49 protein-coding genes and 1 pseudogene (2 of these 50 cut by a window edge) are annotated in these 57671 nt (G+C 42.6%); 20 read left to right on the forward strand and 30 right to left on the reverse strand.

The features are described 5' to 3' along the window. Positions 1-276 carry the 3' end of a 23S rRNA (adenine(1618)-N(6))-methyltransferase RlmF gene (rlmF, locus tag MusilaSJ_RS26160; protein WP_274987701.1) on the forward strand. Its footprint begins 687 nt before the window's first position, so 276 of the gene's 963 nt are visible here — the last part of the coding sequence; its start codon lies off the left edge, out of view; the stop codon is at positions 274-276. 205 nt (positions 277-481) lie between these two features. Here rlmF and MusilaSJ_RS26165 read toward each other — a convergent pair whose 3' ends face one another. After that, on the reverse strand, positions 482-1630 hold the full coding sequence (locus MusilaSJ_RS26165; protein ID WP_274987702.1) for an acyltransferase family protein: 1149 nt from the start codon (positions 1628-1630) through the stop codon (positions 482-484). Positions 1631-1844: 214 nt separating this feature from the next. On the opposite strand from MusilaSJ_RS26165, the gene MusilaSJ_RS26170 reads away from it, so the two are divergent. From MusilaSJ_RS26170 to MusilaSJ_RS26185, 4 genes are all read left to right on the forward strand, one after another. After that, complete coding sequence (locus tag MusilaSJ_RS26170) at positions 1845-2522, forward strand: pseudouridine synthase (protein ID WP_274987703.1); 678 nt, start codon at positions 1845-1847, stop codon at positions 2520-2522. A 54-nt stretch (positions 2523-2576) separates the two neighbouring features. Beyond that, positions 2577-2852 carry a hypothetical protein gene (locus tag MusilaSJ_RS26175; protein WP_274987704.1) on the forward strand — a complete coding sequence of 92 codons (276 nt, stop codon included), beginning with the start codon at positions 2577-2579 and terminating at the stop codon, positions 2850-2852. 233 nt (positions 2853-3085) lie between these two features. Further along, complete coding sequence (locus MusilaSJ_RS26180; protein ID WP_274987705.1) at positions 3086-4387, forward strand: DEAD/DEAH box helicase; 1302 nt, start codon at positions 3086-3088, stop codon at positions 4385-4387. A 22-nt stretch (positions 4388-4409) separates the two neighbouring features. Then, positions 4410-4658, forward strand: a complete 249-nt coding sequence (locus MusilaSJ_RS26185) for a DUF1456 family protein (RefSeq protein WP_274987706.1) — start codon at positions 4410-4412, stop codon at positions 4656-4658. Between the two features lie 109 nt (positions 4659-4767). On the opposite strand, the gene MusilaSJ_RS26190 is transcribed toward MusilaSJ_RS26185, so the two are convergent. The 10 genes from MusilaSJ_RS26190 to spt form a co-directional block, all read right to left on the reverse strand. Beyond that, a complete protein-coding gene (locus MusilaSJ_RS26190; RefSeq protein WP_274987707.1) occupies positions 4768-5325 on the reverse strand; it encodes a CAP domain-containing protein in 558 nt (185 codons plus the stop codon). A gap of 109 nt (positions 5326-5434) precedes the next feature. After that, positions 5435-6235, reverse strand: a complete 801-nt coding sequence (locus tag MusilaSJ_RS26195; RefSeq protein WP_274987708.1) for a hypothetical protein — start codon at positions 6233-6235, stop codon at positions 5435-5437. 243 nt (positions 6236-6478) lie between these two features. Next, entirely contained in the window at positions 6479-7414 is a 936-nt protein-coding gene (locus tag MusilaSJ_RS26200; protein ID WP_091162121.1) for a phosphatase PAP2 family protein, read from the reverse strand. A 2-nt stretch (positions 7415-7416) separates the two neighbouring features. Further along, positions 7417-8040 (reverse strand): sterol desaturase family protein, encoded by a 624-nt coding sequence (locus MusilaSJ_RS26205; protein WP_274987709.1) that lies wholly within the window; start codon positions 8038-8040, stop codon positions 7417-7419. Positions 8041-8300: 260 nt separating this feature from the next. Further along, entirely contained in the window at positions 8301-9041 is a 741-nt protein-coding gene (locus MusilaSJ_RS26210; RefSeq protein WP_274987710.1) for a CDP-alcohol phosphatidyltransferase family protein, read from the reverse strand. Positions 9042-9070: 29 nt separating this feature from the next. After that, positions 9071-11635, reverse strand: a complete 2565-nt coding sequence (locus MusilaSJ_RS26215; protein WP_274987711.1) for a DUF5686 family protein — start codon at positions 11633-11635, stop codon at positions 9071-9073. A gap of 608 nt (positions 11636-12243) precedes the next feature. Next, positions 12244-13566: an inositol-3-phosphate synthase gene (locus MusilaSJ_RS26220; RefSeq protein WP_090526349.1), complete on the reverse strand. Its 1323-nt coding sequence runs from the start codon at positions 13564-13566 to the stop codon at positions 12244-12246. A gap of 33 nt (positions 13567-13599) precedes the next feature. Beyond that, positions 13600-14586 carry an NAD-dependent epimerase/dehydratase family protein gene (locus MusilaSJ_RS26225; protein WP_274987712.1) on the reverse strand — a complete coding sequence of 329 codons (987 nt, stop codon included), beginning with the start codon at positions 14584-14586 and terminating at the stop codon, positions 13600-13602. Beyond that, a complete protein-coding gene (locus MusilaSJ_RS26230) occupies positions 14583-15701 on the reverse strand; it encodes a GNAT family N-acetyltransferase (protein WP_274987713.1) in 1119 nt (372 codons plus the stop codon). Before MusilaSJ_RS26230 ends, MusilaSJ_RS26225 begins: the two co-directional genes overlap by 4 nt. Before the next feature lie 104 nt (positions 15702-15805). Next, the gene (gene spt, locus MusilaSJ_RS26235) at positions 15806-17014 is read right to left on the reverse strand and encodes a serine palmitoyltransferase (protein ID WP_090526354.1); all 1209 of its coding nucleotides are present in this window, start codon (positions 17012-17014) and stop codon (positions 15806-15808) included. 371 nt (positions 17015-17385) lie between these two features. On the opposite strand from spt, the gene MusilaSJ_RS26240 reads away from it, so the two are divergent. The 4 genes from MusilaSJ_RS26240 to MusilaSJ_RS26255 all read left to right on the forward strand — a co-directional run bounded on the left by MusilaSJ_RS26240 (position 17386) and on the right by MusilaSJ_RS26255 (position 24162). Continuing rightward, positions 17386-18738, forward strand: coding sequence for a TolC family protein (locus tag MusilaSJ_RS26240; RefSeq protein ID WP_274987714.1), 1353 nt, complete (start codon positions 17386-17388; stop codon positions 18736-18738). A gap of 56 nt (positions 18739-18794) precedes the next feature. Continuing rightward, the gene (locus MusilaSJ_RS26245; protein WP_274987715.1) at positions 18795-19970 is read left to right on the forward strand and encodes an efflux RND transporter periplasmic adaptor subunit; all 1176 of its coding nucleotides are present in this window, start codon (positions 18795-18797) and stop codon (positions 19968-19970) included. Between the two features lie 75 nt (positions 19971-20045). After that, the gene (locus MusilaSJ_RS26250) at positions 20046-23222 is read left to right on the forward strand and encodes an efflux RND transporter permease subunit (protein ID WP_274987716.1); all 3177 of its coding nucleotides are present in this window, start codon (positions 20046-20048) and stop codon (positions 23220-23222) included. A 400-nt stretch (positions 23223-23622) separates the two neighbouring features. Then, the gene (locus MusilaSJ_RS26255; RefSeq protein WP_274987717.1) at positions 23623-24162 is read left to right on the forward strand and encodes a hypothetical protein; all 540 of its coding nucleotides are present in this window, start codon (positions 23623-23625) and stop codon (positions 24160-24162) included. Positions 24163-24372: 210 nt separating this feature from the next. On the opposite strand, the gene MusilaSJ_RS26260 is transcribed toward MusilaSJ_RS26255, so the two are convergent. Then, positions 24373-25566 (reverse strand): pyridoxal phosphate-dependent aminotransferase, encoded by a 1194-nt coding sequence (locus MusilaSJ_RS26260; protein ID WP_274987718.1) that lies wholly within the window; start codon positions 25564-25566, stop codon positions 24373-24375. A 92-nt stretch (positions 25567-25658) separates the two neighbouring features. Here MusilaSJ_RS26260 and MusilaSJ_RS26265 point away from each other — a divergent pair, with 92 nt between their 5' ends. From MusilaSJ_RS26265 to MusilaSJ_RS26280, 4 genes are read left to right on the forward strand one after another with little or no spacing between them, the layout of a single operon-like run. Next, the gene (locus tag MusilaSJ_RS26265) at positions 25659-26633 is read left to right on the forward strand and encodes a cation diffusion facilitator family transporter (protein ID WP_274987719.1); all 975 of its coding nucleotides are present in this window, start codon (positions 25659-25661) and stop codon (positions 26631-26633) included. Beyond that, positions 26633-27073 (forward strand): NUDIX domain-containing protein, encoded by a 441-nt coding sequence (locus MusilaSJ_RS26270; RefSeq protein ID WP_091162137.1) that lies wholly within the window; start codon positions 26633-26635, stop codon positions 27071-27073. Before MusilaSJ_RS26265 ends, MusilaSJ_RS26270 begins: the two co-directional genes overlap by 1 nt. Continuing rightward, complete coding sequence (gene bioA, locus MusilaSJ_RS26275; RefSeq protein ID WP_274987720.1) at positions 27070-28335, forward strand: adenosylmethionine--8-amino-7-oxononanoate transaminase; 1266 nt, start codon at positions 27070-27072, stop codon at positions 28333-28335. The genes MusilaSJ_RS26270 and bioA overlap by 4 nt, the downstream gene beginning before the upstream one ends. Positions 28336-28338: 3 nt before the next feature. Then, the gene (locus MusilaSJ_RS26280; RefSeq protein ID WP_274987721.1) at positions 28339-28944 is read left to right on the forward strand and encodes a hypothetical protein; all 606 of its coding nucleotides are present in this window, start codon (positions 28339-28341) and stop codon (positions 28942-28944) included. A gap of 300 nt (positions 28945-29244) precedes the next feature. Here the strand turns inward: MusilaSJ_RS26280 and MusilaSJ_RS26285 are convergent, their stop codons facing one another. The 5 genes from MusilaSJ_RS26285 to MusilaSJ_RS26305 all read right to left on the reverse strand — a co-directional run bounded on the left by MusilaSJ_RS26285 (position 29245) and on the right by MusilaSJ_RS26305 (position 34800). Then, complete coding sequence (locus tag MusilaSJ_RS26285; protein WP_274987722.1) at positions 29245-31116, reverse strand: LTA synthase family protein; 1872 nt, start codon at positions 31114-31116, stop codon at positions 29245-29247. Between the two features lie 71 nt (positions 31117-31187). After that, entirely contained in the window at positions 31188-31832 is a 645-nt protein-coding gene (locus MusilaSJ_RS26290) for a hypothetical protein (protein WP_274987723.1), read from the reverse strand. A gap of 79 nt (positions 31833-31911) precedes the next feature. Continuing rightward, complete coding sequence (locus tag MusilaSJ_RS26295; protein WP_274987724.1) at positions 31912-34014, reverse strand: ComEC/Rec2 family competence protein; 2103 nt, start codon at positions 34012-34014, stop codon at positions 31912-31914. Between the two features lie 90 nt (positions 34015-34104). Continuing rightward, positions 34105-34440 carry a MerR family transcriptional regulator gene (locus tag MusilaSJ_RS26300; protein WP_274987725.1) on the reverse strand — a complete coding sequence of 112 codons (336 nt, stop codon included), beginning with the start codon at positions 34438-34440 and terminating at the stop codon, positions 34105-34107. 159 nt (positions 34441-34599) lie between these two features. Next, complete coding sequence (locus MusilaSJ_RS26305) at positions 34600-34800, reverse strand: hypothetical protein (protein WP_274987726.1); 201 nt, start codon at positions 34798-34800, stop codon at positions 34600-34602. Positions 34801-35161: 361 nt separating this feature from the next. Here MusilaSJ_RS26305 and alaS point away from each other — a divergent pair, with 361 nt between their 5' ends. Continuing rightward, positions 35162-37903 carry an alanine--tRNA ligase gene (gene alaS, locus MusilaSJ_RS26310; RefSeq protein ID WP_274987727.1) on the forward strand — a complete coding sequence of 914 codons (2742 nt, stop codon included), beginning with the start codon at positions 35162-35164 and terminating at the stop codon, positions 37901-37903. 349 nt (positions 37904-38252) lie between these two features. Here the strand turns inward: alaS and MusilaSJ_RS26315 are convergent, their stop codons facing one another. Beyond that, complete coding sequence (locus MusilaSJ_RS26315) at positions 38253-38765, reverse strand: hypothetical protein (RefSeq protein ID WP_274987728.1); 513 nt, start codon at positions 38763-38765, stop codon at positions 38253-38255. 285 nt (positions 38766-39050) lie between these two features. Here MusilaSJ_RS26315 and gatB point away from each other — a divergent pair, with 285 nt between their 5' ends. The 3 genes from gatB (at position 39051) to MusilaSJ_RS26330 (ending at position 42462) form a co-directional block, all read left to right on the forward strand. After that, positions 39051-40520, forward strand: a complete 1470-nt coding sequence (gatB, locus tag MusilaSJ_RS26320; protein WP_274987729.1) for an Asp-tRNA(Asn)/Glu-tRNA(Gln) amidotransferase subunit GatB — start codon at positions 39051-39053, stop codon at positions 40518-40520. Continuing rightward, positions 40521-41666, forward strand: a complete 1146-nt coding sequence (locus MusilaSJ_RS26325; RefSeq protein ID WP_274987730.1) for a TlpA disulfide reductase family protein — start codon at positions 40521-40523, stop codon at positions 41664-41666. 106 nt (positions 41667-41772) lie between these two features. Further along, positions 41773-42462: a response regulator transcription factor gene (locus MusilaSJ_RS26330; RefSeq protein WP_274987731.1), complete on the forward strand. Its 690-nt coding sequence runs from the start codon at positions 41773-41775 to the stop codon at positions 42460-42462. 88 nt (positions 42463-42550) lie between these two features. Here the strand turns inward: MusilaSJ_RS26330 and MusilaSJ_RS26335 are convergent, their stop codons facing one another. From MusilaSJ_RS26335 to MusilaSJ_RS26370, 8 genes and pseudogenes are all read right to left on the reverse strand, one after another. Next, positions 42551-43027, reverse strand: coding sequence for a hypothetical protein (locus MusilaSJ_RS26335; RefSeq protein WP_274987732.1), 477 nt, complete (start codon positions 43025-43027; stop codon positions 42551-42553). A 116-nt stretch (positions 43028-43143) separates the two neighbouring features. After that, positions 43144-43545 (reverse strand): DUF7674 family protein, encoded by a 402-nt coding sequence (locus MusilaSJ_RS26340; RefSeq protein WP_446725126.1) that lies wholly within the window; start codon positions 43543-43545, stop codon positions 43144-43146. Between the two features lie 86 nt (positions 43546-43631). Then, complete coding sequence (locus tag MusilaSJ_RS26345; protein WP_274987734.1) at positions 43632-44798, reverse strand: aldose epimerase family protein; 1167 nt, start codon at positions 44796-44798, stop codon at positions 43632-43634. Between the two features lie 43 nt (positions 44799-44841). Further along, the gene (locus tag MusilaSJ_RS26350; protein ID WP_274987735.1) at positions 44842-45894 is read right to left on the reverse strand and encodes a UDP-glucose--hexose-1-phosphate uridylyltransferase; all 1053 of its coding nucleotides are present in this window, start codon (positions 45892-45894) and stop codon (positions 44842-44844) included. 941 nt (positions 45895-46835) lie between these two features. Then, positions 46836-47705 (reverse strand): HAD-IIA family hydrolase, encoded by an 870-nt coding sequence (locus tag MusilaSJ_RS26355; RefSeq protein ID WP_188832750.1) that lies wholly within the window; start codon positions 47703-47705, stop codon positions 46836-46838. A 51-nt stretch (positions 47706-47756) separates the two neighbouring features. Continuing rightward, positions 47757-48794: a hypothetical protein gene (locus MusilaSJ_RS26360; RefSeq protein WP_274987736.1), complete on the reverse strand. Its 1038-nt coding sequence runs from the start codon at positions 48792-48794 to the stop codon at positions 47757-47759. 184 nt (positions 48795-48978) lie between these two features. Continuing rightward, positions 48979-49365: pseudogene (locus tag MusilaSJ_RS26365) on the reverse strand (GxxExxY protein). A 102-nt stretch (positions 49366-49467) separates the two neighbouring features. Further along, the gene (locus MusilaSJ_RS26370) at positions 49468-50826 is read right to left on the reverse strand and encodes a glutamine synthetase family protein (RefSeq protein ID WP_274987737.1); all 1359 of its coding nucleotides are present in this window, start codon (positions 50824-50826) and stop codon (positions 49468-49470) included. 116 nt (positions 50827-50942) lie between these two features. On the opposite strand from MusilaSJ_RS26370, the gene MusilaSJ_RS26375 reads away from it, so the two are divergent. After that, positions 50943-51389: a gamma-glutamylcyclotransferase family protein gene (locus MusilaSJ_RS26375; protein ID WP_274987738.1), complete on the forward strand. Its 447-nt coding sequence runs from the start codon at positions 50943-50945 to the stop codon at positions 51387-51389. A gap of 132 nt (positions 51390-51521) precedes the next feature. On the opposite strand, the gene MusilaSJ_RS26380 is transcribed toward MusilaSJ_RS26375, so the two are convergent. The 3 genes from MusilaSJ_RS26380 to MusilaSJ_RS26390 form a co-directional block, all read right to left on the reverse strand. Continuing rightward, the gene (locus MusilaSJ_RS26380; RefSeq protein WP_274987739.1) at positions 51522-52532 is read right to left on the reverse strand and encodes a glutamine synthetase beta-grasp domain-containing protein; all 1011 of its coding nucleotides are present in this window, start codon (positions 52530-52532) and stop codon (positions 51522-51524) included. A 336-nt stretch (positions 52533-52868) separates the two neighbouring features. Continuing rightward, positions 52869-54383 (reverse strand): hypothetical protein, encoded by a 1515-nt coding sequence (locus MusilaSJ_RS26385; RefSeq protein WP_274987740.1) that lies wholly within the window; start codon positions 54381-54383, stop codon positions 52869-52871. Positions 54384-54403: 20 nt separating this feature from the next. Next, positions 54404-55129 carry an RluA family pseudouridine synthase gene (locus MusilaSJ_RS26390; RefSeq protein WP_274987741.1) on the reverse strand — a complete coding sequence of 242 codons (726 nt, stop codon included), beginning with the start codon at positions 55127-55129 and terminating at the stop codon, positions 54404-54406. A gap of 275 nt (positions 55130-55404) precedes the next feature. Here MusilaSJ_RS26390 and MusilaSJ_RS26395 point away from each other — a divergent pair, with 275 nt between their 5' ends. Next, positions 55405-55848: a KTSC domain-containing protein gene (locus MusilaSJ_RS26395; RefSeq protein WP_274987742.1), complete on the forward strand. Its 444-nt coding sequence runs from the start codon at positions 55405-55407 to the stop codon at positions 55846-55848. 5 nt (positions 55849-55853) lie between these two features. Here MusilaSJ_RS26395 and MusilaSJ_RS26400 read toward each other — a convergent pair whose 3' ends face one another. Then, on the reverse strand, positions 55854-56444 hold the full coding sequence (locus tag MusilaSJ_RS26400; RefSeq protein ID WP_274987743.1) for a nucleotidyltransferase family protein: 591 nt from the start codon (positions 56442-56444) through the stop codon (positions 55854-55856). 435 nt (positions 56445-56879) lie between these two features. Between MusilaSJ_RS26400 and moaA the strand changes: the two genes are divergently transcribed. Continuing rightward, positions 56880-57671: the 5' portion of a GTP 3',8-cyclase MoaA gene (moaA, locus tag MusilaSJ_RS26405; RefSeq protein ID WP_274987744.1), read on the forward strand. 198 nt of this gene lie beyond the right edge of the window; the window shows 792 of its 990 coding nt (coding positions 1-792); its start codon is at positions 56880-56882; its stop codon lies beyond the right edge, outside the window.

The raw sequence follows: 57671 nt of genomic DNA on the forward strand, positions 1-57671 counted from the left end.
GGTCAAAATACCGAGCTTTGGTATCCCGGTGGCGAGGCGGCATTCCTGAAACTGATGGCGGCACAGAGCAAGCCGTTTGAAAAACAGGTGTTATGGTTCACAACGCTGGTATCCAAAAAGGAAAATCTCAGGATCTTATATAATGCCCTTCAAAAAGAAGGCGTAAAAGATGTGCAAACCATCAATATGTCGCAAGGCCAAAAGGTAAGCCGCATTATGGCCTGGACTTACTTAACGCCCGAGGAGCAGCAGGCCTGGGGGAAAGCCGACCGTTGATTTGTTGGTGATTACGTTGATTTCGCTGATGTCTGAACCGGGATTTGAGGGGGATTTTCAGGATTGAGCGGATTTTACCTTAATATCGAATTTTTTTAATTGAAGGATTTGCCGGATGCCATAAAATCCTATAATCCTTCAATCTGTTTAATCCCGGTTCAGAAAAAAATCAACGGAATCAGCGAAATCATATCTCATCAATGGTCTACACTCTCAAAAATGTCTTCTTGGTATATAAATAATACAAAAACGCCCATTTTACCATTACGAAGCAAATAGCCATTACTACGATATTGTAAGGATCGCCTACTAACTGGCCTATCCATCCGAAAATGCCTTCGGTGGTATAACTCCATTTAATAAAGTGGCCCGAAATATAAATCAGGATGGAGTTCATGCCTATCACCCTGAAATAAAATGCCCATTTCTGATAGCCTTTTACATCAATGATATAATAAAATAAAGCCATCAGCAATAGGCTTAAGCCGCCTACGTGCAGTACAAACGAGCTTGTCCACAGGTTTTTGTTGATCGGGAAATCGAGGTTCCAGATCTGGGCGAGGAGCAGGAAGATGACACCCACTACAGCCATGGTAGTTACCTTGCGCGTTTGCGTAACGCCACCTTTTTTAAGCAATAAGCCGGTAAGGATGCCCAATATGCCGGTGCTGATGGCCGGGATGGTTGAAAAAAGCCCCTCAGGATCGTGGATGCCTAAATACAACCGGCCCGGTAGTATGCTGCGGTCAACGTATGAGGCAAAATTGCCTTTCATGGTCAGGTCGCCCATAGGGAAGCCCGGTGCGGAGGTAAACTTAAGCAGCAGCCAATAGCCGATGATGAAAAAGCCAAACCAAAACATTTGCCAGCGCTCGGTACTGTACAGGTAAATGATGTTGGCAAACATATAGGCAATACCGATACGGCCCAATACGCTGGGGAACCGGATCTCTGAAACAGGCATAATTTTTAACCCGTTGTTTACCACAAGGCCGAGCAACACTAAAATAAATGCCCTTTTTATAACGCGCAGCAATAATTGCTGGCGTGTTTTGCCTTTTTCCAGTTCGCGCCCCACAGAAAATGGAGTTGATACGCCTGCCATAAACAGGAACAAAGGGAAGATAAGATCATAGAGGTGAAAACCATTCCAGTCGGGATGGGTAAACTGGTTGGCTATAGCGCCCCAGAAAGTTGAGCCGGTGGCTTTGGCCATGCCGTGGAAGATCTCTTCGCCGCCCATGATCCAAAACATATCAAATCCCCGGAGGGCATCCAATGAAAATAAACGGGTACGGGCCGCGTTAATGTCGTCGGCCTGTTTAGCACTTGCCTGATCTGCTGTGGTAGCCATTAGTTTAATTGTATTTTTAGGTGTGAACTAAAGATAGGAAAAGCAATACTATTTAAAATTATTTTTTTACATCAATGACTTTTAAAAGCTGTTTAAAAAGATTTTGTGGGAATTTATGTAGCGACGCATCACATGCGTCTCTGCGTTTGGGAAAAAAATTTCAGAAATAAATCCAAAACGCTGTCGTAAATTCGCAGCCTTTGTAATTATGCCAATGTTAGAGATCATATACCGCGATGAGCACCTGATTGCTATCAACAAGCCTCATGGCTTGCTGGTTCACCGATCGCCCATAGCAGCTGATGCTTCAGAGTTTGCCCTGCAATTGCTTCGGGATCAAATTGGCATGAAAGTTAACCCTGTTCACCGTATCGATCGTAAAACCGGGGGGATCCTGCTTTTTGCTTTTAATAAAGAAGTAGAGATCGCTATGCAAAAAGCATTTATGGAAAACCAGGTGAGTAAGAAATATCTGGCCATAGTAAGGGGCCATACACCTGATGCGGAAGATATAGATTATCCGCTGCGCAAAGAGAACGGCACTTTGCAGGATGCGTTTACCAGTTACACAACCCTGAAAAGGACAGAACTTCATATCGCCTTTGGTAAACATCCAACTTCAAGGTATTCATTGGTGGAGGCTGTACCCACAACCGGGCGTATGCACCAATTACGCAAGCACCTGAGCCATGTTTTTCACCCCATTATAGGCGACCGCACGCACGGCTGTAATAAACAGAATAAGCTTTTTTTAGAGCAGTGGGAAATGACAACCATGCTGCTGCATGCATCGCAGTTAACTTTTAAGCACCCCATAACCGGCGAAGAAATAACGATCAAAGCTGTACCTCAACCCGAATTTACCCGGGTTATGGAGATCATGGGCTGGTAAGCCTGCCTTCAGGTAATTATTTAAACAAAACAGGCTTAATATTGTAATTGATACATGGAAAAGTCGGTGATTTACGATCTGGATACCGAAGATGGTATACGCCGGATCAGCATTGAAGCGGTACACCAGCTTATACCTGGTACACATGTTTATACAACCGGTGTGTTCAGTTTAAGTGAGGGGGAAACAGATCTTGGAGATATTGTTTTTGACGATCATATGCACGAATGGGAATATACCTGTATGGGAAATTTAACTCATCGGGAAGCTAAAAAGGTTGCAAGGTTTATCAAACATAATTTTAAAACGGAGGTAGCCGGTAGGAAATAGGGAAACTAAAGTGAAAAAATCCCCTCTTGAGAGGGATGCTAAGGAAAGAGCGGTGGCTGGGACGTGTTTCTGCGGTAAGCTTATCAAAGCAGAAACACACCTCTCCACCCTCCCGAGAGAGGAATCCCACAATCACCGCTTTTTAGTCCGTTAAGTTAATAGTTAAGCCGACGCACATAATCGGTCCTCCCGGAGATTTTTACCGTATCTTTGCGCCTCAACAAAAACAAACCATGATTGATCAGGCATTGAGTAACCTCGGCATAACTGCCCTTAACCCCATGCAGCTTGCCGCGCTTAGTGCCGCTAAAAAAGGTGATGTAATCCTTTTATCTCCTACAGGTTCGGGGAAAACGCTTGGTTTTTTATTGCCTTTGCTTAACCTGCTTGATGCCGGTGTTGCTACGGTACAGGTGATGATCCTGGTGCCCTCGCGTGAGCTTGCTTTACAAATTGAACAGGTTTGGAAATCTATGGGTACAGGTTTCAAGATCAATTGCTGTTATGGCGGCCATGCCGTAAAAATTGAACGCAATAATCTTTCGCACCCACCTGCAGTTTTGGTTGGTACGCCGGGGAGGATTGCCTTTCACCTGCGTGAAGAAAATTTTAGTACCGATACTGTACGTACGCTCATTCTCGATGAGTTTGATAAAGCGCTTGAGTTCGGTTTCCAGGAGGATATGGCTTATATCATCAGGCAGTTGCCCCTTGTTAAAAAGCGGATATTGACTTCGGCGACTAAGATGGATGAGATTCCTGTTTTTACGGGAATTGTTAAACCTATCGAAGTGAACTTTTTAAGTAATGTTACCTCGGCGCCGGATATTAAACAGAAAGCGGTGATATCCGAAGCTGCCGATAAACTGGACGCTTTGTTTGCCCTGATCTGTAAAATTGGTAATAAAGCAACCCTTGTGTTTTGTAATCACCGTGAAGCGGTTGACAGGATCAGCGAGTTACTTTGGTACAAGGGGTTGGAGCATGATGTTTTTCACGGCGGTATGGAACAGGACGACCGGGAGCGTGCCTTGCTAAAATTCAGGAACGGAAGTCACCGGTTACTGATCACTACGGATTTGGCTTCGCGTGGGCTGGATATCCCTGAAATAGAATATGTGGTACATTACCAACTACCGCATAACGAGGAGGCTTTTTTACACCGTAACGGCCGCACAGCACGTATGAATGCTAAAGGCACATCATACCTGATGTTAACGCCTGATGAAAAGCTGCCTTATTTAAAGCAGTTGCCTGAGATAGAACAACTGCCCGAAAAGCTTATATTTCCACCGGCATCGCCATGGGTTACCTTGTATATAGCCGCCGGCAAAAAAGATAAGGTTAACAAGGTGGATATAGTAGGCCTGCTGCTTAAAAAAGGCGGGCTGGCAAAGGACGACCTTGGCCTGATAGAAGTGCTCGACTACTCATCGTACGCCGCCATCAAGCGCGATAAAATAGAAACTGTAGTAAAGCAGGTAAAGGCCGAAAAAATTAAAGGCAAAAAGGTGAAGATGGAAATTTCGAGGTAATTTTGTTAAAAAGAAGAATATTATGAGTAATAACGATATCATGAAAAAGTTGCGGGTGGCAATGAAATTTACCGATGATGATATCATCAAGGTTTTAGAGCTTGCCAACTTCAGGATTACCAAAGCCGAAATAGGCGCCATATTCCGCGCTGATGACCATCCTAACTTTAAACCCTGCGGCGATCAGATCCTGCGTAATTTCCTGAATGGCCTCATTATCTACAAACGCGGCCCAAGGGAGCCGAAACCGAAAGCGGAGGCAGGGAAGTAAGGTTGTTGGAGACAACTCCAACAACGGCAAGAATGAGTAGATTGGTTGGATTTCACAGACAAAATCCTGACTTCCGAAAAATCCTATGAAATCCCGGTTCAGACAAAAATCAGTGCCCTTCCACAGGCTTTTCCTGTATTAACCTGTATCTCCCTGATTTAATCAACTTTTGTTGCTGAGCCGAAAATGATGTCCTGCCGCCAAAATCCTGCACCCAGTATGTTTTGTACTCGGCTACGCCAACTTCTTTAAAATCAGGATTCATGAGGTTGCGGCAGTGGCCCTCGCTTTTAAACCAGCCGGCCATCACTTCTGCAATGCTTAGCTGGCCCTGAGCGATGTTTTCGCCTATGGCAAAACTTTTGAACCCTTTAAATTTATAACCGGCGTATACTATGCGGTCTTCCATACTGCGGCCGTCTTTACTGTCGTGACTAAAATAGCTTTTGCGGGCCATGTCCTTAGCGTGACCTATGGCTGCATCTTCCAAATCATTATTCCAGGTAAGGGGAGGGGCCGGCGGAAAATATTTGCTGCCGCAATTGCAGCCTTTCTGGCGCGTAGCATTAATGCTGTTTAAAAACTCGGTCCTGAATTGTTTACTGCTTTGGCTATAGGCATTCGCAAACCAAAACAACACAGCAAATAGTAGTATCAATTTTTTCATCTTAGTGCTTTGACACTTTTAAACGCCCGTGGTTTAAATTATTGTTTCGGCCTTCTGATAGCTGAACGCCAGCGACCGGTTTTCTTTCGCCTGTAAATGATAATGATGGCTACAACGACGAGAACAAGAGTGGTGCCGATGAGAACGACAATGACGTTATGTGCCTGGCGTACCTTAGCATTGGCCTGCGCCTGGAGTTTTTGGTAAATACTTTTTTTTTGGCTATCGCCGAGTCCTGCTTTTTAATCTTGATGGAATCGGCAGCAGCTACCTTGGCAATGCTGTCAACTGTAACCTGATTGAGGCTATCGTCTAAAAACTCATGGCGTTTAATGGCAACGGCAGCTTTATCATAATCGTTCATTTTCCGGTACAATTCGGCATAGCCTACCTGCACTATCGACTCTTTTTTAGGATCGTGGGTTTTGAGCGATAATGTTAAAGCATCGTTCAGGTCCTTCATACTTAGTTTATAGTCTTTGATGTCGCTTTTAATGGCTGCAAGCTCAATGAGCGAGTTGATAATATTAAGGGTATCCTTTCTTTGCCTTGATATGGTGTTCGATTGCAAAATGAACCATTTGGCCTGGCTGAATTTACGCTGCGAACGGTAAATCTTTGCAAGCGCGTTAAAGCTTGTACGCAAGCCTAAAGTATCGTTATAAGTGGAATAGCTATGCAGGGCGAGCATAGTGTAATTAAGCGCCTCGGTTTGGAAATAGTATTTCATTCGCCGGGTTGATACGGTATCATATCCTAAATAATGGGCAGCTATTTGGGTATAAATAGGGCCTTTTAACGAGTCGCTGGTAACCTGTAACTTTTGCTTAAGACTATCAAGCTCACTTGCGTGTGCGGATAATTTAAGCGTGGCCGTCAGAATAAAAAGTAAGGTAATAAGTCTCTTCATATAACAGATTACTCGAAAATACAATAATCTGCTTATAATTAGACAAATAGCGTGCCTGTTTAAGTCACCGTCATAGGTGTTTGTGAAAGTCGCTTGGCTTTTTGTTTGTTTTTGAATTGTATGGGCTGTTTTTCAGGAGGATAGCCTTGAAAATATTAGTTAACAATTGTTTGCGCGTTTTCCACAGCATCAACTTTAATGCACAGGATTGTATACAAAAAAAGATTGGTGCTATGCGATTGCTTAAGAGATCACCCGTTCGTATTTATTCAGAGCTGATCGTAAACCTGCAAATTGCTTTAATAGTACATTGTATAAGGTAATACCTAATGCCGCACAAGTGATACCGGCTAACACGTCAAGCACATAATGGTGGCTTGCATATACAGCCGTAAACCAGATGCCAACGGTTACCACTGCAAAAAAGATATTAGCAAGTCCCAGTTTGTTTTTTAAGCCGTAGTAAAGCACTATAACCGGGTATGACGAATGCAGCGAGGGCATGGCTGCAAACACGTTTGACCCCTTTGTATAAATCCCTTTAAAAACCCCGGCATGAAAATAGGCGTCAAACCTGGCCAGCCCGGCGGTATTGCCCATAGTTAATGGAATAAAATGAAATCCGTGATATTGGACGAACCAGGGTGGTGCGGCAGGGTAGGCGTAGTAAACTATAAAGCCCAGGATATTCACCAAAACAAACGTTAACGAAAAATTGAGGAACTGTTTTTTGTTTTTGAAGAACAGGTAAGCGGCAAAGCCCAGCGGCACAGGGATCCAGCACAAATAAAACAAGCCCGATAATACATCAATAAAAGTGTTGCTATTGGCCAGCCAGTATTCGTTAGGTGTAAGCAGTTTGCCATTAAAATGAATGCCGAACAGGTGTTTCTCCGCATTATAAAGCTCGGCAATATGTACCGGGTTGTAGTTATAATTGGGGAAGGCTTTCATGTAATCAAAAACAATCCAGTACACTATGAAAATAGTGAAGCCCAATATAAACTTGCGGGTTATTGCCGATGCATAGAATAATACGTTGAAAATAACTACCAGCGTAAGCTCATCCGGTTTATAACCAATAAGGAAAGTTGAAAACGCCAGGTAAGCAATGGAAAGCAGCGAAACAATAATTATCGACCGGATATTTACTGTTACGCCTGTATTGGCATTGGTCATTGCTATTTTTTTAAGAAATCTGAACGGAAAATTTTGTCCCAGAAAGGTGAACTCACACCATAGCCCTTTTCAGGATCCTGGTAGTGGTGCAGCATATGGTGTTGTTTTATTTTTTTGAACAGGCCGCTTTTAAAGTTAAAATGGTGCATGGCATAGTGCGATATGTCATAAAACAGGTAGCCTAAAATAAAGCCCGGAAAAAATCCCCAGATATAGTTTACAGGCAATAACCATTTAAACAAAAAGAAAAAGCCTGTAGCCAGCGGAATACTTAATGAAGGAGGCAACACCAAACGTTTGGCATCGCTCGGATAATCATGATGTACACCATGCATGATAAAATGCAGGCGTTGCGCCCATTCCAGCTTTTCGCTTGGCTGATAGTGAAATACAAAACGGTGCATGATGTATTCGGTGATGGTCCAGATGAAGAGCCCGAAAATAAACAGGCCGAGATAGGTTAAGATATCTAACCCTAAATCAAAGAATTTATAGCTGCAATATCCAATAACAGGCACAAAAATGTACAGGGGCACGGTATAATGTACCTTTGATAAGCCTTCTAAAAAGTCGCTCTTAAACATTCGCACAGATTCCTGCGAGTTGGATAAATATTTCTTTTTCATTGTTATAATCAGGGTTTAAAATGTTTTACGATCTCTCTGCCTGTTTATGGTGTTAAAATTGTTCAGAATGGCTGGCTTTAAACCAACAAAAGGCAATTTTAGCAAAGATATTGCTAAGTGTAAATGCCTTTATTTTATTGTTGCGAAGATATGATATTTGTTGCTAAGTCTTAAGCCTAAAGTTCTAAGTCTAAAGTTCGCAGCCTTAAGAGAAGTAATTCAACGTCCTCACTTAAGACTTTTGACTTAGAACTACAAACTTACTTACCTTCTTCCTCTTCCAGTTTAATTAATGCTTTTTTAGCCTCTCTTAACCTGTTAAAAGCGGTGATATTGGTTAAAACAGCAAGTATTACCAGTGGGATTGTAAATATCGATATGGTTTCAAATACATGAAATTTGATGCCGGGAATAAATAATTTATAGTTACCGCCAATATACTGGGCTATAATACCCGAAAGTGCCGCACATAGGCCGATAGTTACTACACGCTCAGGCCTTTGCATTAAACCACCTTTAATTTCAACACCTAAACCTTCGGCACGGGCACGTACATAGCTAACCATCATTGAGCCTATCAGCGCTATAAAGGCAGCTATCGAGCTCAGGAAGTAGTGATGCGCCACCAGGTAATAGCAAATTCCCAGGAACATGATCAATTCGCTGTAGCGGTCAAGTACAGAATCGTACAAAGCACCAAAGGTTGATTTCATGTTGCCTAAGCGGGCTACCTGGCCGTCAAGCATATCAAATAAGCCTGCAAAAAGGATGAGGCCGCCGGCCCAGCCTACGTAGCTCAGGTCGCCGCGGTTACCTTCTTCGGCACCTAAAATAAATATGCCTGCAACGCCTACGTTGAGTACAAAACCTATAGTAGTCACGGCGTTGGGCGTTAAGCCTATTTTTATAAGGATCTTCACAAACGGATCAATAACCTTATAAATGCCTAATTGCAGGCTGGTTCTGAAAGATCTCCTGAGTGTTGTTGTTTGCTGTTCCATTTTTATCTCTGCTTATTTAGGTGCAATGATTAGAAGTCGAATTTAACCCTTGTGCGCAGGCCCCATTGGGCAACATTTGGATGGTCAAGGTAGTTAAAGCGCCTCACAAAATCTATGCGTATAAATTTAAATATATTTTCAATACCAACGCTACCCTCAACATAAGGCGTTTTGCCCAATGTATAAGTAATTGGTACACCATCGGTGCCAACGGGTAGTTGATATAATGACGGATGTATCGAAGGATTGTTTTGATCAGACAGGCCGCCGTATAATACTTTTAACGATGCGGTTTCGCGCCATTTCAGTTTCTTTAACAATGGTATTTTATTAAAGAAAAAACCGCTGAAGTGCTGATCTATCCTGAAGCTGGCATATTTATCACTCACAAACTCCAAAAAGTTCATTAAGTTGTATGAGTCGATGTCATATGCATAGGTTTGGTTAGCCCTGTGTATGGTTAACAAAGGGTACGGTATCGAACCGAAGATTTTACCCGCCGAAACATTGATATCCGCGTAACCTAACTGCGAAAAGTAAAAGCGCTTATCGGCACGGAAATCAAGTTTTTGATAGTTGTATTCACCGGCAAATAACCCTTTAATGCCTTGTGCGTAGTCAAGTTCAAAAGCAGGGTATTTGTTAGGGATCGGGATGCGATAGATCTTGCCCTGGTAAAACTGCTCATGAGGTGCCCAGCGGATGCTTCCGGTAAGCTCGGTAGTGGTTAAGTGATGAACCGAGTTTGGCAGATCATTAATGGTATTATCAAAATATAATGACCCTGCCGGTTCCTGGGTCCATTTTTTGAAGCCTGCTGCAAACGAAAGATGGCTTTCCAGTTCGTGTAAATAATCAAACCTGTAAAAATCGTTATAAAGGAACTTATCGTTCACACCACGCTTAAACGATAACAGGAAGTTATCCTCCTGCACAAACTGCAGGCTTGCGCCCGGGATTTTGGTATCACGCTGAAAACTTGCCCTGATATAGTTTTGAGGGAAACGATATATGGATTTATTATTAAGGGAATAGGTCGCACTTAAAAAGTACTTCCAGCGCTCGTCTTTAAAGCCATAAGCCGCGTAAGTTTCAAAATAATAACGCTTGCTTAATTCGGGCGTGGTACGACCGCCTACACGTAACCGGAAACCTTCAACCGGGTTAAAGCTGTAAAACGTGTTGGCAGGGCCTAACTCAAATTTACCAAAGCCTTTGTAGCCTGCAAGCAGGAGGGTTGCTATATCAACCGTACGTTTAAACGAAGGCATGTTACGCAGGCTGTCGATGTTTTTATAAACTTTTGATTCGGCAAGCGTTAAGGTATCAGGCCTGTTTTCCTGCCAGAATGATTCTGGTCGATGTTTCACTTCATCGCTTAATTCAGCATATTGCGATCCCTGGTAAGTTGTATCCGGCCGGGGTTTGTTAACCACGTAATTGCTGTAGGTTATGGCCCGGATACCAAATAAACCACTCTTTGCATCTTTTTTGGATGCGCCAAAATCTGCAATGGTAGTGCTTTTGCTCAGGTGATAGCGGCCATCGGGGTTTTGTTGAAACTCCAGGTTAACAGTCATCGACCTGATAAAGTTGATGTTGATATGTTTATTGATGGTCAGGTCGCACTTTTGTACAGCGTAGTTACCATCAAGCGTAATGTAGATACTTCCCTCAAAAAGTACGTCGTTTGTATTGCGGGGGGTAAAGTCAAGCTTAACCAGTTTGTTGTTATGTGCGTCAACAACAGTATCGGTAATAAAGTATTTATAATAATTTGGCGAGTTATCAGATATCGGGCTAAGAAACTGGCTGGTTATTAAAAATACGTTGTTGGTATAAATATCAACCTTGTTGTATAAGTGCTTGAAATATTGGGTAAGGCCTTCATTATCAATGCCGGCACCGTAGTTAACACTTTTCTGACCGGTTATATCTTCCCTCGTTTTTTCGGGGTTTTTACGGTAATAAACCTGCTGTAGCTTTTCATCAAGATAAATAGGCAACAATGATTTGCCTGGTACCAATGAGCTATCGCGGTTATCTAAAATGAACTTATACTTACGGAAAAATTTCCTGTCCGAAAACTGGGCGGATACATTGCTTAACGCAAACATCATTTTATCATACTCCTTGTATTCAACATAGTTGTATGCTTCGGGACGGTTCTTTTCTTTATTTTCGATAACCTTACGGATCAGCTCAACGGCGGGGTTATCTTTATTACGGTATTTAGGTTTTTTGCCCGATTTTACCACAACTTCGTTAAGCTGCTGCGAAGCCGGGAACATTTTTACATTTATAACCTGCTCTTTACCGGGAACAACAGCCAAAAAAGCGTCTTTATAACCTAAAAATGAAATTTTGATTTGTTTGTATTGCTGATTGTTTGTGGCCAGGCGATATTTGCCATTAACATCTGTAGTGGTACCGGTAGTGCTGCCCGTAAAAGAAATACTAACAGAAGGCAGGGTTTGTTTGTTACCTGCATCGGTAACGGTACCCGTTATTACCGTTTGCTGCGCATATAATGCCGAAGCAGAAAAGAACAGTATTAAGAAAAATAAGCTTTTATAAAATTTTTTACAATCCATGTACTTTGTGCAATTGTGCAAATACAAACTTCTTTTTTCGGCTCAATACTGTTATTATTGGATAAAGAGGTGTGTATTAATTATTCAAATTTCTTTGGCAGGTTTATTACTCCTGCACCTGTATGTTTTTTGTTATTCCGCCTCTGAATCTCCCCGTCTTACCCCGTTTTGTACACTCCCGGCAGATGGTTATTACGGAGTTTACAATTAACAGGCCAAAGGTAAAAAAAATCAGAACAGACTAATGTGGTCAAAAAGTCAAATATTGTTTACGACTATTTATGTTATCACACTACCTTAGTTATAATAATCCAAACAACGGCTTTTGAGCAGTTATTAGTATGCTCATTACTTTCCGGTTTACAATATTGATGATTAAATAATTTGTTGATAATCAGATGAAATCAAGGATTTTTTATTGCCAGCCAAAGGGCTGCGAGGCTATACAAATAACAATATTTAACAATTTATACTTAGCGTTAATAAGACTGTGCTGATAAAATAATGTTACCCGCCCCCGAATTTTTTTACCTCACAAAAACAAAACAGCCGTAAAGCAGGGTTTAGTTGCTTACGGCTGTTTTGACGGTATTTAGTAACGTTAACGATTATTCGGTCGCGAACATATCGTCATAATAATCCAAACCGAGGTGGGTGATCAGGTCTTCGCCCATCAGGTAACGAAGGGTATTCTCCAATTTGATCAGTTGTTTAAAGATGTCATTTTCTGCATGTAAACCCGGTGCAGTTTGAGGCGATTTCAGGTAGAATGATAACCACTCCTGGATCCCGCTCATGCCGGCACGTTTAGCCAGATCGCAGAAGATAGCCAAATCCAGCGCGATAGGGGCGGCAAGGATCGAGTCGCGGCAAAGGAAGTTGATCTTGATCTGCATTTTGTAGCCTAACCAGCCAAAAATATCGATGTTATCCCAGCTCTCTTTGTTATCGCCATGCGGAGGGTAGTAGTTAATACGGATCTTGTGGTAAATGTTACCGTAAAGCTCCTGGTTATCTTCCGGTTTGAAGATATCTTCCAATACACCCAGTTTTGACACTTCTTTAGTTTTGAAGTTATCCGGATCGTCAAGGACCCAGCCATCGCGGTTACCTAAAATATTGGTCGAGAACCAGCCGTGTACACCTAATGAACGTGCAGCTAACCCCGGGGCCAACACAGTTTTCATTAAAGTTTGACCTGTTTTGAAATCTTTACCTGCAATCGGGGTTTTAGTTAATTTAGCCAGTTCGATCAAGGCAGGGATATCAACTGTTAAGTTAGGGGCGCCGTTAGCGAAAGGAACACCTAATTTTAAAGCCGCGTAAGCATAGATCATACTTGGAGCGATCAGCTTATCATCGTTTTTCAAACCTTCTTCAAAAGCAGCTAATGACTGGTGTACAGCAGATGCTTCATAATAGATCTCGGTTGAACCGCACCATACCAAAACAACCCTGTCAAGACCATTAGCCTCTTTAAAGTTTTTGATATCCTCCATTACCTGCTCGGCAAGCTCAAGCCTGGTTCCGGTTTTAACGTGGGTGCCATCAAGGTTTTTAGCGTAGTTTTTATCAAACGCGGCTTTCATTGGCTTTATAGCTTCCAATTCGGCTTTAACCGAATGTAAAAGTCCTGCTTCCAGTACCTGTGCGTTTGAGGCAGCTTCAAATACGTTATCCTCATAAACATCCCAGCCGCCAAATACGATGTCGTTTAAATCGGCTAAAGGAACAAATTCTTTAATTTTCGGGTTACGGTTTTCGGTTCTTTTTCCTAAACGTATGTGCCCCATTTGAGTAAGGGAGCCAATTGGCTGCGAGATGCCTTTTTTTACGGCCTCTACGCCGGCAATTAAGGTAGTTGCTACAGCGCCTAACCCGGGGATCAGGATGCCAAGCTTGCCTTTAGCAGGTGTAATGTTGATTTTCATTTATGTTACTATTATTTATTTCAAATTAATCGGCTAAAGCCATTTGTTGGCTTTGTACCATTTTAGCGTTTCGGCCATGCCGTTTTGCAGATTGTATAAAGGATAAAAACCCAGGTCGGATTTAGCTGCTTCAATATCGCAATTCCAGTTAATGGCGGTCAGTTCATTAAGCTTTTCAATATTCAGCACTGCAGCTTTGTTGCTCAAAGAACTTATTTTTTCGGATACAGCTGCAATCATTTTAACAAAATTTACAGGCAGATGAAACTTTAGCGTTTTTAGCATTAATACCTCTTTGGTGATGGTACCTAACTCATAACGGTTATAAAAATTACCATCGCTCAGGTTGTATGTCTTGTTATTGCCACCGTATAAGGCCTTGATACTTGCTTTGGCCAGGTCTTTAACATATATGAAGCTGAGCTTTTGCTGCGCATTGCCAATATAGGGCTCAATGCCCTTCACTATCTGTTTAAAAAATATAAATATACCGGTGTCCCTCGGTCCGTAAACTGCGGTAGGCCTTAGTATGGTATAATTTAGGCCGCTTACCGTTTTTAATTTCTCTTCGGCAAGCAATTTGCTTCTGCCATATGCCGTAACAGGGTGCGGAGGCGTTGCTTCGGTTATGGTGCCGGTGAGTGTATTAAGCGGCCCAACGGAAGCCAGGCTGCCAATAAGGACAAACTTTTTTACATCAGGGCAGGCTTCATAAGCAGCCGAAGCAAGGTTATGGGTATATGTAGCATTGATCCGGTTATATTCGGCTTCGGAGCGGGCACTGGTTACACCTGCCGCGTGGATGATATAATCGGGCTTTATTTCTGCCAGTTGCTTCTTTAATGTTTCCTTATTGTTAAATTCGGGATAAATATATTGAATGTCTAAATCCTTAAGATGGTCAATTTTGCTGCTTTTACGCACAGCTATAAAAACCTCCAGGTTGTTTTGCAGGGCTTCTTCAATTAAATGATATCCAACAAATCCGCTTGCACCGGTTATTAAAACCCGTTCCCTCATATCGCTTTTTGATATAACCTGTATTTTTTATAAGGATCGCCTTTTATGGCTTCAATGGCACGGTTCATCATATCATTGTTCTCCAGTGTCCAGCCGGCTTCGGCATGTTTATAACCCTTGGCCTTATATTCCCTTATAATGGTGCCGTATAAGCAGGCTTCAATGCCCATTTTGCGGTATTCTTCAATAACGCCGAGGGCATAAATACGGATGCCGGTGATGCTTTTTTTGCCGAACAATAATTTGAAAATGCCGGTGGGCAACAAGCGACCTCGTTTTATTTTTTTGAAGATATCGTTATAATCGGGCAGGGCCAGGCCAAAGGCTACTATCTTGCCACGTTGCTCGGCAACAATAGCAAAATCAGGATCAAGGATCAATTTAAGATCTTTGGCCAGGTAATCATATTCTTCATTGGTTAGTGGCACAAAACCGGTGTTTTTGTCCCAGGCCGAGTTATAAACGTCGCGAAGTTTTGCAGCCTCTTCCTTGAAATTTTTAAGGTTGATCTTGCGGATAATGATATCGTTGCGTTTTAACCGATCTTCAAGCGCGTTTAATAACCTTACCGATTTATCATCATAGGCTTGTCCTTCCCAATGCCATCCAATCAGGTCAACATCTTTTTTAAAGCCAAAATGCTCAACCAGGTCGGCATAATACGCAAAGTTATAGGTGTTCATCAGGAAAGGTGAACTGTCAAAACCTTCTATCAGCAGGCCGCAAGGCTCATTTGTTGAAAAGTTGGTAGGGCCTAACAATTTACCGGTAACGCCTTTTTCTTTAAGCCATTTGGTAACGGTTTCAAAAAGCAGGTTAGATACCGCCGTGTCGTTAATACAATCAAAAAAGCCAAAAAAGCCGTCGTTAACATGGCTGTATTCGTTATGCCCGTTATTAAGGATCGCGGCTATCCGGCCAACAATTTTATCGCCATCATAAGCTAAAAATGGTTGTACGGTATTGTGTTTATGGAAGGGATGTTTGGTTAAGAGGTCCCTTTGGGCAATAAACAACTCCGGAACATAGTAAGGATCGTCCTTGTACAGGTCATGCGGGAAATCAATAAACGAAGCCAGTTCTTTTTTTGATTTAACCGTTACTATTGTAATCATGTGTGGTAAATGATTGAATAAAGCAAATTGGTATGCTTTAAAATAAAAAGTGCATTTAGCTTACCTTAATTAAAAAGCAGCTAAATGCACCTCAGGTTTCTTCATTATATTTTTTCTTTAACAGAAGCGGTTACACCAACTTCTTTAAAGGCTTTTGACAGTTTTTCAACGGCTTCGTCAATTTGCTCAAAGGTATGGGTAGCCATCAATGAGAAACGAAGCAGTGATGAATCGGAAGGAACGGCAGGGGATACAACCGGGTTAACAAATACACCTGAAGCTTGCAGGTGTTTGGTAACCGCGAAAGTTTTTTCGTTATCACGAACGTAGATCGGCAAAATAGGGCTTTCGGTAGGGCCAAGGTCAAAGCCTTCTTCCAGCAAAAGTTTCATGGCATAATTGGTGTTATCCCATAATTTTTCGATACGCTCCGGTTCCGATTCAATGATATCTAATGCTGCAATTACGCTGGCTACAGAGCCGGGAGGCATACTTGCGCTAAACATCAATGAACGTGCGCGGTGTTTGATATAATCAATGGTATCCTGGTCGCTGGCGATGAAACCACCTAACGATGCTAATGATTTACTGAAGGTACCCATGATCAGGTCAACTTCATTGGTAAGGTTAAAGTGCGAGGCGGTACCTGCACCCTTATCACCAATTACACCAAGGCTGTGGGCATCATCAACCATGATATTGGCACCATAGGTATCGGCAAGCTCAACGATTTTAGGCAATTTAACAATATCGCCTTCCATGCTGAAAATACCGTCAACGGCAATAATCTTCACGGCATCTTCAGGAAGTATGCTTAATTTGCGCTCCAGATCGGCCATATCGTTATGGGCGTACTTGATCACTTTTGAAAACGACAGGCGGCTGCCGTCAATGATGCAGGCATGGTCATATTCATCAAGTATGATATAGTCATTCCGGCCGGTAACGCACGAAAGTACACCAAGGTTAACCTGGTAACCTGTGCTGAATAAAACAGTAGCTTCTTTGCCTACATAGTTAGCAAGCCTGTTTTCAAGCTCAATGTGGATATCAAGTGTACCATTCAAAAAACGTGAACCGGCACAGCCTGTGCCATATTTGTCAATAGCTTTTTTTGAAGCTTCTTTGATTTTTGGATGATTGGTAAGGCCTAAGTATGAGTTAGAACCAAACATTAATACCCGCTTGTTGTCAATAATTACCTCAGTGTCTTGTGCAGACTCAATAGGCCTGAAATAAGGATATAACCCCCGTTCACGCAGCATATTTGCTACTTGAAACTGAGCGATTTTCCCATGTAGTTTTTTAACCATGTATATTAACTCTGCTTAAATTTTGTGTAAAAATACCATGAATAAGCATATAACTTATACGGTGTGTGTAAATTTTTTTAAAATAATGCCTATTAACGTATCTATACTACTTAAGAAGCACACAAATTCTTACAGGGCAAATTAATTAATTTTTTTATTTATATCGAGCCTATTATTTTCATTTTTTTGTAAAAAGCCCAAAAAGCTGACACTATCCCGTGTTTTTGTAATTTTTTACGTAAAATTCTTGTTCCTGATTTTAAATTAGTAATATTAATTACATATTCGCATTCCCCGTAACAATCCAGCACTATTATAAAATTTTTCCTTATGATTTTTGCTTGATATACATTGTTATCTATAGCTACCGTATGAAAAAACACAAGTACTTTTTGGCGCTTCTTGTACTTAATTTAACATTGAATTTACATAGCAATAGTTATGCCCAAACTGCCGTCGATAGCATTAGTGGCCCGGTTTCGCTGAAACAGGCTATCGATTTTGCTTTACATAACCAGCCAACAGTAAGGCAGGCTTCCATTGATGAACAGATCAATGAACGTGATATTAAAATTGGCCTGTCGGCCTGGCTGCCACAGGTGAACGGCTCGGGCCTCTATAATTATTATTATAAGGGCAGCCCGCAGGCCGGTGCGTCTGGTGCCAACATCCCCAGCAACGCGGGCAGTATCCGCAACCTTTCAACCCTGGGGGTTACAGCCTCACAGGTATTATATAACAACGATGTATTTCTTGCTTCAAGGGCTAAAAGATATTCGCGCGAGTACTATAAACAGAACACCTTAAGCAGCCAGATTGATGTGGTAAGCGATGTCAGCAAAGCTTTTTTTGATGTTTTGTTATCCGGCAAACAACTGGACATTACTAATGAGGACATCATCAGGTTACAACGAAGCCTGAAGGATGCCAAAAGCAGGTATACCGCCGGTGTATCCGATCCTACGGATTATAAGCAGGCAACCATCGCTCTAAATAATTCATTAGCTACCCGTAAACAAACCGAAGAAGCCATCAAAAGTAAAACTGCTTTATTAAAGCAGATCATGGGCGTAGGCGCGGCCACACCGTTAAGCCTTTCTTATGATTCGAGCCGGTATGAGCAGGAGGCCAGTATTGATACTTTACAATCGCTCAATGTAAATAACCGGATCGAATACCGTTTGCTTGAAACAACAAAGGCGCTCAATAATCTCAACGTAAATTACTACCGCTTTGGGTTTTTGCCTTCATTATCGGCGGTAGGGAGTTACCAGCATGCATACTTCAGTCATGATTTAGGTGATTTGTATAATAAGTCTTTCCCTACAGGTTATGTTGGCTTAACGCTGGCTGTACCTATTTTCCAGGGCACGAAGCGCCTGCAAAACCTTGCTAAAGCCAGGCTGCAGGTTGAACGTACCGACCTGGACCTGATGAATACAAAAAATAGTATTTATACGGAATACACCCAGGCACTGGCGGCATATAAAAGCAATTATACCAGCTACCAGCTCATTCGCGAAAATGTAACACTTGCAAAAGATGTATATAAGGTGGTAAGCCTGCAATACCGCGAGGGGGTAAAAACCTACCTCGACGTAATTGTATCGCAGGCAGATCTGCGTACTGCCGAACTGAGCTATTATAATGCCCTGTTCAATTTGCTCAGCAGTAAAATTGACCTGCAAAGGGCCCTTGGGATCCTGCCTGTTCAGCAACCATAAGATATCGTCATAAAAAACAAAAAACTACAGCAACACACACGAACAACCTATTCTACATGAAACATACATATATATATTGGTTAGCCCCTGCAGCACTTTTAACATGGGCATCATGCGGTAAACCTCAAAAGGGCGGGCCGGCGGCCATGCCTCCAACCCCAGTATACCTTGCCGATGCTAAAACAGCCGAAGCGGTATACTATGATAAATACCAGGGTATTGTGGTTTCGGTAAACACTGTCGAACTGCGCAGCCAGGTGCCGGGTTTTGTAACCGGTATATTTTTTAAAGAGGGCGATGTTGTGCAAAAGGGCAAAGTATTGTATGAAATAGATAAACGCAAATACCAGGCAGCTTTTGACCAGGCCAAAGCTAATGTGCTAAGCGCCGAGGCCAATTTGGTTAAAGCGCAAAAAGACATTGACAGGTATAACATGCTGCTTAAGAGCGATGCCATTGCCCGCCAGACAGTGGATCAGGCACAGGCTACCTACGAAACTAATAAAAGCCAGGTTGCTGTTGCCAAAGCTGCGCTCGAGTCGGCCCGAACCGATTTATCATATGCTACCATCACCGCGCCTTTTACAGGGCGTATAGGGATCTCGCAGGTGAGGCTTGGAACACAGGTTGCAGCAGGTACCACATTGATGAACACCATATCGGCCGAGCACCCTATAGGTGTTGATGTGGTGATCAACGAGCAGGACATCAACCGCTTTTATGGCCTTCAAAAATCAAGTACCGACAGTACTTTTAAACTGGTGCTGCCCGATGGAAGTAAATACAACAAGACAGGTAAAGTACTGGCGATTGACAGGGGCGTTAGCAACCAAACCGGCAGCATCAGGGTGAGGATCCAGTTTCCGAACGAGGATGATGTGCTGAAGGATGGCATGAGCTGTGTTTTGCAGGTGCTGAACAGCCAATCGGGCGAGCGCGTGCAGATTCCGTTTAAAGCGGTGACCGAGCAAATGGGCGAGTTTTTTGTATTTGCCACAAGAGATACCGTTGTAAAAGATACCGCCGCCGATAAATCGGTTAAAGACAGGCGGGATACGATTGCCAGGCAGGTGAAAGTAAAATTAGGACCGCGCATCAATGAGGATGTGGTGATAATGAGTGGCATAAAACAAGGCGATAAAGTAATCACCGACGGATTTCAGCGTTTGCGCGATGGGGGCAGGGTAACTACCGGATCAGCAGCGCCCGCAGGTGCAGCACCTAAAAAATAATTTTGATATCAACAGAAGGAATTTTAAGCCAAACAAGGGGCACATCTACCCTGGAAAACTTAATATAAAGAAAGAATGATCGCAGATACTTTTATAAAACGACCGGTTACCGCTATTGTAATATCATTAGTGATATTGATAGTGGGTATCCTGTCAATAAGCAGCCTGCCTATAGGCCAGTACCCTGATATTACACCTCCAACTGTATCAGTTAGCGGCAACTACGTTGGGGCTGATGCGTTAACCGTTGAGCAAACAGTGGCTACGCCGGTTGAGGTGCAAGTGAACGGTGTACCCGGCATGACTTACCTGCAAAGTAACAGCAGCAGCAACGGGCAAATGAGCATGACCGTTAACTTTGATGTAGGGACCGACATCAATATCGCCGCGCTCGATGTGCAAAACCGTGTGGGCATTGCCCTGCCAACCTTACCGCAGGAAGTACAGCGTTTGGGTATGGTGGTGCGTAAACGTAACCCCAGTATATTAATGCTCGTGGCAATGTACAGCCCTAATGGCAGTCACGATGTTACTTTCACCGATAACTATACCAACGTATTTATAAAAGACGCCGTTTTACGTACCAAGGGTGTGGGCGATGTTGTTACCCGTGCCGACGATTTTAGTATGCGTCTCTGGCTGAATCCCGATAAGCTTGCTGCTTTAGGTATGAGCGCTGCCGATGTAACTACGGCCCTGCAGGAACAAAACGCGCAGGTGGCTGCAGGTACGGTAGGTGCAACACCGCAATTAAAAGGACAAACCTTTGAGTACTCCGTAATTGTAAAAGGCCGTTTAAGTAAACCCGAAGAGTTTGGAAACGTTGTTGTTAAAACCCAGCCTAACAATGGCGGAGTAGTACACCTTAAAGATGTTGCCAGGATTGAACTTGGTAAATTCAACTATTCCGGTAATTCATTTGTTGACGGTAAAAGGGCGTCGTACCTGCTGGTTTACCAGGCTCCTAACAGTAACTCGCTCGAAACAGCCGACAATGTTTATGCCACTATGGAAGAGCTTAAAAAGAGCTTCCCAAAAGATATTGATTATGTAGTACCTTTTGAAGCCGTAACCGTGGTAAAAGTGTCGGTAAGCGAGGTTATTGAAACGCTTGTTATCGCACTTGTACTGGTAATTATTGTAGTGTTCCTGTTTTTACAAAGCTGGCGTACAACACTCATCCCTGTATTAGCTATCCCGGTGTCTATTATCGGTACGTTTATCTTTTTTATCCCGCTTAATTTTACGATCAACACCTTAACACTGTTTGGTTTTGTACTGGCCATTGGTATTGTGGTGGATGATGCTATTGTAGTGGTGGAGGCAGTTCAGCATTATATGGACGAAGAAGGAATGACACCTAAAGAAGCTACCAAACACGCTATGGCCGATATCTCGGCGCCGGTAATTGCCATTGCCCTGATCCTTGCGGCAGTGTTTGTACCGGTAGGCTTTGTACCGGGTATAGTAGGGCGGTTGTATCAACAGTTTGCCATTACCATTGCTATATCGGTATTGATCTCGGCTTTTGTGGCGCTGTCGTTAACTCCGGCATTGTGTACCTTGTTATTAAAACCACACAAGATCGATGAGAAATCGGGCGGATTGGATAGGTTCTTTTTTAAGTTTAATACATGGTTTACCCGTGTAACCGGCAAATATCGTAATACAGTTGATAAGAGCATTAAGAATTCAAGATACGTGATCATTGTACTGGTGTGTATTATTATTGGCGCGATATTGTTGTTCAGAAGCAAACCATCAGGGTTTATCCCGCTGGAAGACGATGGCCGTGTGTATATCACTTTTGATTTGCCTGAAGCTTCAGCAACAGGCCGTACAGTAGATGTATTGCATAATATGATGAAAACGCTTGACAGCGTGCCTGAAATAGCCCATTACGCAGCCTTGGGAGGTTTAAATGCCATCAGCTTTGCAAGTAAATCAAACAGTGCAACCATATTTGTGCAGCTTAAACCCTGGGATGAGCGTAAAGAAAAATCGCAGCAGATAACTGCGTTGGTTGGTCGTTTAAATCAAAAATTAGCTAAATATAAGGAAGCCAATGTGGTGGTAATTCAACCACCTGCAATCCCTGGTTTGGGTAGTACGGGCGGTTTCTCCTTCATTTTAGAAGAAAAACAAGCCGGCGGGGACATCAAAGTATTTGAAAAAACACTTCGTTCGTTTTTGGGGGCCATTAATCAGCGTAAGGAAATTGCAAGGGCGTTCTCCTTCTTCACGGCAAGTACACCGGCCTATCAGTTAACTGTCGACAGGGAGAAAGCCAAAAAGCTCGGTGTGGCTATCTCTGATATCAACAACGCGCTGCAAACATATTTAGGCAGTACTTATATCAACGATTTTACCATCTATGGGCGTAACTTCAGGGTGGTGGCCCAGGCCGATACCAGCTACCGTACCAATGTGCAAAACATAGGGCAGTATTTTGTTCGCAACTCCTCCGGCGCTATGGTACCACTGAGTACGTTAACCTCATACAAAGTAATAGAAAACTCGCCGCTGATATCGCATTATAACCTGTTCCGTTCGGCCGAGATCAATGGCAGTACCAAACCGGGCTATAGCAGTGGTGACGCTATTACCGCCCTGCGGGAAACAGCCGCGCAGGTGTTGCCGCAAGGTTATGGCTACGAGTTTTCGGGCCTGAGCCGTGAGGAATTATTGTCGGGCTCTAAAACGGTTTACATCTTCGCGTTGTCAATCGGGTTCGTGTTCCTGTTCCTGGCGGCATTGTATGAGAGCTGGTCGGTGCCTTTCTCCGTATTATTGTCGGTACCGTTGGGCGCATTTGGGGCTATCCTGTTCCTTACTTTCTGGCCCGATCTGACCAATAACGTATATGCCCAAATTGGTTTGATAACGCTGATAGGCCTGGCGGCCAAAAACGCCATCCTGATTGTGGAGTTTGCCAAGGAACGTGTAGACTCGGGTATGGAACTGGAAAAAGCGACGCTTGAAGCGGTACGCCTTCGTTTAAGACCTATTATCATGACGTCCATGGCCTTTATATTAGGTGTGGTGCCATTGATGATCTCATCCGGTGCCGGTGCCGAAGCCCGTAAAACCATTGGCTGGACGGTTTTTGGGGGGATGCTTACCGCTACTTCCTTAGCTATCTTCATAGTGCCCGTTTTATTTTACCTGATCACCAAAATGGCTTATGGTAAAGAAAAACTTGCCGAGCTTGAAAAAAATTATGATCCTAAAAAGCACGGACCGGAGGCCTAATAATTGTTAAAGTTTTGTAAAAAGAGAGGCGCAAGCCTCTCTTTTTTATTTTCCGGCAGGTTTGGTATACTGCCATCCTTCGCTATTTAACCATTTATGGGCTCGAAATTAGGTGTTAGTAGACACTTTTGATGCGTATGCAGGGCAGTTTTTAATAAAACTGTCCATCATAAAATATATTAAACGGTAATTATTTTGTATTGACCGTATCGCTTTAAATAATATTGACTTTCAATTATTAAGCTGTGCGTGATTGGATTAAACGCGGTTGTTTTAATAGTTTAAATAATATCTTCGATGGTAAATGATGTCAATAATGGCAAAGTATTTGTTAAGGAGGAGTTAATACAATGGAAAATTAAAAAATGAACATTGTAGAATTTGACTAAAAAACACAACTATGAAAACAATGACTAAAATGATAGCTTCGGCATTTACTGCGGTGGCTATCTTTATCGGAACAAATGTTAAAGCTCAAACTACACCTGCCAATGCGTTACGTTTTGGAATTGGTTTAGAAGCAGGTATTCCCACTGGTAATGCTCACGATTTTTCGAATTTCGAACTGGGTGGTACCGCGCGTTTGCAGTATGGTATTAGCAATGATTTAGCGCTTACACTTACATCTGGTTATTATAACTTCTTCGCTAAAAGTGATTTTAAAGATCTCGGCGGCAGATCGCTTGGTGTTATTCCGGCAAAAGCAGGTATAAAAGCTTTCGTTGGTGATGGCTTTTATTTCGCAGGTGAGGTTGGTGCCGGCTTTGAAGTTCACACGCCAATTGAAGGTGGGAACAAAAGCACCAAACTTATTCTGTCTCCCGGCTTAGGTTACGCTACCAAATCATGGGATATAGGTGTGCGTTATGAAAACTTCTCAGGCCAAAGCAATAACTACGGCTTAGTTGGTTTGCGCTTAGCTTATGGATTTGGCTTGTAAGCTGAACCATGATTTTTAGGATTTCAGGATCGTCCTGATTTAAAGAAAATAATTACAATAAAAAATCCGCTTGTTATTTGGCAAGCGGATTTTTTTATTTCTGAACCGGGATTTGGGGAGATTTACCGGATTTATAGGATTTGACGGGGGGCCGGATAAGTATCCGGAGAATCCCTTAATCCTAAAAATCCCAGTTCAGACAAAATTATCTTATGCTAATTTACCCAACGCTTCTTTTAACCTTCTCATCGCTTCTATCAGCTTATCTTCGGCCGCGGCATATGATAAACGGATAGAAGACGGGTCACCGAATGAATCGCCGCCCACGGTGGCTACGTGGCCTTCTTCAAGCAGGTAAAGGCTTAAATCATCCGAGTCGTTGATCACGCGGCCATTGTAGCTTTTACCGAAGAAAGAGGTAACGTTAGGGAAAAAGTAGAATGCCCCATCTGGCAGGTTTACCTTAATGCCTTCTATTTCGCTCAGTAATTTATAAACAATGTCGCGGCGCTTTTTGAATGCGGCGCGCATTTCAAGCACGCTTTCCAAACCACCTTCGTAAGCGGCCACGCCGGCACGCTGAGTGATTGAACAGGTACCGGAAGTTACCTGGCCCTGCATTTTATCAAAGGCAGCGGCCAATTCTTTAGTGCTGGCTGTGTAGCCAATGCGCCAGCCAGTCATGGCAAAGGCTTTTGACCAGCCGTTGATGATCACCACGCGATCTTTAATATAGTCAAACTGAGCGATGGACTCGTGTTTGTCAACAAAGTTGATGTGTTCGTAAATCTCATCACTCAGGATGTAAACATGTGGATGTTTTTCAAATACTTTAGCTAAACCTTCCAGTTCATCTTTAGTGTAAACACTACCGGTAGGGTTACAAGGCGATGAAAACATGAACAGTTTGGTATTGGGGGTAATAGCAGCTTCTAATTGCTCGGGGGTGATTTTAAAGTTAGTATCAACAGTAGTGTTGATGAAAACACTTTTACCTTCGGCCAGTTTAACCACTTCGCTGTACGAAACCCAGTAAGGGGTAGGGATGATCACTTCTTCGCCGGGATTTACCAAACATAACACCGCGTTGGCGATAGCCTGCTTGGCACCTGTAGAAACTACGATCTCGCTGAAATCATAATCAAGATTGTTCTCGTTCTTCAGCTTGGCAACTACGGCTTTACGAAGTTCAGGGTAGCCTGCTACAGGTGTGTAGTAGGTGAAGTTCTTGTCCATGGCCTGCTTGGCGGCTTCCTTGATGTGTTCAGGAGTATGAAAATCAGGTTCGCCAAAGCTAAGGCTGATCACGTCGACACCTTTAGCGGCAAGTTCACGGCCCAGTTTGGCCATTTTAATTGTTGCAGATTCGGACAGGTTTTGTATCCGGGTACTTAATGCGCTCATATAAATTATGTTATCGCGGCAAATATAGAAAATAACTTTACTGCTACTTACGCTTGTTATTTTTTAAATTTGCGGGCTAATAACACCTTGCTTTGAATCAACAAAAAAGGATCATATTAATTTCGCTGATAACGGGGATTGTGCTGATGCTGGCGAAATTTGGCGCATACTTTTTAACAGCCTCCAATTTTGTACTTACCGATGCCGCCGAAAGTATTGTAAATGTAATTGCAAGCTCATTTGCCTTTTACAGTATTTACCTGTCGGCCTTGCCGCGCGATGAAAACCACCCTTACGGGCATGGTAAGGTAGAGTTTTTTTCTGTCTTTGTTGAAGGTTCACTGATCGGTATTGCCGGCTGTATCATCATTGTAAAATCTGTTCACAGTCTTTTCTTCCCTAATATTATTCACGATCTGTTTACCGGTGCTATTATTATAGGTGCTACCGGTGCAGTGAACGGAGCGCTTGGTTATTATATGATCCGCAAAGGGAAAGAACTTCATTCCCTTACGCTCGATGCCGACGGTCGCCACTTGCTGGCCGATACCGTTACCAGCGTAGGCCTGGTGGTAGGTTTATTGCTGATTGAATTTACCAGGATTTTATGGTTGGATAGTGCGTTGTCCATATTGGTTGGCTTATATATAGTGTACAGCAGTTACAAACTGGTACGTAAATCGGTTGGGGGATTAATGGATGAGGCTGATTTTCAGGTGGTAACCAATATCGTGAACGTTTTAAGTGAAAAACGTCGCGAGGCCTGGATAGATGTACATAATCTGCGCGCGCAGAAATATGGCCATGAACTGCATATTGACTGTCACATGACGCTGCCAAACTATTTTGATCTGAACACAGTACATACCGAAATATCATTGGTTGATAAGATGATCAATAAGGATATGGGCATCAAAACGGAGCTTTTTATTCATGCCGACCCTTGTGTGCCCAATTGCTGCCACTACTGCAGTATGCCCAATTGCCCTATCCGGTCGGAAGCAAAAACCGAAACAATAGCCTGGACAATGGAAAAGGTTGTACGTAATAAAAAACACTTTGAATAATGGAATACTTTAATGTAAGGGTTTACGGTCTGCTGCTGAACGATGATGATGAATTGCTCATAAGCGATGAACAGGAATATGGTGTGCGTTTTTCAAAGTTCCCGGGCGGAGGTCTGGAACTTGGTGAGGGCCTGATTGACGGGCTTAAACGCGAGTTTATGGAAGAGTGTAATATTGAGATTGAAGTTGTAGGCCATTTTTATACTACTGATTTTGCCGTAAAATCGGCATTTAACAACTCCCAGGTGATCAGTGTATATTATTTAGTGCGAAGTATTACCCCGGTTAATTTGAATATAAAGGCCGTTGCATTTGATTTTGACGGGGAAGGAGAGGTGCTGCAGGCTTTTAGATGGGTACCGCTTACTGCGTTGAGCGTGGCCGATTTTGAATTCCCGACAGATAAACGTGTGGTTGAACTTTTACAGAACGAGCTATGAGCCTTACCGAAAGGGATTTAAAAGTAATATGGCACCCCTATACCCAAATGAAAACCGCGAAACCGCCTGTGGGCATTGTACGCGGCGAAGGAGCGCTGTTATTTGATGAAGAAGGAAAACAATACATTGATGCAGTATCTTCATGGTGGGTAAACATCCACGGGCATGCGCATCCTTATATTGCCCAAAAGGTATCAGAGCAGCTTCACAAACTGGAACATGTGATTTTTGCAGGCTTTACCCACGAAGGCGCCGTTGAGTTGGCGGAACGGCTGTTAGCAATTCTACCGGCCAACCAAAAAAAAGCTTTTTACTCGGATAACGGTTCAACTGCTGTTGAGGTAGCCATAAAAATGTGCCTGCAATATTGGTTAAATAAAGGTGATCAGCGCACTAAGGTCATCGCCTTTAATAATGCTTACCATGGCGATACCTTCGGTGCTATGGCTGTAAGCGGCCGCAGCGCGTTTACCAAAGCGTTTGATAGCTTGCTTTTTGAGGTGGAATTTATCGATATACCTAACAAAGAAAATATCGAAAGTCTCAAATCTCAAATCTCAGATCTCAAATCTCACACGGCCTGCTTTATTTTTGAACCGCTGGTACAAGGATCGGCAGGTATGATCATGTACGAGGCTGAATATTTGAATGAATTAATGGCTCACTGCCGCAAGGAAGAAGTGATGCTGATTGCTGATGAGGTGTTTACCGGTTTTGGTCGTACGGGTAAACCCTTCGCCACAAATCATGTGGGTATTGAGCCCGATATCATGTGTTTCTCTAAAGGCCTTACAGGTGGTACCATGGCCCTGGGCTTAACTACCTGCACACAGCAAATTTATGACGCCTTTTTATCGGATGATAAGTTGAAAACCCTTTTTCATGGGCATTCGTTTACGGCTAATCCCATAGCCTGTGCTTCGGCGCTGGCAAGTCTTGATCTGTTTCAACAACCTGAAACAGCAGAGAATATTGCCCGGATCAAAGCCGCTCATACTGCATTTGCTGATAAGATCCGCAATCGCCCTAAAATAAAAACGGTGAGGCAAACCGGCACTATCCTGGCTATGGAGTGGGAAACCGGCGATAATACCTCGTACTTCAGTTCGCTCAGGGATAAGCTTTACCATTATTTTTTAGCCGCCGGAGTTATATTGCGCCCCCTGGGGAACGTTATTTATATTTTACCGCCATATTGCATTACTAATGAGCAACTCAGTTATGTTTACAGCAAAATTGAGCAGGCTCTTGAAGAATTATAAATTATGCTGAACAAAATACTACCTACCATAATAGCCGATAACGAGCTCCATTCACGATGGTTAAACACATTATCGTTAATGGAAAACACCGGCGCGCGCAAGATTTCGGCCAGTGAAGATCCGCTTACGGTTACTTATATCATATTAAAGCACGCCGCCGAAGAGCACCGTCATGCCTTCTACCTTAAAAAGCAACTGGAAAAAACGGGTGTAACGTTACCAACCTACGCTGCCGAATACCTGCTGGCCCCCGGCTCAAGCAAGTATTATTTGAACCAGCTGGATGTTGATGTCTGCCGTTATTTAAAGAGCGAACTTAATCTGAAAGGTGCCGAACTCCGTTTTGCGGCTTATTTACTCGTCACCTACGCCATTGAGGTACGTGCCGATGAACTTTATCCTATTTACCAGGATGCCCTTGATGAGGCCGGCAGCAAAGTGAATGTAAAATCGATTATTTTAGAAGAGGAAGGCCACCTGGAAGAGATGATTAATCAACTACAGCATTTCTCGCCTCAATGGGAACTGCACGCTCAAAAAGCGGTTGAATTTGAAACCAAATTGTTTAATCAGTGGGTTGAGCAGTTGGGAAGAGAGTTGGCATTGTAATTAAAAAAGATGTCGCTGCTTCGTTCTTGCCTGTCAAAAAAAGTTTTTCATGCTGAGTTTTAAACCCTGGGCCCCTCAAGGTAAAATGACAAAAGAGGGCCTGTCAGTCTGAGCCTGTCGAAGACTCGTGCGGAGAGGCCTGCCCGCCATACTTCGACGAGCTCAGTATGACACCCGTTTTAAGTTGTCATAGGTAGGAATGAACGATCTTCTTCGTTCTGCTTAGCGGCCCTGTATCTTACATAAGATTCTTCGCTATCGCTCAGAATGACAATTATTTATAGGGGCATTTTCCTTAACTTAATAACCCATATACTCCGTAAACACCTGCTGCAAATAAGCTTTACCATAAGCAAGCGCCGCTTCAGTAGTATTTTTATCAGCATTTGGTTTGCTGTTATAGATCACGGTGCGGCCGGCGTTGTCATAAGATACAGCTTGCTCCGGTTGCATAAAGCCGAACCCGTTATCCCAATCAAAAAAAGCAAACTCTTTACTATTGGGATTCAAGAGATCTTTCGACCATTTAAACTGATTATGCGACATACCTAATTGAGCCAACAGGGTTGCTGCGAGGTCTGTTTGTCCGCCCAGTTTACTGTTCTTTTTACCACGATATTCGGGCTTGATCACCTCGCCGAAAAACAAAAGCGGTATATGGTATTTAGCCGGGTCGTAAGCCTCGGCAGTATTACGCGGCAGGCGGTGACCGTGATCGGCCACCAGGATAAACAGTGTGTTTTTATACCAGTGCTGTTTTCTGGCCTGCTCAAAATAAGCGTTCAGGCATGAGTCGGTAAAATAGGCTGTGCTTCTGAATTTATTACTTACATCAGCGTCATCATTAAAATGGTGCTTAACAGGCAGTACAAAAGGCTCATGATTGGATGATGTTTGTACATAGTTAAAGAATGGCTGTTTTTGGCGGGCCGAATATTGCAGGCTCCTGGTAAGCAGATCATCGTCATAAACACCCCATTGTGTTTTTATATGGCTGTTATCAAAGCTGGCCTCGTCAATAATATGATCAACTTTATGTGACTTCATGAACTTATCAAAACTCATGTAATTGCTTTTTCCGCCATAAAAATAAGCGGTTTCATAGCCTGCAGTTTTAAATGACGCGGATACTGCCGGAAGCTTTTGGTGTTTAACGGTATCGCTGATGATGGTGCGGATAGCCTGCGAAGGGAAGCCGCTCATGAGGGCGATAATGCCCTTGTCGGTACGATCGCCGGAGGCGTAGATATTGTTAAAAAGCAATCCGTTCCTGATGAAGTTTTCAAAGTTTGGCGCTACCCCTTTATCACCGCCTAATGATTCGATGACATCGGCCGTATAACTTTCCAATTGGATAATTACCACATTGGGCCTGCTTGTGGTAAGGATTTGTTCGGTTGCACCATTCTTTACGTTATAGAGTTCGTCAACAGTTTTTATCGCCTCCTCCGGATGGTCGTACAGGTAGGGATTATAGAGCGGACGCAAATTTTCAAATACGTTATTGAACAGGTTCCACTCGGTGTTGAGCGCACTCTGGTTGAGGATCTGCTTTTCGGAGAAATAAGCGGAATTCTGGCTTACCGGCTTAGCTTGCAAACCGCCGCGCATCAGTACAAAGTTTACGCACAACAATAGCATAGTTAGCGAAATCTTAAGACTTGGCCGGGCATCGGGCTTTTTAAATTGGTAATTAATAATAAAATGAGATAACACTACTCCAGTCGTAAGTAATCCGATTCCGATAAAAATACATTTACCAACCGGCGACGACCCGCTTGACGCGATTGCTTCTGAAGGGGCATGATAAAATGAGGTAAACACCCTGAAGCTAACCTTAGTGCCCCACTCGCGGAAAATATTGAAGTTAAGTACAGTGTTTAACGAAATGCAGAACAGGCAAAACCAAACATATGCTTTGAGCCAGATGGGCTTAATCCGAACCTTTGGAATGAACCAGTTGACAGCGAATACTACAATGGGTATGATACAGATATAAGCTGTTGCCGAAACATCGAGCCTTAAGCCCCAGAAAAACGTTTGAAGGATTTCACCCATACGGGCGTTATCGAGCTTGTGCAGAAAATAAATCTCAAATGTGGCCCTCGTTATAGCGAAGAAGATGAGCCAGAAGATAAAAAATCTGAAAAAACTGAAAAGGTTCCTTAACATTGGTGTAACAAAAATAATATTTTGCTACAATGTTAAGGAACCTTTAATGAATTGTTAATGAAATATTTCGATTACCTGCCGCCGCTCATAGCTTTCAGGTCATCCAGGCTAATCTTTTCAAAGTCAGCAGGGATCCCGAATGTACCGGCAGGGTTTTTTTGTTCGGTAATGCTTTTAACAGTAACCTCGGTACTTTGGCCTTGCGAAAATGAAGTGTATTGTACAGGGAAACCACCAATGCTGCGATAGTATTTAGCAATACCGGTTACGGGTAAAGTAACGTCGTTAGTTACCCAAACATCATAAGTTTTATTTGTTTTGATATCTGTGGCCACCACTTTTTTGCAGTTAAAGCCCGAAATTACCTTGGTTTCGGTACCCGGGGCAAAAGTAAGCGTAGGTAGGGTTGCCAGGGCCTGGTCAACCTCATCAGGAGTTGCTACCGCTGCTTTTTTGATAGATGCAACAGGTACATCAACCATTACAACCAATGATTTACCATCGGCATCGGTTAATATTTTTATGGTAGCGGGCCCTGTAGTAAATTGCATAGCGGCCGAATCGGCGCGGAAATAGCTTTTAGCTTCAACCTGTTGCCCCTGCATAGCCGTTGAAATAGTTACCACACCCTCTTTGTAAGCTTTTTGAGCGTTTGCGCTGATAGCTGTTGCGGTAAGGGCAAGGCCTAAGGCAACATTGAAAATTTTAATGTTCATGTTTTGAGTTTGATTTACTGCCAAATTAATTTTTAATAATTAAAAGACAAATTTTTAGATAAGTAGTTTAATATGTTTTTCAATTAGATGTCGCCACGAACGATTTGTTACGTTTTAAAACCACATAATTAGTATGCAGGGTACGGGTCTGATCCACAATGAACTGTACAGTTTTAGGGGCATTAGTGGCATCAATAATTATACTATGATATTCGTGATTTTTATTAATAATAGCAAGCGAAATTTTAGGGTTCCCGGTGATGTACAGGTAGTCGGTTTTGAGTTTTACTGCCGGGATGGTATCCTCATAACCGTTGTTGATAAGCGCTACAGATTGATTACGGAATTGGATGAAATTACCCTGTTTTCGTAAAAATGCCGACCGGATGTCCTGGTCGGGTTTATACAAAATAACATCACTTATTTTACAGCTATCCAGGTATGGTCTGATGGAATAATTGTAGGTTTTGTCGGTATCGGCAAGATCAGTTACTATGATAGCATGATCACCGCTTTTAAATACTATCCCCATGTCTTTGCGCAGGTTTAAAAAGGCGATGCTGTTTGTTGTATATAATCGGTATCTTTTTATGCTGATACTTACAGCTAACAAAAGTATCAACGCAATATTTGCTCTCAGCAGCCATATTTTTCTATGGTATAAGAAATAAAAAACACAAATGATGATAGCGCAAAGCAGCAGGTGCTCGGTTGCTGTAAGCCATATTTTATTAATGCTTGCAAAGGGCAGGTGCTCAACCCAGGCCAGTACAGCGTTCATAAGCAGGATGGTTTTTTCGAGGAGCCAGGCAAGGCCGGCAGATATAAAGGAGATTTGTGGTAATAGCAGGTAAAAGATCCCGCTATACATAATAACAGCCGAGGGAATGATGATGAACAGGTTGCTAAACAAAAAATAAACCGGGAACTGGTGAAAATAAAAAGCACTCAGCGGGAATGTAATGACCTGCGCGGCAATGGATACCGAACACAAAGCCCAGAGTTTATCGATCCATTTATTAGAAAAAGTAAACCATTCATAAACCACGGGTTGTAAAACTACCAGGCCGGCAACTGCGAGGTATGACAATTGGAAACCTACATCCGTTATCAGCAAGGGGTTATAAAGCAATAATATAAAAGCCGATATAGCCAGAATATTTAAATTGTTGATGTACCGGTTGTAAGTTTTACCGATGATAACCGTGCTGATCATGACTGCTGCCCGGCAAACCGCGGGTGAAAATCCGGTTAACATAGCGTAATACCAAATGATAGGAATAATGATGATCGCTTTGATCACCCTGCCATGTCTGAACCTGTTCAGGAAATTCAGCATAAATGCCAGCAAAGCCCAAATAATAGCCACATGAGCGCCGGAAACCGATAACACATGAATGGTACCGGTTTTGGAATATGCCTGCAACACATCTTCGCTTAAATCAGCTTTATAACCTAATATTAAGGTGGAAGCTACGGCTATAGCGTTTGGATCGTGCATTTGGTTTTTTAGCTTTTCAACCATTTGCTGCCTTAGCGCCAGCGCGTTTGCTATGAACGTATTACCGGCGTGTGATTGCATCAGGCGATATTGCCCCGGGTACAAAAACTCCTGGTAATAAATGTTTTGATGGGCCAGGTGCTTTTTATAGTTAAACTCGGCAGGGTTAAAAGGCGGGTCGATAGCAGCGTATTTACCGGGGATGAGCAGTTCATCGCCATAAGCCAGTTGCATCGCAGCACTATCTTTTATGGAAATCATTAACGTCCCGGTTGCCGGGAGGGAATGTTGTTGATTGATGTTCGCCAAAACGTCGGCTGTAAATCGGATCAGCCCGTTTTTTATTTGCGGCTCATTATTAATGCGTACAAGCAGCCGTTGCGCGGGCAACTTTGAAAAATGACCGGGATTATTAAGTTCGTTATTGTTGATGACAGCTATCCAGCCAGCAAGAAACAATAATAAGTGAATGATAATTCCGCCAAGCCATCGCCTTTTATAAACTTTAAAGCGGCTGTAATAAAAATTGAGCAGCAGAAATAATATTAGCAAACTGGCAAACCCAACAGCCAAGGGCATTAAATAAGCGACAGACCTTAAATTGATTCCAACGCTTATACCTAACAAAAAGGGAATCAGTAAAATAACAACCGGGATCTCGCCCTTGTGGTTAGCGATCATATATCTTTACGATTGTTATTACAGGTAACAGCATGGTTATAGGTTAACCCGACGGTGTTTTAGAAATAAAGATAGTTTTTATGCGGAAGATTACAACTGATTGCGTACCTCAAGCAGGAATTTTTTGAGGTTTTCGAGCGAATCGATAACGCGCTGGTTATCTCTGGTATCGCCCATGTTGTTTTTTAGATGTTCTTTTGCTCCGTTCAGGGTATAGCCCTTATCACGGATGAGGTGGAAGATGATCTTGAAGTTTTCAATGTCTTCGGGGGTGAAATACCGGTTGCCTTTTTTGTTTTTCTTAGGTTGCAGAACATCAAACTCTTTTTCATAAAAACGTATAAGCGACTGATTAACATCAAACATGGCCGATACCTCGCCCATGGTGTAGTACATCTTGCTTATCTCACGTTCTTTATAAGGCATAATACAAATGTATCTATTTGATTTCGGAATTGGGAATTTCGATTTCGGAATTTTGCATTAGCCGCTACATTTCTGCAAGTTTAGCCGTCGCCAGGCTCCAGCCGGGTGTTGGCTATTTCACGCCCTCTGGCCGGCGTAACTAAATTGCCTTGGTAACATTTATTTGGTTTCGCTCCAGGGCAGGGAAGAGGCTTTGCCTGCTAAAAAATCGGCCTTACGGGCAGCCAGATCTTTGGCCTGTTGTTCAAGTACCGCATCACTTTCATTATCTATGCGGTAATTATAGTCCAAACTATCAAGAAAAGCCAGGAGCACCCGTTTCTCCTGTTCGTTTTGAATATCAACTCTTAAAGTTTCCATAAACAAATTTACACCAAATATGATAAATAGTATTAATTGTATCGACGAAAGGGAGGGGAATATCAGGGAAATCGTTTTTAACCAGGTGCGGATTGGAAGACAATAAATGAAAAATTTCCACACTAATTTTTACGTATTAATCGAATTACACGAATTGAATCAATTTAAGATTCGTGTAATTCGATTAATTGTGGAGAGCTTGCCAAGCATTTGTGTGGAAATTTTTCAGTATGAGATTAGTAAAACAGATCGGTTTATTTTAAACACGATTTCCCCGGGGTAAATATGATGTAATTAATAAATAAATCCGAAATCGAAAATCCGATATCCGAAATAATTGAAAATCCTATCTTTGCTTCCTATGACTGCTACTGAAATACGACAGGCTTTTCTTGATTTTTTTGTTTCAAAGGGACATACCATCGTTCCTTCGGCTCCAATTGTAATTAAAAACGATCCAACCCTGATGTTCACCAACGCGGGGATGAACCAGTTTAAAGATATATTTTTAGGCGAGGCGGCACCCAAGGCCTCCCGCGTGGCGGATACCCAGCGTTGTTTACGCGTGTCCGGCAAGCACAACGATCTGGAAGAGGTGGGTATCGATACCTATCACCACACCATGTTTGAAATGCTGGGCAACTGGAGCTTTGGCGACTACTTTAAAAAAGAAGCCATTGCCTGGAGCTGGGAGCTGCTTACCGAGGTGTACAAGCTGCCTAAAGACCGCCTGTATGTTACCTACTTTGAAGGCGACGAAAAGGAAGGCCTTGAAGCTGATACTGAAACCTATGAATTATGGAAACAGTATGTAGCGGAAGATCACATCCTCCGTGGTAACAAAAAAGACAACTTTTGGGAAATGGGCGAGACTGGTCCGTGTGGTCCTTGTTCAGAGATCCACTTTGATAGCCGCCCGGATAATGAGCGTGCCGAAGTAAACGGCGCCACTTTAGTTAATGCCGACCATGATCAGGTTATCGAAATCTGGAACGATGTATTTATGCAATTTAACCGCCTTAAAGGTGGTGTATTGCAACCGTTGCCTAACAAACATGTGGATACCGGGATGGGTTTTGAGCGTTTGGTACGTGTATTACAGGGCAAAACATCCAACTATGATACCGACGTTTTTCAACCAATGATCCAGTTTATTGCCGATAAATCGGGCAAGAAATATAACAGTGCCGCCAAACCCGGCGATGCCGATTGGAACGATGCTGTAGCTATGCGCGTACTGGCCGATCATATCCGTGCTATCAGCTTTGCTATTGCTGATGGTCAATTGCCTGCAAGTAACAAAGCGGGGTATGTGATCCGCAGGATTTTGCGTAGGGCGGTGCGTTATAGCTATCAAACTTTAGGTTTTAAGGAGCCTTTCTTTAATCAGTTGGTGCCGTTATTGGCCGAACAGTTTAAGGGAGTATTCAATAATCTTTTCGAGCAAAAGGATTTTGTGCAAAAGGTGATTTTGGAAGAAGAGTTATCTTTCTTGAGAACGTTGGAAAAGGGGTTAAGGAGATTTGATGACTTACAAGAAGAAATTATAACTAATAGTCTCGAGAAATTCCCTTCTACTCCAAAGACTTTTTCAAGCACGGAAGAAGTTATGAAGGCTATTCAAGATACGGCTAATGCGGCTGCGAATTCTCAAATTGTTGTGCCGGGAAATCTCGCATTTGAACTGTTAGATACTTACGGCTTTCCAATTGATTTGACGGAATTAATCTCAAGAGAAAAAGGATGGATAATTGATATGGAAGGTTTTAATTTGGCGCTACAACAGCAAAAAGAACGTTCTCGCGCTGCCACTGCTATCGATACCGGCGATTGGATCGTCCTAAAAGATGACGAATCTGTAGAGTTTACTGGTTACGACGAAACCGAAACCATTGCCCATATTGTAAAATACCGCAAGGTAACTGCTAAGGGCAAAGAACAATACCAGCTGGTATTGGATAAAACACCTTTCTATGCTGAAAGTGGCGGCCAGGTAGGGGATAAGGGCGAACTGGTTTTTCCTGATGGGGAGATCATCCAGGTTACGGATACTAAAAAAGAGAACGGACTGATAGTTCATTTTACGGATAAACTGCCGCAGGATATTGACGATGCTTTAACAGCCATTGTTGATCCCGCCTTACGCAGCCAAACCAACAGTAACCACTCGGCTACGCACTTGCTGCATGCTGCCATGAAACAGGTGTTGGGCAGCCACGTAAATCAAAAAGGCTCATTGGTTAATGCAGATTACCTGAGATTCGATTTTTCGCACTTTGCTAAAGTTACTGATGAAGAGCTGGCGCAGATCGAGGCCATCGTAAACCAAAAGGTGCGCGAAAATATTCCGCTTAAAGAAGAGCGCAGCGTATTGTATGCCGAAGCTATTACCAGTGGCGTAACCGCTTTGTTTGGTGAAAAATATGGTGAATACGTACGTGTGATAACTTTTGATGACAACTTTAGCAAGGAGCTTTGTGGCGGTACACATGTGAAAGCTACCGGACAAATTGGTTTCTTTAAAATTATTGCCGAAAGCGCCGTAGCCGCCGGTGTTCGCCGTATTGAAGCTATTACCGGTGTTGCTGCCGAAAAATATATCGTTACTCAAAATGCTTTGGTTAACCAGTTAAAAGAACTGCTTAAAAATCCAAAAGACCTTTCAAAAAGCATTGAAGGTTTGCTGGACGAAAACGCTAAACTGAAAAAAGAGATCGAAAAATCGATCCTTGAAAAATCATCAGGCTTAAAAACTGAGCTGGCCCAAAAAGCCGAAGCTATTGGCGATATCAATTTCATCGCCCAAAAAGTAGCCCTGCCTAATGCCGACGCGGTTAAAAACCTGGCTTACCAGCTTAAAGATATCGTATCAAACCTGTTCCTGGTGCTGGTTGCTGATTTCGATGGCAAACCAGGCATTACTGTGATGATTGCCGAAAACCTGGTGAAGGAAAAAGGCCTGCATGCCGGTAACATTGTTAAGGAACTGGCAAAAGAAGTTAAGGGCGGCGGTGGCGGTCAGCCGTTTTTCGCTACCGCAGGTGGCAATGATATAAGTGGATTGGATAATGTACTGGTGAAGGCCCGGAGTTTTGTAGGGTAAAAGGCTGTCATGCTGAGTGTTTAAATCCGGAGGCCTCTGAAGGTGAAATGACAAAAGAGGGCCTGTCAGTCTGAGCCTGTCGAAGACTCGCGCGCAGAGGCCTACCCACCATGCTTCGACAGGCTCAGCATGACACCCGTTTTAAGTTGTCATGGGTAGGGCCTCTGCGCGCGACCCTTCGACGGGCTCAGGGTGACAGGCCCTCTATAGCAAATAGCATTTCACCGTTCCAACCGGATGTCCAAATTCCCATGACGTGGTGTATAGATAATCTAATAAAAGTAAAAAGACCGCTAAACAGAAGCGGTCTTTTACTTATATACTTTTTTGGGGAAAGCCTGTTGGACAATTAATGGTGGTGACCATTTTTGTGTACACGGTGATCTGCTCCATGGCTACGTTTAACTACCTTTGTTTTCGGCCTTGAATTATGGTTTACAACCTTAGTGCGGTTAACCACATGTGTGCGGTTTACCACCCTGGTGCGGTAGTTGTCTCGCACTATAACATTCTTTGTACCGCGATAGCGGGCATAGGTATCACGGTCGTGCGTAAAATAGGTATACGCTCTTGGGCGGTTTACGGCCACTTTGTAACCTGTTGCAATGCTGTAGCTGGCATAACGAGGTGGCAATGATCGCCTCCAAACCCAGTTTCCGCCATCCAAATAAACATATTGATGAGTAGGGACATAATAGTAGCTTTCTACATCGGGTAAGTAGTAATAATTAATACCGGCATATTCGGCGGGTGGGTTCCATAAGCCAACGTTTAAATTTACACTTACCTGTGCATTTGTCCTGGTAACCGAAGCTGCAAGAAAAAAACATCCTGCAAGCATTCCTAAAATTAATTTTTTCATGGTGTCTGTCTAAATATGAACACTTATTCAATTTCTGTGCCTGACAAATAAATAGACGGCGACGGGCACAGAAAGTTTAATCATGCTGATGACAGGCATGTTTGAATTGAATATTTCCATCAACTGATCTCCAATCATCGGGTATAATCTCTATAACCCCTACCTTACAACTATATAATTGCACTTTTACCGTTGTTTTAAAAGCAAAATGGTGCTGTTACTGTATTAATCTTTATATATTTGACTTTTATACATCAGTAAAATCATAGCTGAATTTTTATTTTTATGACAGTTCTCGCAGACGGGGTAGCTGAAAAGTACGAGTTGGTGATAGGCCTCGAAGTACATGCACAGCTATCTACATCAAGTAAGGTATTCTCGGCAGATTCGGCTGCCTTTGGTGCCGAACCTAACCGCCATGTTAGCGCGGTATCGCTGGGGCATCCCGGCACTTTGCCCTTTATTAATAAAAAAGCGGTTGAATATGCCGTTAAAATGGGCCTGGCCTGTAATTGCACTATCAACCTGAATAACAGCTTCGCCCGTAAGAATTATTTTTATGCCGATCTGCCTAAAGGCTACCAGATCAGCCAGGACCACGCGCCTATTTGCCTTAACGGTTATGTGCCCGTGAAACTGGCCGATGGCACAGAAAAGAACATAGCCCTGCACCACATTCACATGGAAGAGGATGCCGGGAAAAGTATGCATGATCAGCATCATGCCGATTCACTGATCGACCTGAACCGCGCTGGTGTACCGCTGGTGGAAATCGTATCTGAACCGGATATGCGCAGCGCCGAAGAGGCTGGCCAGTTCCTGACCGAAATGCGTAAAATTCTCCGCTATCTTGATATTTGCGATGGTAACATGGAAGAGGGCAGCATGCGCTGCGATGCTAATATTTCGGTGCGGCTTAAAGGGGCAACTACCTATGGTAACCGTTGCGAGGTAAAAAACCTTAACTCTATCCGCAATGTGCAGCGCGCTATTGAACATGAGTTTGTTCGCCAGGTAAACATTATTGAAGCCGGCGGTCACATCGATCAAAATACGCTGAACTTTAATGCCGATACCGGCGAAACCTCAGTGCTCCGCTCAAAAGAAATGGCCAACGATTACCGCTACTTCCCCGAGCCGGATCTGCCGCCTTTGAAGCTTAGCAATGAATATGTAGATAACATCCGTAAAAGCTTGCCTGCACTGCCCGGACAGTTGTATCATAAGTACACTGAGCAATTGGGCTTAACCGCTTATGACGCGTCGGTTATCACCGCTGATAGGGACACAGCCTTTTATTTTGAATCGCTGATAAAACATACCGATCATTATAAAGCCGCTGCCAATTGGCTCATGGGGGCTGTGCGCTCATACCTGAATGATCATAACCAAACCATTGGTAACTTTGCTGTTACGCCGCAAAACCTTGCCGCACTCATCAAACTAATTGACACCGGGGTGATAAATAATTCTGTAGCTTCGCACAAATTATTCCCTGCCATGATCAAAGAGCCCGGCAAAAAACCGGATGATTTGGCTAAGGAACTTAACCTGCTGATCAGTGCCGATGGCGATGATGTGACCCGTTTTATAAAGGATGCTATCGCCAAATATCCTGATAAGGTTAAGGAATACCAAAAGGGCAAAAAGGGCGTTTTAGGCCTGTTTATGGGCGAGATCATGAAAAGTTCAAAAGGGAAGATCGACCCACAGAAAACTAACCAGCTATTGATAAAGGAATTAGAAGCTAAGTAAATGAAAGTTAAAAATATGGCTGCCGGCGCGTTGTTATTGCTTAGCGCGGGCATGTACTCTTGTAAAAACGAATCACAATTTAGTGTTTCGGGAACTATCAAAAATCCGGGTAACCTTAAAGCTGTTTATTTGATTGAGGCCGATAGCTCGGGCTTAAAGGTTGTTGATTCAACTTCGTTAGGCGAGGGCGGTAAGTTTGAGTTTAAGCATGTGGCGCTTTACCCAAACCTGTTTAAACTTCGGGTAGGCAATACCGGTACGCAGGGTAGTGAAATGCAGGGCGAAAACCTGTACGATTTCATTGCTAAAAATGGCGACGATATTGAGTTTGAAACAGACAATAACAGTAAGAACCATGAGTATACTATCAAAGGTTCTGATGATTCGGATAAGATAAAGGAGTTTAACCGCATCAGTAATCTTTACGGTGATAAAAATGCTAAGCTTTTTGCCGAATACCAGGAAAAATCTCGCGGTGAGCGGAACGATTCGCTGCTGAAGATATACATGCCTATATTTTTAAAGAACGTGAATGAAAGCGGCGAGGCAGTTTTAAAATTTGTGAACGATAACAAAAAATCGCTTGCGGGCTTTTATGCAGCTACCACGCTCGATCCTACCAAATACGAAGCCCAGCTTATTAAATTTGCCGATGAAATCAGGGGCGATTTTAAAGATAATCCTACTGTACAAAAGTTTATCGCGCAGATGGATAAGGCTAAGCCGATATCCCTCGGTCATAAAGCGCCCGGGTTTACCGTTAACGGTATTGATGGCAAGCAAATTAATTTGTCTGATTACAAAGGCAAATATGTAATGATTGATTTTTGGGCTTCATGGTGCCAGCCTTGCCGCCAGGAAAATCCTAATGTGGTTAAACAATACAATGCCTTTAAAGATAAGGGCTTTAATATTTTAGGAGTATCGCTTGATAAAGACAAAGCGCCATGGCAGAAAGCTATCAGCGATGATAAGCTTACCTGGGCCCATGGCTCGGATTTAAACGGCTTTGAAGGCCCTACAGAAAGGCTTTACCATATTGAAGCTATTCCTTCAAATTTTATTATCGATCCGCAGGGAAATATTGTTGCCAAGAATATTACGGGGGCCGATCTTGAAGCTTTTTTAAATAAAACATTTAAATAGCCTCAACTTAGGGTTAATATAAGGTAACGTTTAACAATTTGTTAATATTATCTTAACTATTAGCTGTTGTAAAGCGTATACTTTTATACAAAAAAATTAACGCAACATGAGCAGCACCGCAAAACAGAAAATACTTATTGTTGATGATGAACCGGATATTTTAGAACTGATTGAGTATAACCTCAAAAAGGAAGGTTACCAGGTGTTTTTAGCACGTAACGGCCAGGAAGCTGTTGCCGAGGCAAAAAAGGCCCTGCCTGATCTGATTGTACTTGACATCATGATGCCTAAAATGGATGGGATAGAGGCATGCCGCATTATGCGCACCATGCCCGAGTTTAAAAATACCTTTATGGTGTTTTTAACAGCCCGCAGCGAGGAGTATTCGGAAATTGCAGGTTTTAACGTAGGTGCCGATGATTACATTGCAAAACCTATCAAACCACGCGCGCTGGTTAGCCGCATAAACGCCATACTTCGTCGTAATGCTCCTGCCGAAGATGTAATTGATAATAAACTGGAAATAGGCGACCTGGTTATTGACCGCGAAGCTTACCTGGTTTATAAAAACGGTGTTAAGGCTGTATTAGCCAAAAAAGAATTTGAACTGTTGTACCTATTAGCTTCGAAACCCGGCAAAGTTTATACCCGCGAGGTGATCCTTAAAAACATCTGGGAAGATTCGGTAGTGGTTACCAACCGTACCATCGACGTACACATCCGTAAACTGCGTGAAAAACTGGGCGACGATTGCGTTGCTACTGTGAAGGGCGTGGGTTATAAGTTTGAGGCTTAAGCGCCCGGCCCCCTGAAGAGGGAGTTTATAATATTAAAAAAGCGATTGGGTTGTCCAATCGCTTTTTTTGTGGCCAAAGTGTTTTGCATTACTTCGAGGCGGCAGTAGCTTTTTTCTTAACTACTGTAGTTGCTTTTGCGGCTACTGCTTTTTTAGTTTCTGTAGCGTCTGTTTTTGCTTTAGCTGTAATAGCTTTTGCCTTAGTTGCTGCCTTTGCTTTCACATCAGCCACAGCTTTTTTAGCGGTTACTGCTTCATCTTTTGCTTTGGCGGTAATGGCTTTAGCCTTGGTTTCGGCTTTGGCTTTTACTTCAGAAACTGCTTTTTTTGCTTTGGTGGTTACCGCGTCGGCTTTTTTAGCTGCTGCGGTTTTAGTTGGTGTTGCTTTTTTGGTAACCGGGGCTTTTTTAGCGGTTACTTTTTCCTTTATATCTTCTATTTTTTCTTCGGCTGCTTCTTTTACGTCTTCGGCTGTATCTTTTGTGCCTTCCCAAAGGCTTTCAATTGTTTCCTTAACCTTCTCGAAAAATCCCTTTTCTTCGGGTTGGGTTGAATTATTACTCATGATGTTTTTATGGATAGGTAAACAAATTGTTAATTAATTAACTATTTAACCTCAAAAATTTTAGGTTTGTTTTAAATCCGCTTAATAAAAACATCATAGTGAATAAAACATCCGAATCAGGAATAGCCATGTTTTACCTTGTCGTTTTGCAGGCCGTATAAACCATCTATAGCTTTCAAAGTAGCTTCGTCAAGCCGTTGTTTCAGGAGCGGCCTGATTTCGATATATATATCCCGTTTAACCCATAGATGCATGGCCTGAAGTGTTTCGGTCGTATCACCCAGATGTTCATAAAATGATACTCCGGCGGCACTCCATAGCTCTTCGGACTTTTGTCTGAAACACCATTCGGCAAAATCATAGTTCTTTTTGAGCTGCGTAGTATCATTGTTGCGATGTGGGGCAACGGTTGCGGGCAGTAATTCCATGAAAACGGTATAAATAGAGGTTTCAGGATCTTCGAATTCTCTTTTAGAGGCAGGTAGGCATTCAATTGCCCTTTTTCGCCAGGCGCTCATTTTGTATATATAAGGTTATATCTGGAACTAATATAAAGTAAAAAGTCCCGCCATTGGGCAGGACTTTTGTATAAAAAGGTGTTCAATTATTTTACAACCGAAAACTTATAAAGCGATTGCGTTTTATAGGTGTCGCCGGGTTTCAATTCCGTAGAAGGGAATTGCGGCTGATTTGGTGAATCAGGGAAATGCTGGGTTTCCATAGCAAACGAAGTACGGTACTCGTCTTTGATACCGCGTTTCATCACGTTTTTAGCCTGCATAAAGTTACCGCTGTAAAACTGTAAGCCGGGTTCTTCGGTAAATACCTCCATTTTTATACCGCTTTTATCGCCAACAACTGTAGCGATAGGAGTGCTCAGGTCATGTTTGTTAAGCACAAAGTTGTGGTCGTAACCTTTACCATCTTTTAACTGCACATTGTCTTCGTTAATGCGTTTACCAATGGTTTCGGGCTTGGTGAAGTCAAATGGAGTACCTGCAACTTTTTCAAGTTTCCCGGTAGGGATCAAGCCTGCATCAACCGGTAAATAATTATCAGCATCTATCTGCACCAAATGATCAAGGATTGTACCGCTGCCTTCGCCATTCAGATTAAAAAACGCGTGGTTGGTAAGGTTAACAACCGTTTTTTTATCGGTAGTGGCTTCGTACTGGCATTTAAATGAGTTATCGTCGGTAAGGCTGTAAATTACCTTAACATTAAGGTTACCGGGGAAACCTTCTTCCATATCTTTTGAAAGATAGCTAAGCTCTACGGTAGATGAATCGATCATTTTACCATCCCATACCACTTCCTGGAAACCATGTTTGCCACCGTGCAGCATATTGGGTGTATTATTAATTGACGATTGATAATCCTTACCATCTATCTTAAAATGGCCTTTGGCAATACGGTTGCCGTAACGGCCAATGGTAGCGCCATAATAGCGTTCGGTTGATTTTTCAAAACCATCCACATCATCAAAACCCAAAACAACATCGGTTAACTTGCCGTTTTTATCGGGCACCAACAGGCTTACCACACGGCCTCCATAATTGGTAATGGTGGCAATAATGCCGTTTTTGTTTTTAAGGGTAAATAAATGGGTTTGTTTACCATCGATTGTTTTTTCAAATGCTGATACAGTGGTTTGGGTGCTATCCGCCATAGTAGTGTTTTTCTGTGAGGTTGAATTTTGATTACAGGCAGCCAAATATAGGCCACAAGCAGGTAAAATTGTTAAAGAAATACCTTTAATTAAGTTTCTCATAAATAGGATGGTTATAGTTGGGTTTAAAAATAGCGTTTTTTCATTATTCCCTCGTTTTATAATGGATCTCACTTAAACCACGCAATTTTTCAGCAGCAAACTCTGCCGTGATATCGCGTTGCGGATTGGCCAGCATCTCATAACCTACCATGAACTTTTTAACCGTGGCCGAACGCAGCAAAGGTGGATAAAAATGCATATGCCAGTGCCAGTAGGGATGATCGCCCGAATTAACCGGTGATTGGTGCATACCTGCCGAATAAGGGAACGACGTTTCAAACATGTTATCATACCTGATAGTGAGCCTCCTGATGGCATCGGCAAGGGCATGTTTTTCCTGCTCGGTAAAGTATAAAATGCTGGTTACATGCCTTTTGCTTACAATCATAGTTTCATATGGCCAAACAGCCCAAAACGGCACAAGCACAACAAAATGTTCGTTCTCAAAAACTATGCGGTCCTGCTTTTTAAGTTCCAATGCAAGGTAATCGGCTAAAAGGCTTGTCCCTTTTTGCTCAAAGTGGAGCTTTTGCTGCTGGGTTTCTTTGGCTACTTCAACGGGCAGGCTGTTTTGCGCCCAGATTTGCCCATGTGGATGCGGGTTGCTGCAGCCCATAATATCGCCCTTGTTTTCAAAGATCTGGATGTGTTTGATCCACGGAAAAGAAGCCAGGTCCTCAAACTCCGTCTGCCATACGTCAACCACTTTGCTAATCTCTTTGGTGGTCATCTGGGGTAGGGTAAGGTCATGCCTCGGCGAAAAACTGATTACCCGGCAAATACCTTTCTGACTGTTAGCGACCAGCAGTTCATCTTCATTTAAACCGCCGTCAGGAGTATTTAGCAGCAGCGACGAATAGTCATTGGTGAAAACAAAGCTCCCTTTATAATCAGGGTTTTCGCTGCCATCGGCCCTTTTGTTTGTGGGGCACAGGTAACAGGCCGGATCATACTGCGGGCGGTCGTCGGCTTGTGTAGCCTCAACTTTGCCTTGCCAAGGGCGTTTTGTACGATGCGGTGATACCAGGATCCAGTCGCCTGTTAAAATGTTTAACCTACTGTGAGGATGCTCTTTAAGATCAAAATTTGTGTCCATTAGTTTAAAATCAGGTAATAATTGGCTTATACATGTAAGGTAGACAGTTATACCTTAGCGATTTCAAAGTTGGTAAAAATAAATGTAAATCATACATTTAAAATAAATTTTTCTAAATAAATAGTTACGGTAGAAAGATTGATAGGATTTGTAGAAAGGAGAGGGGATTGAATAAGGAAATACTTCGGTCATCCTGGGTAGAGAGAGCAGTCTTGCACGGTGGGCATAAAAGGCGAAAGAGATGGGTCTCGCTAACCACTACAAGTTAAAAAGGGTGTCATGGGTAGTGATTTAAATCCGGTGGCCTCTGAAGGTAAAATGACATCTGCGTCACGTCATTGCTGTAAGTAATGAAGCAATCCCCGACAGGCTGGTAACGGGCTTCATTAGTATCTAACTTACATCGTCGCGCTCTTGGCCGCGCGGGGCCAGTTACTTTTGTCGCCACAAAAGTAACCAAAAAGGCTTGCAGCAGAGAGGCTTCTTTGCGCACAACCCGGCCCCAAAGCCATCGGCGCGGCCTTCACCCTGCAAAACGAACAGAACCACGGGCTGCAATTATTTTGCCCCGATTCGCACACAATGCCTCCGCTTCTGCAAAAACTTGCTATGCCCCTGCAGCCGCACCGCCCAGCATCGTTCTGCTCGTTTTCACCCGAAGCTGATCTGCTGCGAAAAACCACTTTTTTTATCTTGTCATGGGTAGCGTGTCGAAGTATGGCGGGCAGGCCTCTGCGCACGAGTCTTCGACAGTCTGCCATTGGCAAATCTGCAAGGTGTTGATTATCAGACTCCAAAAATGTCATCTGCAATGCGATCATTTGTGCGCAAATAAACCCCTACTCAGACTGACAGGCCCTCTTTGTCATCTAACCTTCAGAGTACATGGATTTAATCACTCAGGATGACAACCCTACATCAAAGGCCGAAAAACAGTGAAATTAAAACCCCAATCCTCCAGCCTCCACCACTGCCGAATCGCAGATATAAGTTGGCACAATGCCGGTGGCGGTGATACGGTTTTCGGCGTCTTTGGCCTGGGTATTACCGGATAGTACCAATACGGTATCCAAACCAAATTTATTACCGCCCAAAATGTCTGTTTGCAGGGTATCGCCTACCATCACAATATCCCTTTTACTGATCGGCCTGCGCTCGCGGAGCAGATCGTAGGCAAACATGAACATCTGCGAATCAGGCTTACCGAAACGAATGAACTCTTTGCCTACAATTTTCTCTATCATACTGGCTAAACCGCCTATGGCTATGGATACATCATGTTTGGTTAGGGGGTAGGCATGATCGGTATTAGCTACAATGGCCGGAATGGTGCGCTTACGCATGAGGTTAACTGATTTGTTCAGATCACGGCCCCAGTCAAAACCTTCGTCATCTAAAAAAACCAGCGCGTTAACCCTGTCAATATTGCTTTCGTTTACTTCGCTGATAGGCAATGTATGCAGCCCCGAGCTGTCAATGTAATGGGCAGAATCGGGCGTACCTAAATAAGCTACGATACCGTCGTTCACCTTCAGGTCAAGATATTCTTTGGTAAGCATGCCCGATGATATGATCCTGTCGGGTGTTATGGCTGTCAATCCTTTGGTGGTATAGGATTCGGCTAATTGCACCGGGCTTCGTGAAGCATCATTGGTTACAATATAATATTCCTTACCTTGTTCTGCCAGGTAAGAAAACGTGCGCTCAATGCCCGGAAGCAGGCCGCCATAATTTTTCAGAACCCCAAAAGCATCAAAAAAAACAACTTCGTATTTATCAATTATCGATTTAAAGTTGTCTATCCTGGTCATACTTATCTGTTTTTAGGGCTTTTTATAAAATCAGCCCGAAAGATAGCTAACCTATTTTAATTTTAAAGCTTCGATGATCTTTTCGGCATCAAAATCCCTGTCTACCGACGGCAAATAGATGTCGAAAGCCTCAGCCTGTAGTTTTTTGGCATATTGCTCGCTAAAAAAGTGCTTGCCATCTTTAATTACGTAGTTCAGGATGAAAAATCGATAGGCTTCCTTTAAAAATCGAATTTCATCGGCAGTAAGCGGGTTAACTTTATGGTATTCTTTTAAAAAAATGATGAATCGGTCTTCCATCATGGTATTGATCACGTAGCTGAACACGGTACGGTCGCCTATATCAGAAACTACGCGACTGAAGAAATAAAAATCGAGCAAGCGGTAACTCATCCTGAACCAGTCATAATCCCAGCGTGAGTAAAGTTCAAGATCAGGTGTTACCGAAAAGTTGCCGATATTCCAGTCGATAAATACAGGAATGATCTCGAACGAGCTCATATTGTATTTGGAGCGGTTTTTCAAAAAGGTTTCGCAGTGGTATTTTAGAAAGTCGGCCTGCATACCGGTGCCAAATTGTTTTGGGCTGGTCTCGATTTGTTGCTGCAACGCCCAGATATCGGTGCGTAAAGTCTTTGACGATTTAGGCAACACATTTTTAACCCTGGAGCAGGCTTTATGGAATTTGCCAACCTGCTGACCAAGCTTTTTAATATGATTTTCATCCAGCCGACGTGGCAGACGTTGTAAAATACGTGTTGGGTTATAGAAAACCACCCAGGCATCGGTTTTGCCGTGTTTATGATGATAAATGTAAACGCGGTTGTTTTTTTGTAAAGAACGGGCCAGGAAATTCTCAAAGGGATAAAGCAGGTTAATTGCCAGCGTTTGAATAATGCGGTGGTCTTCCTTAAAGTGCTCGAACTTGCCAAAGTACGAGAGTTTGGCTATGATAATATCGTCGTCATCAAACGTAATGCGGTACACGTGATTGGTTGAAACCATAGCGCTGATATCTTCAATATCGCGGATAGTTTTTGACGCGTCATACCCTTCCCAGGCCTTGCGGATAATAAAAGAATAGTCCATTTGTATATATCTGCCGGCAAAGTTACGCCAATGGCAGCATTCGGTTTATAATTAAGAGTGTAAATATATTATTAATTTCTGAACCGGGATTTGGAGGGATTTTTAGGAATTAAAGGATTTTGACTTACAGTGTATTGTTTGAACCGGAATTAAACGGATTGATTTGATTTTTGGGATTTTGACTTTAGGGTTTATATTTCTTGTTTAATAGTCGCTTTACTGTTAATGATTTACTACCGAAATTTAACAATAGCCCAACTTCAATATTGTAAGCTTCCAGGTAGTTTATTCCTTGTGCCAAATGAACGTCCTCCAGTTAGATGATGGCTTTCAATTCCACCATGATCATTCCGGATACAAAGAAATCAACTCTACGCGTCCCGATTTGAAGATCCCGGTAATAGATTGGCATCTCCTTCTCCCGTTCAAAAACAAGCCCATTTAATGCCATCCCAATTTCCAAAGCCTTCTGGTAAATAACCTCCTGAAAGCCGTTACCCAAAGTGCTATGAACCTGCATAGCACAGCCAATTATTTTACCTGTTACATCAGTGTGTTTAAATTGATCCATTAGATTTTAAAATAAAGGTAAAATGAGTGTAAACGTAAACTTCGACGTTAAGCAAAAAAAAATCCTGTAAATCCGAAAAATCTCCCCAAATCCGGGTTCAGGTTATATAATCTCAAAATACCTTTTCAACTCCCAGTCGGTAACGCTTTTGGCAAACTGGCGGTATTCCCACAGCCGGGTTTGGGTAAAGTGATCAACAAAACCTTCGCCGAAGAGCTCTTTGGCAATGTCTGAGTTTTGCATGGCTGTGGCGGCAGCATGCAGGTTTGGCCATAGTATGCCATTACTTTTGTCCTGGTAACCATTGCCTGTTGTTGGCTCAATATTTAGCTCAAGCTTGTTTTTAATACCGTACAGGCCCGAAGCCAGCGCTGCAGCCATGGCCAGGTATGGGTTGGTATCAGCGCCCGGGATGCGGGTTTCCAGGCGGGTATAGTTTTCGGTGGTATTGATAACACGTAGCGCGGTAGTACGGTTTTCAACACCCCATGTTATGGTGGTGGGAGCCCAGGCTCCTTCAACAAGGCGTTTGTAGCTGTTGATGGTTGGCGCGTACATAGGCAGCAAATGCGGCATGCAGTATAGTTGGCCTGCAAGATAATGCTTATGCAGGTCGCTCATTTTGTTTACATCGTTAGCGTCGTAAAACAGATTTTTTGATTGGTCTTTAGTCCAAAGGCTTTGATGGATGTGACCGCTGCAGCCGGGCAGGGTTTCAGTCCATTTGGCCATGAACGATGCCATGATACCGTGTTTATAGGCTATCTCTTTAACGGCGGTTTTAAACAGGGTTGCTTTATCTGCGGCAGCTAAAACTTCATCATGCAATATAGCAGCTTCATATACTCCCGGGCCAGTTTCGGTATGCAGGCCCTCAATAGGGATATTGAATTTGGTAAGCAGGTTAAACAGATCATAATAAAAATCACTGTTTTCTGATGTTCGCAGTATAGAATAGCCGAACATGCCCGGTGTAAGCGGTTCAATATTGGTGAACTTTTTATCAGCAAGGGTTTGCGGTGTTTCTTTAAAATTAAACCATTCAAACTCCTGCGCAAATTCGGCATGATAGCCCATAGCTTCACACTCGGCCTTGATATGTTTGAGAAGGCTACGAGGGCAAGCCGGCAGATCATTGCCGTCGGGTTTGCTGAAATCAGCTAAAAAGAAGGGGATATCACCCTGCCAGGGCACATTACGCAGGGTTGACAGATCGATACGGCAAAGCTTATCCGGATAGCCACTTTGCCAGCCGGTTAATTGCACGTTATCATAACAAGCATCGCCGCTATCCCAGCCAAATACCACGTCGCAAAAGCCATAGCCACTTTGTAATCCATCAATAAATTTTTTAGGGTGGATCACCTTACCGCGCAAAATGCCATCAATATCGGCAAAGGCGAATTTTATTTTCTGGATCTTATTCTGTTCTATATACGCTTTGATCTCTTCTGTGTTCATGGTATAAAAGTATGGCCGGTTAAGGTGCAGCAAGATAGCTATTATGGCTTAAACTATAAAAAAATAGCCTGTGCGTGTATAATACGCAATAGCGTTTACCTTTGTTTGAGTTATTTATGGAAACAACAAATCAATTTTTATTTGTTTATGGCACATTGCTGCAGCCAGGTAACGAGTTTGCAGCGTACCTGAATAAACACTGCAAATTTATAGGTGACGGAAAAATAAAAGGGCGGCTTTTTGATATTGGCGAGTATCCCGGCGCTGTGGTCGGTAATGCTGAAGAACGTTACATTTACGGCAGCATTTTTATGATGGATGATCCCGAAATTATATTAAACGTAATTGACGATTATGAAGGTATCGGTGGGTTATACCAACATCCGCATGAATATATAAGAAAAGAAGTAGGGATCCATACCGCTAACGAGATACTAAATTGCTGGATGTATCTTTATAATTTACCTGTACTGATCTACAATGAGGTTACCACAGGTGATTATATTCAATATTTGAAAGATATATCTGCCAAAAATAATGCTGCTAAACAGCCATTTAAATAAAAGTTGAATGTAAATATTATAAAGCTAATGCTTTGATGGAAGAACTATATGTAGTTGACAAACGGATTGTAGAAAAAAAATCCCCTGGTTTATAAAACCAGGGGATAAAAATAATAACTATTTATTAGGGGATTAAATCTTAGCTGATTTTACAGTTTTGATGATCACAGCTGCAACTTTGTATGGATCGGCAGCTGAGTTAGGACGACGATCTTCCAGGTAACCGCTCCAGTTGTGGTCAACAGCATACAGAGGGATACGGATAGAAGCACCGCGGTCAGATACACCATAGCTAAAGTCATTGATTGAAGCTGTTTCGTGTTTACCGGTTAAGCGCTGATCGTTATCGGCACCGTATACAGCAACACACTCAGCAACTGCAGGGCGGAAAGATTCGCAGATAGCTGTGAAAATTTCTTTGCTGTTTGCAGTACGTAAAGTAGTGTTTGAGAAGTTAGCGTGCATACCTGAACCATTCCAGTCTAATTTACCTAATGGTTTGCAATGCCAGTTAACAGCAACTCCGTATTTTTCACCAATTCTTTCCAATAAGTAACGTGCAACCCAGATCTGGTCACCAGCTTCTTTAGCACCTTTTGCAAAGATCTGGAATTCCCACTGACCGGCAGCAACCTCAGCGTTGATACCTTCAACGTTTAAGCCTGCTTCTAAACATACGTCTAAGTGTTCTTCAACAATTTCGCGGCCGAAAGCGTTGTTTGCACCTACTGAACAGTAGTAAGGGCCTTGCGGACCAGGGTAGCCACCTGCAGGGAAACCAAGTGGTTTGTTTGTTGCAGGATCCCACAGGAAGTATTCCTGCTCAAAACCGAACCAGAAATCATTATCATCATCAGCGATGGTAGCACGGCCGTTTGATTCATGTGGTTTGCCATCGGCACTTAATACTTCGCACATTACTAAGTAAGCGCTTTTTCTTTGCGGATCTGGAACAACAAAAACTGGCTTTAAGATACAATCAGATGAACCACCTGGTGCCTGCTCAGTTGAAGAACCATCAAAGCTCCAGTTTTCTAAATCTTCTACTTTACCGCTAAATTCTTTAACGATTTTTGTTTTGCTGCGCAGGCTCTGTGTTGGTTTATAGCCATCAAGCCAAATGTACTCGAGTTTTGTTGCCATTTTTTAATTAATTTGTAAAGTTGGGGTTCTAATTATAGTTTTTGTATTAATCTCAATAATTATTAAGGCGAATTTAAATTATTTTTACAAAATTCATTACAAATGTTAAGAAATTTTGTATTTTTTTTCAATAACATGTTAATTATAGCTGTAAACCTGTAAAAAAGAATCTGTAAAGCTGCGTTTTTAACAATTTTATATTTTCGTAAATAAATGAGGGTTGTTTTTTATCAATAATGCAAATGAGCTTGTACAGGACGGCTCTGCAGGCGCAATACAAGCAGATTAACTTACCCCTCCCGGTAAGCCTAAAATGAAGATTATTGTTCCAGGAACTTAGTCGCTTAATTTTTCGGAGATGTTCTTAATAGCGTCGTCGAGCCTGGTGGCCGAATCATAAAGATGCTTTTCAACCTGTAAAAACTCCTCTTTTTTGTCTTTGCTTTCGCTCATCAGCTCAACAAGGCCTAATATATTGGTAAGATGTTTACGCACCTCATGCGAGTTGATAAATGCCAGTTCGCTTTTTTTGGTATCGTATAATAATTTTTCGTAGTGCCGTTTTTGCCTTGCACTCCGGTATAAAAGGGCTATAACGGCAAACATGAAAACCGTAGTAATGCTGATGAGGATCAAAATAAGGCGTTCGCGCCTGTACTTTTCGGCAGTATCGGTAAACGAGGTTTCAATTTTATCAATTTTTATTTGCGCCGATACATTGCCCACCTGTGTAGTATTATTAAGGCTTTCTTCTGATTGTTTTAATGCAAGGTCAAAATTCTCAACAGCCAGTTCGTAATCGCCCCTGTCGCGGGCTATTTTCCCAAGCAATTGATAAAGGTGGTGCTTTATTTCGGGGTGATGATCAGAATATGGAAGCGCAAGCAACTGGTTAGCTATAAAGCTTGCCGAATCCGGCTGCCCGTTCAGGTAAAAAGCATCGGCCAGGTTTTGTTTCTCAACATCGTTGGGCACATACTTTTTGTCACTTTGAAGGCTTTTGATCTGTGTTATCGCTTTGTTATACTCATGTTTTAACAATGATATATAATAGGCCGTACGATATTGGTAGCTGAATAGTTTATAACTTTTGTTGTTTGGCCCCATTAAATCATCATGACATCGCTGCAACGAGTCAAGGTTTTTCATCCTGAAAAAATTTTCGGCCTTGTTATAGCTTATTATCGTATAAAGCCTGTCATCCCTAATCTTATTTTCTTCCTTGATATGAAAGGCCTGGTTAAGATAATACAACGATTGGGTATACAGGTTGAGTTTGTAGTACAGGTCGGAGATATTAATGTTCAGAAATACCTGCAATAGCGGGTCATTAAGTTTTAAAGCTTGTTTTTGAGCCAGGCCGTAACTGTATATAGCGCCTATAGGGTTGCCTTTATCTGTTTGAATAAAAGCAAGATGGCTGATAAACGAATAAAGCAAAAAGTCGGCTTTATTCTTTGAGGCCTGGTTAATGGCTTTAACCATAGCACTTTCAGCTTCGGGGAGCTTTAAAAAGCGTTTCTGAATAATACTTTCAATAAAGTATTTTAAAGCTTCCTTGTCGCCCACATCGTATTTATCAAGCTCTTTATAAACTTCATTTTTACCCTGCGGGATAGTATTTTCAGGCCCCTGCTGAAAACGGAGCTTAATATAATTAACCAGTTTTTTATCCTGAAGGTCCCTGTTCTGGATCTTTAAAAAATGAACAAGACTATCTTCGGGAAGATATATATAAGGATCGGCTTTTGAATAGCTCGCACCAGATATTACCAGCAAAATACAGTAGAGGAATTTTTTTAAGCTACGCGGCATGGAGCATAAAAATACGTTGGCGTATGTTAATTTCAAACACTTAATACCATTTAATTTTAACTGTCAAACTTGTCAAGCAGCTTCAAAAGCGTTTCAAAGTCTTTAGGATATGGAGCATGAATGGTAACTTCCGTTTCGGCATTGATACGAAATGTTACTTCGTAGGCATGCAGGGCAAAGCGCTTCATAATGGGCAACTCTTCCTGATCTTTACCCAAATGGTATTTGCGCTTTATTTTGGAGAGGAAAACAGGTTCGCCCTTATACATCTCATCGCCTGCTATAGAGGCCCTTTGTGTAGCCAGGTGGATCCTGATCTGGTGCATACGGCCTGTAACCGGACGGCATTCAACTAAAGTATAATGTTTATAATACTTTAACGACTGAAACCAGGTTTCGGCACGCTTGCCTTCCTGTCTGCTGATGGTTACACTGCCCTTGCCAACATTTAATATAGGCAAATCAACAAGCAGGTTATCAAAAGTATGTGTGCCGTCAATAACGGCGTGGTATACTTTTTTAACCTTACGTTTTTCAAACTGAATGGAAACCGACCGGTAAGCCTCGGGATTTTTTGCAAAAATAAGCGCGCCGGATGTTTCTTTATCAAGGCGGTGGCAAATCTGCGCATCGTCCCAATAAGCCTTAGCCAGCCTTAACATGCTGATCTCGCTGCTTCCTTCGCCCCGTTCATCAAGTGAACTTATAAAAGGCGGTTTGTTCACAACAATAACGTCGTCGTTCTCAAACAGTATCAGATTGGCAAATTTGGGAAACTTCATAGCCCGCAAAAATACGGTTTATAATTTAAACAGCTACCACCGTATTTCATTCATTTGTACTGCTGAATTAAAGCTGCAAACAGGGTAGGGAGTTAAGTTGAATGTTAATAAAGTTTTAGCTAATATTTACTCCATATCATCATCGTTCAATAAATAAAACTCTCTGTTTTTCCTCGTTAAAAAAGCGTACCTTCGCGCCGTTATTTTCATGGTGGTGCTGAACGTGTTTTTACCTGTAATCCCTTCATCGACAATAAAAAAGAAATAAATAAACAATGAAAAAAATTGGCGACTACAGGAAACTCCTGAACGTGACCGAAAATGCAGAGTTAAGCGAGTTACGTTCGGTTTATAAAAGCATGATGAAAACCTGGCATCCCGACAGGTTCCAGGACGACAGCAGGGCAGAGGCAGAAGAGAGGAGTAAAACAATTATTGAAGCGTATCATTTTTTGGTAAGCATTGCCCCTGAAACCCGTGCTCAAACATTGCCTGATTATACAGCTACCACTACATTATCAAACATAGCCGATTTTGAGTATAAACAACAGGTACTGAAAGTTACTTTCCTTGATGGTAATGTGTATGAATATTTTGGTGTGCCTAAAGCGGTTTATATCAAACTGATCAATGCTGATTCGCCCGGCCGATTTGCCCGCAGGCATATTTTTAATGAGTTTGTATATCGCAGCGTAAATAAACTGGTTGCTTCGGCTTAACTATCTTATCCTACCTGGTTAAGCCTTTCTAAATCATCGGCAGTGTCAATGTCAATAGCTCCCAGCGGAAAAGGGAGTATGAAAACGTCGTCGGTATGTGCTTCAATGATTTTTTTGGCACCTTCAATGCTTTGCAGGCCAAGCAGTTCGGGGAAATATTTTAAATCAAACAAAGCGGGCGCGCCCAAAACATCACGATAGCCGCAGGCAATAATACCGCAGTCATTAACTTCCTTTTTTTCCATTAATTGTGATATCAGGAATGAATCAACAAATGGCTGATCGCAAAGCATCAGGATAATTGAAGTTATGCGGGGTTCAAGCCGCAAAATTTCGGCTACACCAACTTTTATTGACGAGCCCATTCCCTCCTCCCAGCGCGGATTGTGAATGACGTCTACAAGCTGTTCATCTATATTAGGACGGATTAATTGTTCATTGGCCCCTAACACCACAATAACTTTTTCGCAATGCAGGCAGGTAAGTGCGGTTTGAATTGCCCGCTGTAAAAGGGTTTTACCCTGGTAAATTTGATTTTGCTTGGGCGAGCCAAAACGATTTGATGCGCCTGCTGCCAGAATAATAATCCCTGTCATTTTTTATAACTGTTACATTAGATGTTGGTATGACTGTTGTTGTAATGCCTGGTTAATGATCATGCATTACCATTTTATAGCTTCCGCTCCTGCGTTTTATGTTTGTTCAGGTTCAGGGGGCTTCCTTTTTATAAATTCTTTTGGGGCGGATGCTTGCCTTAATACGGTAATAATTTAATTAAAGTTTTAGTTAGATCTGTTCATTTATAACAATTTGATTTTTTGTGTTTTATGTGTGTGTTACGAAAGGAGTATAACCCGGTTAAGCTTTTGTAATTTTTTTTGAGACCGGATATATCATTGAGGAAGGAAATAAAAATACATTTCGCAAACATCTCCAAGCGTGGTAATGCTTATTTTTACAATGGCCATGCATAAACTTAAAGATGTAATGGCTGTTAATTAATTAAATTTACAGGATAAAAAAGCTATAGTTTGTTAACAGATAATCATGGACGGAAGATCAGCTACATGCGCCTCGCGGTGACAGACAGGTGCAACCTGCGCTGTTTTTACTGTATGCCCGAGGATGGCTTGCACTGGCTTTCACGTGCCGAGCTCATGACCTATGAGGAAATGCTGCGCAGCTGCAGTTTGCTGGTAAAAATGGGTATCGAAAAAATCCGTATTACGGGGGGCGAGCCCTTTGTACGCAAAGATATTATGCATTTGCTCACAGCTATATCCAGGCTGGATGGCTTGAAAGAGCTGGGCCTTACAACTAACGGCGTACTAACAGCGCCTTATGTGCCCGAATTAAAAAAGATAGGTGTACGGTCAATAAACCTGAGTCTGGATACGCTGGATGCCAACCGCTTTTTTGCCATTACCCGCCGCGACGAATTTGCCAGTGTGATGGCAGCCTTAGATGCCATGCTGAGCCATGATATGGAAGTAAAGATCAATGCCGTGGTGATGGATGGCAAAAATATACAGGATATTATCCCGCTGGTTGAATTGGCTAAAGAGCTGCCGGTAAGTGTCAGGTTTATAGAAGAAATGCCTTTTAACGGCGATGGCCATGTGTACGATGGATTACATTGGGATTACCTTCGCATTTTAGATGAGATAAAAAGCAAATATCCGCAAATAAAGAAACTGGATGACCCGGCTTATTCTACTTCATACAATTATCAGGTCCCGGGGCATAAAGGTACAGTTGGTATTATAGCCGCTTATTCGCGTACATTTTGCGGCAGCTGTAACCGGATCCGCATAACACCCCAG

This window comes from Mucilaginibacter sp. SJ, from assembly GCF_028993635.1.
In the GTDB taxonomy this organism is placed as follows: Bacteria; Bacteroidota; Bacteroidia; order Sphingobacteriales; family Sphingobacteriaceae; genus Mucilaginibacter.

Bases quoted from the DNA above. Each gene is read 5' to 3' on its own strand.
- MusilaSJ_RS26360 (WP_274987736.1), bottom strand. From the start codon at position 48,794: ATGGACTATTCTTTTATTATCCGCAAGGCCTGGGAAGGGTATGACGCG.
- spt (WP_090526354.1), bottom strand. From the start codon at position 17,014: ATGGTTAAAAAACTACATGGGAAAATCGCTCAGTTTCAAGTAGCAAAT.
- MusilaSJ_RS26280 (WP_274987721.1), top strand. From the start codon at position 28,339: ATGCTGAACAAAATACTACCTACCATAATAGCCGATAACGAGCTCCAT.
- MusilaSJ_RS26335 (WP_274987732.1), bottom strand. From the start codon at position 43,027: ATGAGTAATAATTCAACCCAACCCGAAGAAAAGGGATTTTTCGAGAAG.
- MusilaSJ_RS26290 (WP_274987723.1), bottom strand. From the start codon at position 31,832: ATGAACATTAAAATTTTCAATGTTGCCTTAGGCCTTGCCCTTACCGCA.
- MusilaSJ_RS26295 (WP_274987724.1), bottom strand. From the start codon at position 34,014: ATGATCGCTAACCACAAGGGCGAGATCCCGGTTGTTATTTTACTGATT.
- MusilaSJ_RS26315 (WP_274987728.1), bottom strand. From the start codon at position 38,765: ATGAAAAAATTAATTTTAGGAATGCTTGCAGGATGTTTTTTTCTTGCA.
- MusilaSJ_RS26195 (WP_274987708.1), bottom strand. From the start codon at position 6,235: ATGAAGAGACTTATTACCTTACTTTTTATTCTGACGGCCACGCTTAAA.
- MusilaSJ_RS26395 (WP_274987742.1), top strand. From the start codon at position 55,405: ATGAAAAAAATTGGCGACTACAGGAAACTCCTGAACGTGACCGAAAAT.
- MusilaSJ_RS26400 (WP_274987743.1), bottom strand. From the start codon at position 56,444: ATGACAGGGATTATTATTCTGGCAGCAGGCGCATCAAATCGTTTTGGC.
- MusilaSJ_RS26375 (WP_274987738.1), top strand. From the start codon at position 50,943: ATGGAAACAACAAATCAATTTTTATTTGTTTATGGCACATTGCTGCAG.
- MusilaSJ_RS26325 (WP_274987730.1), top strand. From the start codon at position 40,521: ATGAAAGTTAAAAATATGGCTGCCGGCGCGTTGTTATTGCTTAGCGCG.
- MusilaSJ_RS26330 (WP_274987731.1), top strand. From the start codon at position 41,773: ATGAGCAGCACCGCAAAACAGAAAATACTTATTGTTGATGATGAACCG.
- MusilaSJ_RS26200 (WP_091162121.1), bottom strand. From the start codon at position 7,414: ATGACCAATGCCAATACAGGCGTAACAGTAAATATCCGGTCGATAATT.
- MusilaSJ_RS26340 (WP_446725126.1), bottom strand. From the start codon at position 43,545: ATGAGCGCCTGGCGAAAAAGGGCAATTGAATGCCTACCTGCCTCTAAA.
- MusilaSJ_RS26170 (WP_274987703.1), top strand. From the start codon at position 1,845: ATGTTAGAGATCATATACCGCGATGAGCACCTGATTGCTATCAACAAG.
- MusilaSJ_RS26300 (WP_274987725.1), bottom strand. From the start codon at position 34,440: ATGCCTTATAAAGAACGTGAGATAAGCAAGATGTACTACACCATGGGC.
- MusilaSJ_RS26180 (WP_274987705.1), top strand. From the start codon at position 3,086: ATGATTGATCAGGCATTGAGTAACCTCGGCATAACTGCCCTTAACCCC.
- MusilaSJ_RS26345 (WP_274987734.1), bottom strand. From the start codon at position 44,798: ATGAGAAACTTAATTAAAGGTATTTCTTTAACAATTTTACCTGCTTGT.
- MusilaSJ_RS26260 (WP_274987718.1), bottom strand. From the start codon at position 25,566: ATGAGCGCATTAAGTACCCGGATACAAAACCTGTCCGAATCTGCAACA.
- MusilaSJ_RS26165 (WP_274987702.1), bottom strand. From the start codon at position 1,630: ATGGCTACCACAGCAGATCAGGCAAGTGCTAAACAGGCCGACGACATT.
- alaS (WP_274987727.1), top strand. From the start codon at position 35,162: ATGACTGCTACTGAAATACGACAGGCTTTTCTTGATTTTTTTGTTTCA.
- MusilaSJ_RS26225 (WP_274987712.1), bottom strand. From the start codon at position 14,586: ATGAGGGAACGGGTTTTAATAACCGGTGCAAGCGGATTTGTTGGATAT.
- MusilaSJ_RS26350 (WP_274987735.1), bottom strand. From the start codon at position 45,894: ATGGACACAAATTTTGATCTTAAAGAGCATCCTCACAGTAGGTTAAAC.
- MusilaSJ_RS26390 (WP_274987741.1), bottom strand. From the start codon at position 55,129: ATGAAGTTTCCCAAATTTGCCAATCTGATACTGTTTGAGAACGACGAC.
- MusilaSJ_RS26380 (WP_274987739.1), bottom strand. From the start codon at position 52,532: ATGGCAACAAAACTCGAGTACATTTGGCTTGATGGCTATAAACCAACA.
- MusilaSJ_RS26355 (WP_188832750.1), bottom strand. From the start codon at position 47,705: ATGACCAGGATAGACAACTTTAAATCGATAATTGATAAATACGAAGTT.
- MusilaSJ_RS26255 (WP_274987717.1), top strand. From the start codon at position 23,623: ATGAAAACAATGACTAAAATGATAGCTTCGGCATTTACTGCGGTGGCT.
- bioA (WP_274987720.1), top strand. From the start codon at position 27,070: ATGAGCCTTACCGAAAGGGATTTAAAAGTAATATGGCACCCCTATACC.
- MusilaSJ_RS26175 (WP_274987704.1), top strand. From the start codon at position 2,577: ATGGAAAAGTCGGTGATTTACGATCTGGATACCGAAGATGGTATACGC.
- MusilaSJ_RS26305 (WP_274987726.1), bottom strand. From the start codon at position 34,800: ATGGAAACTTTAAGAGTTGATATTCAAAACGAACAGGAGAAACGGGTG.
- MusilaSJ_RS26245 (WP_274987715.1), top strand. From the start codon at position 18,795: ATGAAACATACATATATATATTGGTTAGCCCCTGCAGCACTTTTAACA.
- MusilaSJ_RS26215 (WP_274987711.1), bottom strand. From the start codon at position 11,635: ATGGATTGTAAAAAATTTTATAAAAGCTTATTTTTCTTAATACTGTTC.
- MusilaSJ_RS26190 (WP_274987707.1), bottom strand. From the start codon at position 5,325: ATGAAAAAATTGATACTACTATTTGCTGTGTTGTTTTGGTTTGCGAAT.
- MusilaSJ_RS26210 (WP_274987710.1), bottom strand. From the start codon at position 9,041: ATGGAACAGCAAACAACAACACTCAGGAGATCTTTCAGAACCAGCCTG.
- MusilaSJ_RS26250 (WP_274987716.1), top strand. From the start codon at position 20,046: ATGATCGCAGATACTTTTATAAAACGACCGGTTACCGCTATTGTAATA.
- gatB (WP_274987729.1), top strand. From the start codon at position 39,051: ATGACAGTTCTCGCAGACGGGGTAGCTGAAAAGTACGAGTTGGTGATA.
- MusilaSJ_RS26185 (WP_274987706.1), top strand. From the start codon at position 4,410: ATGAGTAATAACGATATCATGAAAAAGTTGCGGGTGGCAATGAAATTT.
- MusilaSJ_RS26240 (WP_274987714.1), top strand. From the start codon at position 17,386: ATGAAAAAACACAAGTACTTTTTGGCGCTTCTTGTACTTAATTTAACA.
- MusilaSJ_RS26205 (WP_274987709.1), bottom strand. From the start codon at position 8,040: ATGAAAAAGAAATATTTATCCAACTCGCAGGAATCTGTGCGAATGTTT.
- MusilaSJ_RS26370 (WP_274987737.1), bottom strand. From the start codon at position 50,826: ATGAACACAGAAGAGATCAAAGCGTATATAGAACAGAATAAGATCCAG.
- MusilaSJ_RS26270 (WP_091162137.1), top strand. From the start codon at position 26,633: ATGGAATACTTTAATGTAAGGGTTTACGGTCTGCTGCTGAACGATGAT.
- MusilaSJ_RS26230 (WP_274987713.1), bottom strand. From the start codon at position 15,701: ATGATTACAATAGTAACGGTTAAATCAAAAAAAGAACTGGCTTCGTTT.
- MusilaSJ_RS26220 (WP_090526349.1), bottom strand. From the start codon at position 13,566: ATGAAAATCAACATTACACCTGCTAAAGGCAAGCTTGGCATCCTGATC.
- MusilaSJ_RS26285 (WP_274987722.1), bottom strand. From the start codon at position 31,116: ATGTTAAGGAACCTTTTCAGTTTTTTCAGATTTTTTATCTTCTGGCTC.